Genomic DNA, 57671 nt, shown 5'->3' on the forward strand with positions numbered 1-57671 from the left:
TGATGATAACAATCTTGATACCGGCATAGCAGTTGACAGGCTTGGAAATATTTTCGTGTCCTTTCAGGCGCCAATACCGGATATTCCCCAGGTAGTGCAGGTAACTGGCACTGGCGGGTACAATAACTTAGGCAGTGGATTAAATCTTCCCACCGGTGTGGCTGTAGATGGCATAGGCAATGTATTTGTAGCCGACTTTGGGTCTACAGGTATTGTAGAATACCCTGTTAATGGCGCCCCCCAGCTTATTGTAAGCTCGGGACTTAATAGGCCAAACGGAGTAGCATTAGACGGTGCAGGAAATATATATGAATCTGACGCAGGCACCAACACGGTTAAAGAAATTAAAGCGGTTGGGGGGTATTTTATAAGCCCGGGCCTGCCCGCAGGCCTTAATTTCGATGAAAATACAGGCATTATCAGCGGAACGCCAACCGCAGCAAGCCCGGCAACAAACTATACCGTTACCGCCTACAACATCAGCGGCAGCGGTTCAGCCACAGTGAATATCAAAGTAGTAAATATAGGCCTCTCGGGCCTTGCATTAAGCAGCGGCATATTGTCGCCAACCTTTGCAGCGGACACAACCAGCTATACGGCAATTGTACCTGCTGCCACTACTTCAATAACCGAAACGCCAACATCATCAACTCCCTCGGCTACCATAACCGTAAATGGCACAACAGTAGCATCAGGAACAGCTTCGGCAAGCATACCTTTATCACTCGGCGCTAATACCATTACTACGGTGGTAACAACTGCGGGCGGCACAGGGACAAAAACCTATACCGTAAAAGTTGGCCGGGGTTCGGCAGATGCGCTGTTAACGTCTATACATTTAACACCAGCCACAACGCTTACGCTTGTAAGCGGGCCAAGTGATGTAAATTATACAGCACATGTACCTGCTGCAACATCCAGTGTTACCGTTACAGCAACCGAACAGAATGCGACTGCTACCATAACAGTAAATGGTACACCTGTAGCATCAGGGGCGGCGTCACCGTCAATTCCATTATCGATAGGCAATAACGTCATAAATATAGTATCGACTGCGCAGAATGGCGTATCTAGCAAAAAGTATACCATAAATTTAGCCCGCGGCTCGAGCGATGCTTTGTTAACATCCGTACACTTAACGCCAACGTCGCCGCTTATTATTGTATCGGGTCCAAGCTATGTTAATTATAAAACCTCGGTGCCGTATACTACAACAAGTGTCACCGTTACCTCAACAGTGCATGACGCAACCGCTACAATAGCCGTTAACGGCACAACTGTAGCATCGGGTGTGGCGTCACCCTCAATACCTTTAAATGTAGGCAGTAATGTGATAGATATAGTAGTAACTGCTCAAAACGGTGTATCTACTAAAACCTATACCATTACTGCAACCAGGAGGGCGCCATCAAGCAACGCATTGCTTACTTCCATACGTCTGGCACCGGCGACACACCTTACTATTGTATCCGGGCCAAGCTATGTTAACTACACCACAACATACCATAATTCGGTAAGCAGCTGTACGGTAAGGGCGATTGAGCAGGATTTAACTGCAACCATAACGGTGAACGGTACACCTGTAGCATCGGGGGCGGCGGCGCCGTCAATTCCATTAACCGCAGGCAGTGGCAATGTCATCAATATTGTATCTACTGCTCAGGATGGAACCACTACCAAAACTTATACCATCACTGTAACCAGGAATGCGCCGGGATCAATGAGCGATCTTTTCCAAACGGTATCTGTTACAAAACCAACCGACAACCCGATCATAGAAAATGACGGTCTCGTAGTGCACCAGGGCGTATCACCTAATGGCGATGGCATCGATGATGTGTTCACCATCGAGGGTTTAACTGCTTATCCGCAGAACAAAGTATCGATACTTGACCGTAACGGGGCCGTTATATTCCTGGCAAAAGGTTATGATAACCAGTTGACAGGATTCGACGGGCACTCAAATATTAACGGCAGGATGCAATTGCCGGGAACTTATTTTTATACATTGGATTATACTGTTAACGGGGAAAATAAGCATAAAACAGGATACATTATATTGAAGTACTGATGTTAGTCCATGGTCGATAGACCATAGGGCACCTCTAAAAACTCGTGGGAACAATGAGGTTAAGCAGTTTTTACGAAAGTACTGACACTAATTTGTCAGTACTTTTCGCATTTTTAGGGGAGCAAATAAGGCAAAAAATGCGTTATTAATGCAGAAACAAGCTTTTTAGCAAACCAGGGCGACCTTTCACTGTTTCACCCTGTACACTGTTTCACTGTGAACAGCAACGTAAAACTATACTATAATACAGGTATAGCTTACATTGGGCATCGGTTTGTGTTTATTACCCGCCGGCTAAAATGTTAAACGCGATTTCCCTGGCACCATCATGGCGGCTTGTTGCATTAATGCCCCCGTAATTTTGTAATTTTGCAGAAAAAAATATTGCCCTCTGATTAATGGATGAAAACCGATTAAATATTTTAAATGAATCGAACCGGATGCTTAGTAAGCTGCAATTGCTTTCTGTTTATTTTGGGGATGATATTATTTATAAAATTTATTTACGCAGCCAGGTAATCCATAAACTTTTTGAGAACAATCCCGAGCTTGACATCAATAAGCTGGAACTTTTTCACCTGCAGTTTACCGCCAGCCTGATTGAGCTGCTCAGGAAAATAAAAAAGAACAACGAGAACAACATCAGCATCTTGTTTGATGAGATCCAGGTAAATAAAGAGATGGTTGAGAAATTGAATGATTCGGCTTATACCGAAAATAATTTCAATATTGATAAACAGCGGCAAGCGCTAAAGGTCAACCTCTCCTTACGGAAGCTCTTCCAGGTGCTATCGGACGATTCTTCGGACGATCCGCTTTCCAAAAACATCAATGCTTTTAGCTCACGCTTTGCTCCCGATTTCTTTTACAGCATCGATAACAAGCTGTTCGATGACCTTGTTGCTTATAATGACAACGAGGTTTATACCAGCAACTATGCAGTTATCCAAAAAAAGTTAATGGGACTGTTATGCAAATACGATTTTAAAACGGAGTTTTTCTGCGGGTTAAAATCAGGTACCCAGGTAATTGAAGTTTATAAATTTACAGATACGGAAAGGCACTTTTTATATTTCCCTGCCCGTAATTTATTTATCTTTTTGGATGTAGCCCGGATCAGTGGCTTAGATTGGTCAAACAATCTTTCGAAGAAAGAAAAGCTGATCCACGAGCTAAATGATAAGAATGATAAATTATTGAGCAGTGCCGGCGCAATAAAATCAAATATGCCTCCCGACATTAAAACGCTACTGATCGAGGACCTGAAAAAGCTGGAGGATATTAATTTCCTTCAAAACCTGAGCAATATTGATGTACAGGCCAATATTTTAAAAACCATGTTAAATACCGACATCAACTAATACAGCACAGCGTGATACTTAAGCTTAACAAAATAATCGCATCAATTTTTGGCATAGGGTTTTTAAAAGGCGGTGGCACCTATGCAGCATTGGTAACCTGCGGAGGCATCTGGCTGCTGTGGCAAAGCCCGGCTTTTCAAAACCCGCTCTATCTGCTGGCAATCACCATTGTTATAACGCTTTTAGGTGTTTATGTAAGCAATAAAGTTGAACCGGATTGGGGTGAAGACAGCTCGCGCGTGGTGATTGATGAAGTTGCCGGGATGCTGATTTCCGTGTTATTTATACCTGCCAATATTTATTTTCTATTAGCCGGATTTATTTTATTCCGTTTTTTTGACATTGTAAAGCCCCTGTATATCCGCAAAATGGAAGCACTCCCCAGCGGAACCGGGGTAATGATGGATGACGTGCTGGCAGGGGTATATTCGAATATATTGTTGTGGGTGGGGTATTGGGGATCGGTTACGTTTTTTAAATAAAGAAATAAATCACCTGGTTTTGTATACTATTATTATCGTTACCCATGCAAACATTCATTATAAAAGTACCGGACCACAAACTCCAAATCGTTGATGCGTTCTTAAAAGAATCAGGCCTCGCTTTTAGAAGCCAAACACATGTTGCTAATGCTGATACTAAAGCAGCAATGGACGAACTAAAAAGTGGTAAAGGCAGGCAATTTAAAAGCGTCGACGAACTTTTTAAAAGTATCTAATCATTCCGTCAGCTCAAAGCACCCTCCTCCGATTAAACTATCTAAATACTTCTATATTCACTACCTTAAACTCCGCAACTTTCGGGTCGGATTGCGTATTGCAGCGCCGTACTTTTGTTATGTACAAATAAGGAAAACAAAATGAAAGACCAAGAAATAACAAATTATAGCCGCATTGAAGACGCAATAGGCTATATAAGAGATAACTTTAAAAATCAGCCAACGCTTGATGAAATTGCAGAAAAGGTACATTTAAGCCCTTTCCATTTTCAACGCATTTTTACCGACTGGGCAGGCGTAAGCCCCAAGAAGTTTTTGCAATACATCAGCCTCGATCATGCCAAAAAAATGCTGGAAAGCCAGGCTACATTATTTGACACCGCCTTTGAAACCGGCCTGTCGGGCACCAGCCGCCTGCACGATCTGTTTGTAAATATTGAAGGGATGACACCCGGCGAGTATAAAAATGGCGGTGAAAATCTATCCATAAACTATAGCTATGCCGAAAGCCCGTTCGGGAATGTGCTGGTTGCTTCAACCGAAAAAGGCATCTGCCATATAGCATTTGCAAACAGCGAAGCCGAGGGATTAATAGCCCTAAAAAAAGCTTTTCCAAATGCAACTTACAAAGCTATGGTTGATCTGATCCAGCAAAATGCGCTATACATTTTCAAACACGACTGGAGCAAGCTGGATGAAATAAAACTCCACCTGAAGGGTACCGATTTCCAGATAAAAGTTTGGGAAACGCTGTTAAAGATTCCTGCAGGAAAGCTCTCAACCTACGGCAACATTGCCAGTCAGCTTAACCAGCCAACTGCCTCAAGAGCAGTAGGTAGTGCGGTGGGCGATAACCCGGTAGCGTTTTTAATCCCCTGCCATAGGGTGATCCAATCAACCGGTGAATTTGGGCAATACCACTGGGGCAGTAACCGTAAAACGGCAATAATAGGCTGGGAAGCAGCACAAGCGGAAGCACTTAATTAAAAACATTTGTCATTATCATTAACAGACTTACGAAGTTTAAAAAACTTCGTAAGTCTTGCTGTCAAAAAAAATGAACAACATAAATAAAAGAATTGAAGCCATAAACTGGTCCTCAATTACCGAAGCTATGAACTCAAATGGCTATGCCATTATACCCGGCCTAATCCATCCGGATGAATGCAATGCGCTGGTCCAAAACTATGCGGATCCGGGAAGCTACCGTAAAACAGTGGTAATGGAAAGATACCGCTTTGGCCTGGGTGAGTATAAATACTTCACTTACCCTTTACCGCCTATAGTACAGGAGTTAAGGCAGCAGGTGTATCCCAAACTTGCACCCATTGCCAATAACTGGATGCGGGCGCTGAATATTCAAACTGTATTTCCGGATACTTTTGAAGAGCTGCAACAGCTTTGCCACGATAATAAACAAGATAAACCAACCGCATTAATTTTAAAGTACGGCCCCGGTGGGTTCAATACCCTGCACCAGGACCTGTATGGCGACATTTACTTCCCGATGCAAATGGTTATCTTTTTGAATGAGCCGGATGAAGATTATACAGGAGGAGAATTTGTGTTAACAGAACAGATCCCGAGGGCACAATCAAAAGCAATAGTTTTAAAACCGCGTAAAGGTGATGTACTGTTATTTACCACTAACTTTCGCCCGGTAAAAGGCACAAAAGGCTATTACCGCGTAAATATGAAACACGGGGTAAGCGCGTTGCACAGCGGCGAGCGCTATACGCTTGGCATTATTTTTCACGATGCATTAAGTTAATGGTTAGGCATATTGATATCAACAACCAGGATGTAAGAAAGCTCATCAGACATAAAGAAATAAAGCTAGGCGGGAATCGCAATCTTAAAATTTATGGCTTGCTGAGATGCAAGTCGGGCAAGCGGATGAAGAGGGAAAACCGGGTGTTTTTTACTGACCTGGGCGAAGCAACTGATAGCGGCTACAGGCCATGTGGAAACTGCCTGCGGTCCGAATATAAAGAATGGAAAAATGGATCTGTTTAGCAAAAACACTATCGAAAACCTGTTGCCCTATGATGGTACAGTAAATTACCATGGCAAAATTTTAATCCCCGATGACGCCGTAAACTATTGCAATATTTTAATGGATACCATTGCCTGGAAAAATGATGAGGCCGTTATTTTTGGCAAACACATTATCACCAAACGCAAAGCTGCGTGGTATGGCGATGCAGGGTATTTCTACACCTACTCGGGTACAACCAAACAAGCGCTTGCATGGACGCCAGAGCTGCTTGCATTAAAGCAGTTGGTTGAAGAAATAACAGGAACAGTCTTTAATTCCTGCCTGCTAAACCTTTATCACAACGGCGAAGAAGGAATGGCCTGGCACAGCGATGATGAATCGTCGCTCGGAAAAAATACCACCATTGCCTCACTCAGCTTCGGCGCCGAAAGGAAATTCAGCATGAAACACAAAGCCACCAAACAAGCGGTTTCGGCTATGCTTGAAAATGGCAGCCTGCTGGTTATGAAAGATGCGACACAAACCCATTGGCTACACAGTTTGCCAAAATCAAAAAAAATAAGCCGGCCAAGGATCAACCTCACCTTCCGCACCATCATTAATTAAACACAACCCTATAAGGACGCGCGCAGACTATTTATGCTATCAATTAATGCGGCATACTGGTTTGCCATTTGATTAAAAAGGCTTTGATCTATAGAATAAGTCAGACTATTGTTGCGTTTTTCAACATTTAATATTCCCAGGCTTTTTAATTCTAAAACATGCTCATTAACTGCCTCCGTATTTAACGCAATTTGGTTAAAATCCTCGGGGGTTATTGTGTTACCATTGGTGGTAATGAACCTGATGATAGCAACCCTTGCCGGTAATGCCAATGCATTGGTAAAAGTTGATAATTCATTATCACTATCAATGAATCTTGAATTTAAGAATGACATAACAAAAAGTATTTTTTGCAATGAATGTAAATTCAGCTATACCGTTCCAGGTGTTGTGCCTTTACAGTTCAGTTATTAAAATTGAATGAATAAGAAGTTTGAGCTAATAAGAGGATACTGTTGCATTGAATATACGCTACAGCGAAATGTAGTTTAAGCTCAAATTCTCCAGGCGCAAAGCAAGGGTAAAAGGTTTGCGGAATATGATCTTTCTAAATATTTGTACGCTAAATAATTATTTAGCCTAAAGAATAGAAAATATAAAAAGGAAAGAATAAAAAACGCGAATGTTGCCGTTACAAGCCTTTTAGTTAAAGCTAATTTAGGGTGTGAGGGAAGCTTTTCAGAGAACGGAGCCGGTTTTTTTTTAGATAAAAGTCTTGCTTCCGATTTTAATGGCCCTGTTTTATAAACTTTAGCAGTTATAGTTATTTGCCCCGAAGCTTCAGCTATACTTGAGTGAAATGACACATAGCAGCACGAAAATACTAAGATCAGCAAAGCAATGCTAAGTGCTAACAATCTCCTGGCTATGTTTATGAAACGCATTTGTTTATTTAACAATAATTTATATCAACCAGGGGATCTTGATATGTTAAGATATAATAGCGCAAAGTTATACCGGCATTGTTAATTAACTTCCTTTATAGTGTTAATAAATTATTAACTAATTGTATAAAAAAAGCAGGATGTTCATCCAAAACACCCCGCCATCCTTATTGATTATGTATTATTGATTATGCAATGTTTAAAAAAGCAGGATGTTCATCCAAAACACCCCGCCATCCTTATTGATTATGTATTATTTTCCGTAAACAATCCATGAAGCTTTTGACCAGTCGTTAGCCGGATCAACTGCGCCTACATAGGTAGTTTTAGTAAAGAACGTATCAGTTAAAGCTGAAGCAGTAAACGCAGCAGTAGCTGTAATGGCAGCCGAACCTGCTTTGGGTAAAATATTGGGAGCTGTGTTATTAAAAGGATCAGTTAAACCAATATCCGCGGCAGTGGCAAACGTTTTGGTTTTATCACGGGTTTCAACAAGTGCTTTTAAGCCGTCGGCTGATAATAAGGCAGCATTGGTTAACTTGTCAATCTTATAATTAGCACCATATGATTGTAACAGGCTGTTTAAAAACCCGCTTGTACCGGCAATATAAAACTGAGCAGTTACATCATTATCAATATCCAAACCTGCTTTCTGTCCGCCTAATACAATTGAATTGGCTAACGTAAATTTAGAACCTCTTCTCCAGCGCATATTATAGCCGTAATCGGCAGATACACCTGTTGCATTATTGGGCCCGATAGCTGTAAAGTTTGATAACACCGGACTTGTAACCGGGGTTAATAAATAGCCTTTGGCATCGGTGGTGTTATCAACCTCAAGGTTATTTGAAATATCACCTGTTGTTCCTTTATTATCAGTAAATGCAGGGTCTTTAATTGAAATACCAAACTGGATCTTACCGCGGTATCCGTCATCCAAATCAAAATCATCATCGGCATTGTTATAAGCTAATAAGTATTTAGCATTAAATGTTCCGCCGAAAAACTCAAAAGCGTCATCAAGGCCGCGTAAAACTTCAATATGGTCAACAACAGTACCACTGCCTACAGTATACATGCTTAGGCCATTAACTTCGTCGCCCGGGTTTACCGCCTTACCGGCATATTCAATCCGTATATATTGTAATACTCCTGAGTTATCAGCATCATTAGTACCGCCAAATAGCTGGTGGGTAACATCAACACCACCTTCAATAACTGCGTGGTTGCCGTTGCCGGTTGCTTTACCAACAACTACAAGTCCGCCAAAATCACCCGGTTTGGGTGAAGCCTCTGCTGATGTAAAAACAATTGGTTTGGCAGCTGTGCCTGCAGCATTAATTTTACTGCCTTTGTAAATGATCAATACACCTGACGAGTCTTTGTTACTCACAATTTTAGTGCCCGGGTCAATGGTTAATGTTGCATTATTATCAACATAAACATAACCTCTTACGCGGTAGGTAACCCCGGCTGTCCAGTGTGTATCTTTAGTGATACTTCCCCTTACATCAACATTGGTAACCGGAGGTGTACCCGGCTTATTGTCCTTATCGTTATTTTTTGAGCACGAAGCCAGGCCCAGCAGGGCTAAGGAGCCTAATAAATAAAGTGATTTTTTCATATTACTTGTTTAATAATTGCTTGTTAATTGGTTTTTATTTGTGGTTTAAATGTTACTTATGGAAATCAAAATTGTATTTGAATGACAGCATGGTAGAGAAACCAGAATATCGGCTTTGGATGATCTTGTCTTCGCTGCTTTTGTAAGCCGTGCTGTTTACAGACCCATAGTTGTTATAATAAACAAAGGGTTGTGCCAGCAGATCAGAAACGGTTAGCTTAATTTCGGCCCGTTTATTAAACAATGTTTTGCTAAGCTGCAGATCAATTACGTCGCGCGGCTTTTCATAAATATCAACTCCACCTGTTACAGCCCTGAAGCGCAGGCGCTCGCCAATACGGTTGTAAAGCACGTTGAAGGTAAGGCCACCGTTTTCAGGCGTGTAATAAATTCCTGAATTGATCAGGTATGGCGATTGCCCCTGCAACGGTGTTGAAACATCCCGGCCATCGGCAAGTTTTACTTTTGCGTTGATGTATGATGCATTGACATAAAAAGTAACATTCCTCAAAAAGCTGCCATCGGCAATAAAATCCAGTTTTTTACGCAACTCCGCCTCAAAGCCAAAATCTGTGGCATTTAGTGCATTTTGGTATGTTAAAATATCGTTACCCTGGTTAATTTGCTCAATAGGGTTTTTGAATTTTTTGTAGAAGGCAGATATCGAAATAACTTCTCCGCCTGATGGAAAGTATTCATATCGCAGATCCGCATTGTCAATTAGGCTTCTTTGCAGATCAGGGTTTCCGGTTATAATAAAGTTGTTCTGGTAATCAAAATACCTGAAGCTTGCCAGTTCCCTAAACTCCGGCCTGTTTACAGAGCGAAAATAGGATGCGCGCAGGTTTGTTTTTGGGGTTAAGCTGTAAGTTAAATTACCGGAGGGCAAAACATCGGTGTTATTATATTCCTGTATAGGTTTGCCTGCAGGCGAAAGCGTTTGGTTATAACGTTCAACCCTTGCGCCCCATACAAACCTAAGTTTGCCTGTTAGTTTATTATCAAGCATTACGTAGCCGGCATCCTGCTCCGCCTTACCTTTGTAATCGGTAGAGCTCAGATCAAGGCGGGAAAGATCAATCCCGTTTTGCTGGATACTCTCCGGGCTAAAAACATTACCTATTGTTAAGCCGTTACTTAGTTCCAGGTTCTTTTTACCGGGTGCAAATGCTGCCGAATAACCTAAAGCATCAATACTGAAATCACGGTCTCGATGAGATATTAAACCACCGAATTTAAATTTCTGCGGTTGATCCAGCCATTTAAACGGGATAGCCAGGTTTGCTTTAGCGCCGTAAATATTTTCATTTAATTTACTGTAGATGCGGCCCAGGCTATTTGGCAGCGGACTGTTCTCTGATGCCAGTACAATATACTCGGGTAAATTTTCAGGTGTAAAAACGGTTACTATCCGCTGATCCGGCTGGTTACGGTATGATAAGCCGTACGATCCGCTCCAGTCAAAAACAATGTTCCGCCTGCCAAAAGTATGCTGCCCCTCTAATACGGAAGTATAGATTCCGTTTTGGGTGGTCTCAACCGAGTATCCCTTATAACGCAGCGGCTCTGTTTGGCTGGCTTCAAAGTTGAGCGCATTGTTTGTTTGCTCAAAATCAACACTAAAATCGTTATTATATAAATTTCTTAGGGCGATTTTATTTTTGCCAAACGTGTAGGCAAAATTCAGTAATCCGCCAAGGTTTTTATAGCTGGTAAATACGTTACGATCATAACTATATACCGGGAGCTCAGCAGCAGAATTGTTAAAGCCAAAATATCCAATCCGATTCCCAAATGATGCCTTGTGGCCATTGGTATAATTTAAACTAAAGTTATACCCAAACCGATTATTGTTTTTAGTGGTAACCGAATTGCCTGTTGATAATTGAAGGCCGATATTAGGCAAACTGCCTTGCCCTTCGGAATAGCCAAATGTGTTTGGAAACTGCTGCGCTATGGCTACCTTTTCGGCGCCGGTAGTGCCTGATGTATAGTTCCCTTTAATATTTTTGTAAGCGTCAGGTAGCTTCCGCGATCCATCGTCAAAGCCCAGGAAATCATATTTACCCGACGGGCTGGCATCAATAAAGTTATTCTTGAAAGTGGTTTTTGAATTATAACCTATGCTTAATGCAGCCTCAAGGTACTTGCTATCGGGGATATCTTTTGTAATGGTGTTAATGGTGCCTCCCGAAAAATCACCGGGAAGATCGGGAGTAGCGGTTTTGTACACCACGATGTTATCGACCAGGCTCGAAGGAATGATATCAAAAGAAAAAGCTTTTTTATCAGGTTCGGAACTTGGAAGAACGGCATTATTTAAAAGATTATTGTTATAACGTTCAGCCAGGCCCCTTATAACCACAAATTTTCCATCCTGAACTGAGGTACCGCTGATGCGTTTTAAAACATCACCGGTATTACGGTCGGGCGACCGGCGGATCACATCTGCAGAGATCCCGTCAGTAACCTGGACATCATTTTTCCGCCTTGCATAAAGCGCGTTTACTGATTCCTGCTTAAAAGTTGCCTTAATAACTACCTCATTAAGGTTTTGCAGGGCGGCTAAGCCAAGTGTAATATCAAGCGGTGTAACCGCGCCTTCCTTTACTTCAACATCTGATATTGATTTGGTTTGATAACCAATATACTTTATAACTATAGTGTATTTGCCGGGTTGCAGGCCGTTTAGCAGATATCGGCCTTCAACATCTGCAGCAACGCCAGTGGTGGTACTTTGGATACCAACGGTTGCCCCTATTAAGGTTTCACCTGTTTTTTCATCAAGTATTTTGCCGCCTATCTTACCTCTATTTTGAGCAAATAATGATAATGAACAACCTGAAAAGAGAACAATTAACGCGACAGAAAAATATTTATTGATGAACATAACTTTAAATAACACCACAAAAGTATTGGGGTATAGTTAAGCCAATGTTAATTAAAAGTTATCAAATCGAATATCTTGAATATTGAATTTGAAAGAATAAAGAACAGCCACGCTGCTTTTGTAAAAAACTTATTAACTTTTGGGCGATTAAATAATATTTAGTTAATAGCCCCTATATTTGAGCACTTTATGGCTAACCACAAAAAAGCGGAGTTTACCTCAATTGATCAGCGGATCTCGGAAGTTGCTAAAGCAATGTCGCATCCTGCACGCATTGCAATTCTTCGCATTTTGGCCCAGCATCCTAAATTTACCTGCGGCGAAATTGTGGAGATCCTGCCACTTTCGCAGCCAACGGTGTCGCATCATTTAAAAGAATTGCTGACAACAGACCTGATCACGGTTATAAATGAGGGTAAAAAATCGTTATACGAGGTAAACTGGAATAGCTGGGGACAGTACACCGGCGAATTTGGCGACCTCCTTTCTGCACTACAAAAGAAATAGTTTGGCAAATTCTCCAGCGATGCCAATCCCCGTTCCACTATATCTTTAATTCCTGTAACACATTACCTGCTAAAAAAGTCATAATTTAGCTTGGTTATTTTTATAGAGCGTCCTTTTTAGTTTTTTACGAGTTTAAATGATAAGAAAAAATAAATTTTTAATCCTGCAATTTAAGGTATGTAAGATTGTATTTCTTTTTATTTTACTGACCATTGCTTTTAAAAGCAATGGTCAGGGGCTGCAATTCAACTCGAATGATAGCTTGCTGAGCAAGCGTACCTCCTACTCGGTTTTTAAAACAGATCCCCCTACATTCTCCGGTCATTTATATATAAATTTTGATCTTTCCCTATGGGATAATGAGCATCTGGGCTATATCTTAAATATAACCGACACCAAAAACAACTCCTATAGTTTAAGCTCAATCTATAATGGCTCACCCTTTTTAAACTTCAATATCGATAGCAAAAGCAATAAGATCAACATCCCGCTCACCCAAAACCAGCTGAAAAAACGCAACTGGATGCCGGTTAAAATTGATATAGATTTAAAAGCCAATACCGTAGGCATTTTTATAAATGGCAAGAGGTACAGGGCCAGCGGGTTTAATTTTGATGGCGCCATTACTCCTAAAATATACTTTGGAAAAAATGAGCACTACTCCGATGTGCCCAAAATGGCCATCAGGAATTTAACCGTAAGTGATGCCAGTAAGAGCTACAGGTTCCCGTTAAATGAGTGGAGTGGAAAAAGCGTGTATAGTAGTGACGGGGATGATTCAGGCCTGGTAGAGAATCCTGTTTGGTTAATTAATGAATCTTATTTCTGGACACAAAAGTTTACCCGAAATTTTACCGAAGTAACAGGCATTAATTTTAACGAAGCCGGGCAAAAGCTGCTGATGTTTAAAAGCGATTCGCTGATATCATATGATGTACAGCGGAATAATTTATCAATCCAGGCTTATCAAAACAAATGCCCTATCCCCCTGCATTTGGGCAAAAGCATCATCAATACCAATGAAAATAAGCTGTACGCCTATGAAACTTTAAAAGCCCCAAAAACAGCCCCGAGCATTGCCGCGCTTGATCTGAACACCTTAAAATGGGATATCATTGGAAACGCTACCATAACCGAACAAAGGCATCATCATAATGCATTTTATAACAATGCGAAGGATACGCTTTACCTGTTTGGTGGCTACGGCTCGTTCAAATATTACAAGGACTTTTTCGAGTACAATAAAAAAGCTGACACCTGGGATAAAATAACTTTCACCGGCGATAAAATAATGCCGCGCTTTTTTTCGGGCTATAGTCAGGCCGATGAAAACAATAATGTTTACATATTTGGTGGTTATGGCAATCAAAGCGGAAACCAGATAGTTGGCGGCAAGCATTTTTACGATCTGTACTGCATTAACTTAACCACCCGCACCATAAAAAAATGCTGGGAAATAAAACCCCCTGCCGAGGATTTTGTAGCAGCCAACAACCTCATCATCTCCAGCGATAAAAAATACTTTTACGCTTTATGCTATGCGCATGAAAAACCCAGGACCAGCTTAATGCTCTATAAGTTCTCTATAAAAGATGGTTCGTACGAGGTGGTTAGCGGAAACATCCCCGCTAAAGGCGAGCGGATTGAGACAGACGTTAATCTTTTTTATAACCACAAACAGGAAACTTTTTACTGCGCCATCCAAGAATTTACCACACCCGATTATTCAACCATAAGGGTGTATTCGCTGGCATCGCCACCTGTACGTGAGCAGGATTATTTAGCGTCACAGCAAACTAACGTATCTTCTGGCTGGACTTTTAGAATGATAATACCTTGGTCGGCAATTGTTTTATTTTTAGTTGTTGTCATATTAGCCTTTTTGTATTTCAAACGAAAAAAGAATAAATCTGAATTGATACCTGAAGAAATTGACAGGGATTCAGCAGTTATTGCCATTCATAAAAAAGAAGACGAGAAAAAAGCCAATGCCATTTATTTATTGGGCGAGTTTACGGTGTATGATAAAACCAGCAGGGATATCACTTATATGTTTAGTCCTAAGATAAAGCAACTGTTTATCCTGGTATTATTAAACAGTAAGGATGAAAGCGGGGTGGTATCAAAAAAGATCTCAACAACACTTTGGCCTGATAAAGATATTGCCAAAACAAAAAATATAAAGGGCGTTACCATTAACCACCTGCGCAATATTGTTGCCGATATTAATGGCCTTGAGCTTACTTTTTTAAATGATACCTACTGCTTTAAATTAAGCGATACGTTTTTTTGCGATTACTTTATTGTAACGGATGCGATTAAAGAACTAAACAATGCTGCTAAACAAGCAGATGAAAATATATTAACTCATTTTGACCTTATAGCCCGTGGCGGTTTATTACAGCACATCCCCGAAACCTGGCTTGATGATATTAAGCAAAGCTATGAGGAAATACTAATGCCTGAAATCCTCCCCGAAGTGAAAAAAGCTTACGAAAGTGGCGATTTCCGCAAAACCATTGAAATAACCCGGGTAGTTTTAAATATCGATCCGTTTAATGACGAGGCCATCAAATATAAACTAAAAGCCCTGAGGCGGATTAAAGGTATTGAGTACGCCCACAAGATCTACAATGATTTTATCGCCGAATATGAAAAATCATTAGGCGAGCATTATCCAATTCCCTTTGAGAAGATCTGTGCTGTGAAGCAGGGTTGATTGGGTTGGATTAGGTTGACTGAGTTAGATTTAACGTCTTCGCAGGGTCTCTCATAGAGGCCCCTGCGCAATGTTTGTGGTTACCTAAAACTTATTTGCAATGGAATAGCATGTGGCTATTACCATCTAAAAAACTTATCCATCGCAGGGTCCTCTTTGAGAGACCCTGAGGAAACAGGAACCGGAAAGCCTTGTCATTTTCTATCTTTCGGACTTCCGGACTTTACTGACTTTCGGACTTCCCCCTCAATCAACCGATTAAAAAATCGGTTAATTCCACCCGGTTAATGAAATTTTAACGCTATTAACCCCTTTTTTAACCCATCCTTTAATACCGTCCCATTTAATATTGTTTCACCAATTGAAGAACCCGGGGGTTAACCAGCCTCTATTTTCTGATTGGCGAGAAATTATTATAAACCAATTAATTTATTTTATGAAAAAAACTTTTACCAATTATGGTGGCTGCTATGACGTCCATCATCGGGGTAAATTCATGAAGGGACTGTTTAGATACGGGACACTGTTCATGCTTTTACTTCTCTCCCTCTCCACTTTCGCACAAAGTACGGTACAAGGTACAGTTAATGACGAAAAAGGGCAATCCATTCCAGGCGTAACCATAAAAGTTAAAGGCACAACTGCCGGCACGATTACGGATATTAACGGGAAATTTTCCATCGCTGCTGATAAAGGAGCAATACTAGTGTTCACATTTTTAGGCTATGAGGAAAAAAACATTAAGATTACCGACCAGAAAACTTACAATGTGTCGCTGGAGCCTGCCTCCTCAACACTTAATGAAGTTGTGGTGGTAGGTTATGGTACGCAAAAAAAGGCCTCCTTAACAGGCTCCGTTACCTCGGTAAGCAGCCATGAGATTGTAACTACCAAAAATGAGAACATTGAAAACATGCTTACCGGTAAGGTTGCAGGTTTACAGGTGGTACAAAACACATCTGAACCTGGAGACTTTTCAAACAACATTTCAATCCGCGGCATGGGCAACCCGCTAATTGTAATTGATGGTGTTGAACAACCTAACTTTTCTGTTACCGGCGGCAATGGCGATAACAATGTAGGTACAAGTAACATTTTTTCGCGGCTTGACCCGAACGATGTTGAAAGTATTTCAGTTCTAAAAGACGCCTCTGCCGCAGTTTACGGTGTTAAGGCTGCAAATGGTGTAATCCTCATCACCACAAAAAAAGGAAAACCCGGAATGCTTCAGCTTAGCTATACCGGAACTTACGGCTGGCAGGTACCCTCGGGTTTACCCAAACCGGTAAACGCTACAGATTACATGACGCTTGTTAACCAGCAGGCTTTGCACCAGGCTAACGGTGGAAACCTGGTTTATACCCCGGCAGATTTTGCAGCTTACGCCAACGGCACCAAACAAAGTACTGATTGGTACGATGCCACTTTCAAAAAGTCGGCAATGCAGCAACAGCATAACCTTACGGCAACCGGCGGCACTGAAAATACGCAGTACCTGTTAAGTGGCGGCTTTACCGACCAGGACGGGATCTTAGCCAGCAACGATCTTAATTACAAGCGTTACAACGTGCGTTCAAATATCACCAGTAAAGTAGGTAAAAACATTACTGTTAATTTAAATATGAGCGCCATTTCTGATAAAAAGAACTCGCCTGCACAGTCATTCTGGTACACTACCAGGGAAGCCTGGCGCGAGCTACCTACCCAGCCTTTTTATGCCAACAACAACCCTCTGTACCTGTTTAATGGCACGGTTGATGGTGGCAACCCCCTTGCCTACGGAAGCTCGGACGTTAACGGCTATAGCACACAAACCAATAAATTCTTTGACGGATCATTAAGCATTGAATATAAAGTGCCGTTTGTTCCGGGCCTTTCTATAAAGGGTTTATATAGCTATGATGAACAGATCCAGGACAATAAACTGTTCCAAAAATCATATAACCTTTATAGTTATGATGATGCAACAAAAACATACATTCCATCGCTTAATAATTCGCCAGCGTTTGTACAAAGGCAATATTATGATTATCCTAAAAATACAGATCAGTTCTCCATTAATTATGCGCATACTTTTGGCGGGGCGCATAACATAACGGCGCTGTTGCTTTATGAAGGAAATGAGCAAAGCGGTGATAACTTTGGCGCCTACAGACAACTTGCAATACCTGTTGACCAGATAATTGCGGGTAATGCATCAAACCAGAATGCCAGCCAGGACGGCAGCAATACCGCTTTATACCAATATGCAACAAACTCAATTGTAGGTCGTGTCACTTATGACTATAAGGGTAAATACCTGGCCGAGTTTAGCTTCAGGGATGATAAGTCGTCAAGGTTCGCACCAAGCCAGGGATGGGGATTTTTCCCATCAGCTTCCTTAGGATGGCGCATATCTGAAGAGGAATTTTGGAAAAATTCATCTGCCTTATCATTTATTGATAATTTAAAGCTTCGCAGCTCTTATGGTGTATTGGGTGATGACGGCTCATTATACTATCAGTTTTTAACCGGGTACAATTATCCGGCAGGTGGTTCAAATAACCAGTTGCCTGGTGGCGCCGTGTTTGGCAATACGTTCATAAATGCTGTTCAAAGCAAGGGGATTCCTAACCCTAACATCACCTGGTCAACCTCACATACATTTGATGCGGGTATTGATATTGATGCATGGAAGGGGCTATTCAACATCACATTTGATTATTTTATCCGCGACAGGAAGGGTTTGCTTGCATCAGCAGTTTTGCAAGTACCCGATGTGCTCGGAGCTCCGCTGCCACAGGACAACCTAAATGGCGACAGGACCAAAGGATTTGATTTTGAAGTTGGTCACAGAGGCAGCATAGGTAAATTCAGATATAACGTAAAGGGCACATTCCTGTATACCAATACCATGAACACCACTTTTGCTGAATCCAAAAAAGGCAATTCCTATCTTGATTGGCAAGGTATGAATACCAACAGGAACCAGGGAATCCAGATGGGTTATGGCAGCGTGGGACAATATCAGAACTATCAGCAAATTTTAAACAGCCCGGTTTATGCTAACAGGGCTGTAGTAGTAGGTGATTACATTTACCAGGACTGGAATGGCGATGGGCAAATTGATGGCAATGATGTGCATCCTATAGCTTATGGCGGCAATCCGAACGGCGGGCCGGCAATTCCCAAAATAACCTACGGCCTTACCCTTGGCGGTTCGTATGGAAGCCTTGACTTTAACCTGTTGTTCCAGGGAACCGGGATGTACAGCGTTTCATACATCGAGCAGTTAAACATCCCGCTTTGGGGTGGTGGCAGTGCCCTTACACAGTTCACAAACGACTGGCATCCGGCTGATCCGACTGCTGACCCTTACAACCCGAATACCGTATGGGTACCAGGCAAATTTGCCTACACCGGCACAACTGCCAATACCAACTCATCATTCAATTTTGTTAATGCGGCTTATTTAAGGCTAAAAAGTGCTGAAATAGGCTATAGCTTGCCAGGCAGGGCATTAAAGGTAATAGGCGTTAGGGGGGTAAGGATATTTGCAAACGGCTATAACCTGTTTACTATCACAAATGTAAAATACGTCGATCCGGAACATCCATCAGGTACTTACGGTTATTTATACCCGCTCGACAAATTGTTTAACATTGGCTTGGATGTCAAATTCTAATCAGCAACAGATCATGAAAAAATATAAATATTTAATATTATTGGTATTCTTAATGGCGGGGATCTCGGCTTGCAGAAAGCTAAATATCCCTCCTAAAAATATCATCCAGGATCCGGACGTTTTCACGTCAAACGGTGGGATCCAGGCTTATATGGCACGCCTTTACAGCGAATTGCCTATTGAAGATTTCAGGTATTCACCTCAAAGAGGATTAAACTTTTTTTGGATCATCAGCCCTACTCCGGCTACAACCGGCGAAGCATTAAGCCGTGACCAAACAGGCTCGATGCAGGAAAATCTTGGTGGATGGAATTGGGGTTTCTGGGGAGGTTCATATACTATAATACACGATTGTGATTACTTTATTCAAACCTTGCCTAAATACGCAAGCACTTACAGCACAGCACAGGTAAATGCTTGGCTTGGCGAAGCTTACTTTATCCGCGGCATGACTTACTTTGCACTCGTAAAACGAGTAGGCGGTGTTCCAATTGTAAATACAGTTTTAAATTACACACCGGGATCTGATGTTACTGATCTTAAAGTGCCCCGTTCATCTGAACAGGCGGTTTGGGACCAGGTAGGCAGCGATTTCGATTTTGCAATAGCTAACCTGCCTGCAGTAAATACTGATTATGGTGATGGAAGCCGTGCAAATAAATATGTTGCAGCGGCATTCAAGTCAAGAGCTATGTTATACGCCGGTTCTATAGCGAAGTATAACACCGCTACCTTATTTGATGCTAATAAGAACCAGCTTTGCGGTATCCCTGCAAGTGCTGCAGCTTCGTATTTTCAAAAGGCCTATGATGCAGCAAAAATGCTGGATGGCGTTTATAGCCTTTATCTATCGGCATGGTCTGCAACAGACAAAACCGCGCAATATCAGAACTTCATAAACCTGTTTTTTGATGCGGCAAGCAAGGAGAATATTTTTGTACGCGAATACAATTATCCAAACTCGGTACACGGTTATGATGCTTACAATGTTCCCCGCCAGCTGATAGGGCCAAATGGCTATTCATCCGAAGTAAACCCAACGCTCAATTTTGTGGAGATGTTTGGCGGCTTACCTAAAAATGCCGATGGTACCCTTAAAACACTTGATGCAAGCGGACACTACATCATGTACAACAATACAATGGACCTGTTTGCCAATGCCGAGCCAAGGTTAAGGGCTACGGTGATATTTCCGGGTGATGCCTTTAAAGGACAAAATATCGAGATCCGCCGCGGTATTTATACGGCTTCGTCTGCAGGTGGGATCAGTCCGTTGCTGCCGGCCGGATCAAGGTCACAGTATCCGCTTACAAATCTTGTAATCTCATCTACCTCTACCCAAACAGCTTATAAGCTACCAAACGGAACGTTGATGAACCCTGCCGGATTAAGCGGAATTTTTACAGGCGATCAAACCTGCGCAATTTCAGGCTTTTCTGTCAGAAAATGGCTTGATCCGAACCTGCCAACTTCACAGGCAAAGGAAAATAATGAAACCCAAACATGGATAGAGATGCGTTATGCCGAGGTATTATTAAACCGCGCCGAAGCTGAACTTGAACTGGGCAGTGCGGGTACTAATGGTGCGAATGCGGCAGATGCTTTTACCGTTATCAACCAGATCCGTTCAAGGGCAGGAGCAACTCTATTAGCCGGTACAGGTTCGCTTACCATTGATACTTTACGTATGGAAAGAAGAAAAGAACTTGCCTTTGAGAATAAAACCTATTGGGATTTAAAGAGATGGAGAATATTTGACAAGGAGCAAAATGGAACTATTTATAAAATATTAATGCCATTTTATTCGTCAGATGCCGGTAAATTCTTCTTTGACGCGCGTACCGACGAAAGGAATGACATTTATACTTACGACCCAAGGTGGTATTATGAGCAGATTCCGCAAGGCGCTATACAGAAAAGCACTAACTTAATTCAGAACCCAGGTTATTAATACATAAAAAATGAAAAAGCTATTTTATACAGCAATGTGCCTGGTAGTGGTTGTTGCCAGCTCATGCAGCAAGGTAGACAACTACGCACCGCCATCGTCTACATTATCAGGCAGTACTATCGACGCAGGCACAGGGCAAACCGTGCAAACAGAAATTGGCGGTGGCGGCACACGCGTTAAACTGCTTGAAACAAGCTATAGCGCTAACCCTACGCCCTATTATTTCCAGTCGATGCCGGATGGCACATTTAACAATACCAAATTATTTGCCGCAACCTATAAGATTTCGGTAGAAGGGCCTTTTGTGCCGATTGTACAAACCGATAACACAGGCACTGTTACTTCAGACGCCAGCCAAACCATTGTTTTAAAAGGTTCGGCAACCGTTAACTTTAAAGTTCAGCCATTTTTAAGGATTGAGTGGGTTGGCAAACCTGTTTTTAATGCCGATAAAACGGTAACTGCCCAGGTTAAAATTACCCGTGGTACCGACAATGCGGCTTACCAGCTTGATGTAACCAACATTAACCTGTATGTAAGCAATACCCAATACGATGGTAATAACAATTACGACCCACGGTATTCAGCCCTTGTTTCGTATAGCGGTTCGGCCGGTACCAGCCTTTTAGGGCAAACTATTACCATAACCACTATTGGCGGCGCATTGCCTGCACAGGATGTTTACTTCAGGGTTGGCGCCAGGATAAACGCCGGTCTCGACGAATACAATTACAGCACGCCTGTTAATGTACAATATCCATGATAACTATTTTGAGCAGGGCTTCGGCCCTGCTTTTTTTACCCTACAGCTACTTATAATAAATTATTATCTTAATGAAAAGATCTATCCTGTTTTATAGCCTGATGGTTACATCATTTTCCCTGTTTGCGCAGCAAAATGACCGGGCTACCGGGCAGCTTCTCCAAAAAACCGCTTTTCAAACCAGCAGCCCCTGGATGCCGGAGATTGATGTACGATCAGACATTGCCATTGTTTATGGTGCTAATGATCGCGCCGGAATGACCTTTGAACAACGCGTACAATCATGGCGCGACCATGGCTACCAGGTAAACTTTATGACAGGCATTGCCTGGGGCCAGTATTATGATTATTTTTTGGGCAAGTGGGATGGCAAAAACCACCTTGGCGTTGGCCAGGTGACCATTAAGGGCGATACCATTATGCATGGCCGGAACATGCCTTATGTAGTGCCTGTACAATCGTTTATTGATTATATGAAAACGGCTGTGGTTAAAAGGGTGATTGATGCCAACATTACCACTATATTTTTAGAAGAGCCCGAATTTTGGGCGCGCGCAGGATACAGCGCGCCATTTAAAGAAGAGTGGCAAAAATATTACGGCTTTCCATGGAAACCCCAGGATGCATCAGCCGAAAACACCTATCTATCGAGCAAACTAAAATATCATTTATACTATGACGCTATAAAGCAGGTATCCGAATACGCCAAATCATACGGCAAAAATAAAGGGGTGGACGTTAAGGTTTTTATAGCTACACACTCCCTTGTTAATTATTCATCATGGCAAATTGTAAGCCCGGAAGCAAGTCTGGCCTCATTACCCAGCATTGATGGCTACATAGCCCAGGTGTGGACCGGCACCGCCCGTGAACCTACTTACTTTAACGGGATCCAAAAAGAACGTGTTTTTGAAAATGCCTTTCTTGAATATGGCTCGGCCGTTTCAATGACAGCGCCAACAAAACGCAAGATGTTCCTTTTAACAGACCCTATTGAAGACCGCGTGCATGACTGGAGCGATTACAAGCGCAATTACCAGGCAACATTTACCGCCAAACTTTTATATCCCATGGTTGCCGATTACGAGGTAATGCCATGGCCTGAGCGCATTTATACCCATCCATACCCTGTATTGGGCAGCAACGAAAAGATCCTGATCCCCCAGTTTTACTCAACCCAAATGCAGATAATGGTTAATGCTTTAAACAGCATGCCAAAATCAGCCAACCAGGTATCGGGTGTTAATGGTGTTGGGGTGTTAATGAGCAATACGCTGATGTTCCAGCGCTTCCCAACTCATAACGGGTTCGAAGATCCGCAGTTCTCCAACTTTTATGGGCAAACGTTGCCACTGTTAAAACGCGGTGTGCCGGTACAAACCGTGCACATGGAAAATCTTGGCTATATGGCATCATTAAAAGACATTAAGGTTTTGGTGATGAGCTACTCAAACATGAAACCGGTATCTGCAGAGATTCATACCGAATTAACAAGCTGGGTTAAAAAAGGTGGTGTATTAATTTATTGCGGCAGGGATGATGACCCTTACCAATCTGTAATGGAATGGTGGGATACCAAAGGCAATAAGTTTACAGCGCCATCACAGCACCTGTTCAAGCTGCTTGGCATAAAACCAACAAAAGAGAATGAAAGATTCAAAGTTGGTAAAGGTGCGGTTTATGTGTTAAGGCAAAATCCTAAAGAGTTTGTGATGCAGGCTAATAACGACGATACGTTCATCAACCTGGTAAAAAAGGGATATGAAAAAGATGCCAAAGCCGGCGAGCTGGTATTTAAAAACAGCTTGTATCTGGAAAGAGGCCCGTACGATGTGGTTTCGGTACTTGATGAAAATGCAGACAGCAAACCATACACCATAAAGGGCCCTGTTATTGACCTTTTTGATCCGCAATTGCCGGTACTTTCCGAAAAAACGCTTAACCCCGGCGAACAGGCATTATTATATGTAGTGAATCGTGTTGCCGATAAAACAAAACCACAGGTTTTAGCATCAGCTTCCAGGATATATGATGAAAAGATCCAAAAAGGCAGCTATTCTTTTATCGCCAAAAGCCCTGTAAAAACATTAAACAGCGTACGTATACTGTTGCCTGCAGAAGCAAAGGCAACTACTGTTACCGATAGCAAAGGACAAACCATTACTGATGTTAAAACATCGTGGGATAGCTCATCAAACACGCTATACCTCGGCTTTGCCAACAACCCCGATGGTATAAAGGTTGATCTGCAATGGTAAAAGAACTTTTTTGAGGAAAGGTTGGTTACTTCCGTGCACAAGCAATTGTGCGCGGGAGTTTTTTGAAGGCAAAGTATTCCCGCCTCACCCTGCCCTCTCCAAAGGAGAGGGTTTAAGAGAGCGAAGTCAAAGCCCCTCTCCTTTGGAGAGGGGTTTGGGGTGAGGCAAATAAATCAAATTGAGTTAATAAATTAACCAGGAAATTTATGAGAAAGCGCACATTTATTATAAATAGCATAGCAATCCTGCTGCTATTTATTTCATGCCAAAAAAGCAATACGGTTAATGTAAACACGAAACAGCAGCTACCATCTGCCCCACCGTCTGATGGGCCAAGAGCTATCCTGAGAGGTTATCTTGAAAATGTAACTACTGCCGATGGTAAGGTTTATGCAGCTAAAGACAATACCGGCAAAACTATGGATTGCCTTAAAATAATAGCAAACCCTTCGGGCGGCTATATTGGCGTATACCATACCATGATAGCCGATACGTTTAAAACAAATGTGGCGTCCTCAACAGACCTGCTTCACTGGACATGGATCCGTGAACTTGCAGGAAGTGTTACCGGCGGTGCCTCACAACCTACCATTGCGGCTACCTCCACAGGTGGTTTTGTTATGGTGTGGGAACAGGAGCCAAACAATCATCTTAAATTCAGCTATTTTAACAGCTGGGCCGACCTGAAAAACGGGGCAGTTGCCAAAACATACGAAGCGCCGCATACGCTTTCAACCTGTGCAGAAGGCACACCCAATATCTATTCGGCAAGCAGTACCTCGGTTGATGTTGGCTTTCATTACTGGAGCAATTGTGATGTTGACCGCCAGGCACGCGGTACCACCAACTGGACCTCCTGGAGCGCAGGCGCACAACCACAAATTGATAATGCCATTTTATACTGGGGCGTTAAAGGCAACATTGGCGACCGCGACGGCTACCTGAATTTCCAAACCTATAATTTTGGAGTAATTGAAGGCCAGGGCACCAAGGGCGATTTTGGAGCCTGGCGATGCTACCTGTATGATTACCAAACCGGCAATGCCGATAAATTAAATATCCATACCGATGGCGGCAGCGCTGCATTTGCAAATCCAACCATCACCTTGTTAACGGTTGGCGGTCAGCCGGCAATAGTTATGACCCAATTTATTCCATCGCAAGGTTCAGCAAGCGGCGAAGCCGGGGAGCTGATCTATTACAAAAAAATTTAATCCTTTAACATACAACCCAGGCCCTCTTATTAAGAACACAGTACTACATGAAAAAAGTTACTTTATTAGCTGCATTACTTTTTCCTCTTTCCATATTCGCGCAATCAGCCGGCAACGTTACTGATCCGGTTGATCTAATCAATCCGTTGATGGGAACCGCTTCAAAACCAGCCCTTTCAAACGGTAATACTTACCCGGCGATAGCGCTGCCATGGGGTATGAACTTCTGGACACCGCAAACCGGTAAAATGGGTAATGGCTGGCAATATACTTATGAGGCCGATAAGATCCTGGGCTTTAAACAAACACATCAGCCATCACCGTGGATGAATGATTACGGCATGTTCTCTATCTTCCCCGAAACCGGCAAACTGATACTTGACGAAGGTAAACGCGCCAGCTGGTTCTCGCATAAAGCGGAGACAGCAAAACCCTATTATTACAGTGTTTATTTAGCCGATTATGATGTTACTACCGAAATTACACCAACGGAGCGGGCTGCCAGCTTCAGGTTTACTTTCCCTGAAAGCGATAGCTCACATATCCTGATCGATGCGTTTGATAAAGGATCATATGTAAAGATCATCCCCGGCGAGCGAAAGATTGTTGGCTACAGCACCAAAAACAGCGGGGCGGTACCCGCTAACTTTAAAAACTATTTTGTTATTTATATAGATAAGGATTTTGAGCTGGCATCGGCCTGGCATGATAAGCAAACCGATGGCGGCAAGCTGGAATATACCGGTGACCATGCCGGCGCGGTTATCAGCTTTAAAACAAAAAAGGGCGAGCAGGTTCACCTGAGGGTTGCTTCATCATTTGTAAGCATTGAACAGGCTGACCTTAATTTAAAGCGTGAGCTTGCAAATGACAACTTTGCGACAACCGAACAAAAAGCAAAAGCCACCTGGAACAAAACACTGAGCCGTTTAAGTGTTGAAGGCGGCACTATTGATCAAACCCGTACTTTTTACTCCTGCCTTTACCGCATGCTCTTCTTCCCCAATAAAATGTATGAAGTTGATGCTAAAGGGCAAAACATTCATTACAGTCCGTTTAATGGTAAGGTTATGCCAGGCTACCTTTTTGCAGGCACTGGCTTTTGGGATACCTTCAGGGCATTGTACCCCTTTCTTAACCTGGTTTATCCATCTATAAATAAAGAAATGCAGGAAGGCCTGGTGAATGATTATAAAGAAGGCGGCTGGCTACCCGAGTGGTCGAGCCCGGGTTATGCCGATTGTATGATAGGCAATAATTCAGCATCGGTAGTTGCCGAGGCTTATTTAAAAGGGATGCGCGGTTATGATATTAAAACACTGTACGAGGCCTTAAAACACGGCGCCAATAATGAAGGGCCAAATGCAGCCGGCAGGAGGGGTGTACAATATTATAATACACTGGGTTATGTTCCCTATGATGTGAAGATCAACGAAAACGCTGCCCGCACCCTGGAGTATGCTTATGACGACTTTGCCATTTACCAGCTTGGCAAGGCCTTAGACCGCCCCGCTGCAGAACTTGAAGTGTATAAAAAACGCAGCCAAAACTACCGAAACCTGTATGATAAGCAAACCGGTTTAATGCGTGGCAAAAACAAGGATGGCTCTTTTGAAACCCCGTTCAATCCTTTTAAATGGGGCGATGCCTTTACCGAAGGAAACAGCTGGCATTACAGCTGGGGCGTTTTCCACGATATCCAGGGCCTGATAAACCTGATGGGCGGCAAACAACAATTTGTAGCCAAACTGGATTCGGTATTTATTCTGCCTCCTGTTTTTGACGACAGCTATTATGGAACGGTGATCCACGAGATTCGCGAGATGCAGATAGCCGATATGGGCCAGTATGCGCATGGCAATCAGCCTATTCAGCACATGATCTACCTGTACAATTTTGCCGGTGAGCCATGGAAAACCCAATACTGGGCGCGCGAAACCATGAACAGGATGTATAAAGCCACCCCCGATGGTTATTGTGGTGATGAAGATAACGGGCAAACATCTGCCTGGTATGTATTTTCGGCAATGGGCTTTTACCCGGTTACCCCGGCCAGCGACCAGTATGTATTAGGCGCACCACTGTTTAAAAAGCTGACTATCAATTTAGAGAATGGTAAAACCATCATCATTAACGCTGCCAAAAACAGCGCCGAAAATAAGTATGTAAACAGCCTGCAGGTTAATGGCAAACCTTATCAATTTAACTGGCTAAGTCACAAAGCATTGCTTGAAGGGGCTGATCTTAATTTTGAGATGCGGGCCACGCCAAATAAACAAAGGGGGATTGATAAGGGTGATGTACCTTATTCAATGTCGAACGAAAAATAAAGGTTAATCACAATTATTAACAAAAACTTGTCATTGCGAGGTACGAAGCAATTGCATACTATACAGAGCGAGCAGAAAAGTGTTGAATCTGCAAAGCGTAACTACATAGTTCGCGATTGCTTCGTACCTCGCAATGACAGGATTTTACAAAGGGAGGGTAAACCAAAATGTTGCCCCCTCGCCTATTTTACTATCAACACCAATGGTTCCGTCATGCCGTTTAATGATCTCAGAGCAGATATAAAGGCCTAATCCCATCCCTGAATATTGGCCACCATTATAATCTGCCCGGTAATAACGGTCGAATAAATGAGGGATCTTATCCTTCGGGATGCCTGGACCAGAATCTTTAACAGAGATCTTAACTGCATTGCCTTCCTTCTCAATAATCAAATAAATATTTTTGCCTTCCGGCGCATATTTAACGGCGTTGTTCACCAGGTTAACCACTACCTGGTCAACCCTGTCTTCATCGGCATTTACCAGCAGTGTTTCATCACCCTGTACAATCAGCTCATATTTACCAATCGCCCTTACATGGCCGCAACATTCCTTTAGCATATCTGCAATGGGAAATGAGTGTTTATTTAACCTTAACTGGCCCTCTTTCATACTGTTAACATTCAGCAATTCATCAATTAGCCGAGTTATCCTCTCCACGCTCCTGCTGGCCTGGTCCAAAAATTTGGGCAGCATGGGCGACGGGTTATTTTTCATCCTGTCCAGCAATTGCAATGATGCTCTAAGGGTGGTGATCGGGGTTTTTAGCTCGTGACTGGCAATGCTTATAAATTCATCCTTTTTTCGCAGCAGGCCCAATGTGGTTTGCTCCAGTTCCTTTTCAATTGAAACATCTAAAACGGTACCGATAAAACGGGTGGGCTTTTTATCTTTATCAAAATAAGCTTTACCTTTTGATTTTATCCATCGCAGTTTCTGATTGTTTTTACCAATAGTGCGGTACTCAAAATTAAATTCGCCACCATTTACCCCGCTCAAGGCTTTGTTTATAGCATCATTAGTGGCATCGCGGTCATCAGAATGAATAAGTTTTAAAAAAGTATCAAAATCAACCGCATCTGCGGGTTCAAGGCCAAATAGTTCCTTGTTCCGGTTATCCCATATTAGCTCTTTGGTTTGCAGGTTATAATCCCATGCGCCTATCCCGGCAGATTCAATAGCAAAATGAAGTCTTTCCTTACTTTCAGCCAGTAAACGTTCCGCTTCGGCAAGCCCTTCTTCCACTTTTCGTTTGTCGGTTATATCATGTATGGCCAGCAGGGTCAATTTTTCATGGGTATAGGTATCAAATTGCCTTGCGGTTAATTGCATTATCCTGCGGCCAATGGTTTTAAAAACATGGTCTACTTCAAAGGCTTTAAAAAAACCCTGTTCCGGTAATATATCTTCTAACTGATGCCGCAATGCAGGGATGTTCCATTGTTTATTGCCCAGGTCATATACAAATTTGCCCTCAGTATCCTCTTCATTTACCCTGAACATATTGTAAAATCCATCCGTTGCGCGTAACACTATAAGCTCTTTATCCAAAATAACCAATGGGTCATGAATGGTATTAAAGATCTCCTCGGTATACCTCCGGGAATTATTCAGCTGATCATTCCTGTCAAGCAGCTCATTATTTACAATAGTGATTTCTTCGTTAGTGCTTTGCAACTCCTCAGTTGAGGTTTCCAGTTCTTCGTTCAGGCTGCGCAGCTCCTCGCTGCCGGATAGCAGCTCTTCATTGGCGCTTTGCAGTTCTTCATTGGCAGCTTCCTGTACTTCGGTAATAGCCCGCATATCTTCGCGGGTTTGGCTCAGCTCTTTTTCCAGCTGATCAATCCGCTGCACCCATGCATTTACATTTTCCTGCGGATGCAGGGACGATGCCCCATTTTCAGCTAAAAATGAAGTTCCCGAAAGAATGCTGTTTTGGAAAAGTATTAAATAATAAGCCTCTTCATTGTCTGACAATTGCACTACCTCAATATTAACATACTGCTGCTGCCCCCCATCTACCTTAAATGAAATGCCCTCTTTACGAACCGCATCCTGCCTGGTCTTAGCCATGTGCAATAAGTTCCTGATCTCGAATGAAAGGCCTTCACGGGCCATTTTCAACACGTTGAAGCTTGGTTTGCCCGGCGACACTGCGAGCCAGGCATCTGTTTTACCGCGAAATTGAATAATATCAAACGCCTGGTTAACCATAACACCTGCAGGTGTATATTTTGATAGTAATAAGGCGTCGGCAATTTTATTGATATCCCTTTCCCCGCCATTGTCAGCGTTTACCTGATCTATATCCTTCAATGTTTGCTCGCTCCTTTCAGATGTTACATTCCTAAATTTTCCATGCGGGCCTTTCGACTGGTAGATCTTCTGATTCTTATCAACAGGTAAGAACAGGTCAGTGCTTGACCCTATTGTTTCTGATTTACCCATCAGTAAATAACCTCTTTCATTTAGTGCATAATGAAAAGTGTTTAATGCTCTTTTTTGAAGTACAGGCTCCAGGTATATCATAACATTGCGGCAGCTCACCAAATCTATTTTTGAAAAAGGAGGGTCCTTCAGCAAATTATGATGTGCAAACACACACATATCTCTTATTGATTTATTTACCTGGTAGCTACCATCCACCTTGTTAAAAAATTGCTGTACCTGGAACGAGGAAAGCCCGTCAAGCTCCGTTTGGCGGTAAATGCCTGTCCTTGCCCTCGAAATGGCCTGTTCAGATACATCCGTAGCAAAGATTTGGATTTTGCGGGCCGATACTTTATCTCCTAAATACTCCTGCAGGCAAATAGCCATTGAATAGGCCTCTTCACCCGTAGCACAACCAGCCACCCAGATCCGGAGTGGTTCAGTCGCGGTTTTGTGAAGCAAAAGTACGGGAAATATAGAGGTGCATAACAATTCAAAGCTTTTCGGATCCCTGAAAAAGTCAGTGACCGATATCAGCATGTCATTATACAGGGCATCCTGCTCGCCTTTATTTTCGCGTAAAAAGGTTAAATATTCTTTAGGCTCCTCAAATTTATTAAGAGCCATGCGGCGTACCATCCGCCGTTTAATAGTGCTTTGTTTGTAGTTGGTAAAATCAACCCCACGCCTGATCCGCAATACGGTAAGCAGCTGCCTGAAAACTTCTTCATCCTGTTCGGGCTCATTTTGTTTGATCTCTGATTGCGTGTAGTTTGTACGAAATGGCCGGTTAATGGAGATCAGCTTTTCGATGATCTGACCGGCAGGCAAAACAAAATCAACAGCTCCCGACCTGATAGCGCTTTTGGGCATGCTGTCAAAAATAGCCGAATCCTCACTTTGAGCAAACGTTAATCCTCCGTGTGATTTAATTACCTGCAGGCCAAGCGTACCGTCATTTAAAGCACCTGACAATACCACACCAACAGCAAAGCTTTGATGAACAACGGCCAGTGACGAAAAGAAAACATCAATAGTTTTAACTTTTTTATTTTTTAACGGGTCCAGTTTAAGCACCCCATCTGTAGCGGTAAGGATATTACCTGGAGGGATAACATAGATATGATCGGGTTCTAAATGTATATTATTTTCTATTAAACTAATCGGAATTTTAGTGGATTTTTGAAAGATCTCAGGCAAATAACTATCATATTCCGGGTGCAGGTGCTGGACAAATACATAAGCCATGCCTGATTTTTCAGGTATCGATTTCAAAAAAAGCTTAAATGCCTCTATGCCCCCCGCTGATGCTCCAATCCCGACCACAGGAAATTGTTTTTCTAAATTGACATTATCGGGAAAGACGGAACCATGTAATGACATATTGGAGAATTTGCAGACGTAAGGATAAGATTAGCTCTCTGAACAAGCTAAAGGTATAACAATTTAAATAAGGATTGACCATGTGAAATAAATGTACACCTCACACTCATAACAACGCATTATTATTCAAACTGTTTCAAGATTACTAATAAACATTTTGGTGGCAAATAATCCGGGTGGCGGAACATATTCACCAGGGCCGGTGACCTATTTGGCGCCTGATCGGTACAGGGGGTATCCCGTTTTTAATATTTATTTTTCTTGTCAAATAACAAGTAATCAAAACTCCATTTACCTGCGCCATAAAAAATGAAACTTGCAAAAAGTAGCAGGAATAAAAAAGGCAACTGGTCGCTACCCCAAATCTCACCTTTTCCCATCAAAAAAGTAATTACAGCCATGTTTATGACCAGGGCAATTGAAGCTAATCTTGTGCATAATCCAATGATCAATAAACCCCCGCCAATTAGTTCAGTGGCTTTACCCAGATAGGCCATAAAAACCGGGGTCGGCAAATGAATGTCTGTAAGCCATGCTACATTTCCCTTCATTTTATCATGGTTAAAGATCTCTAGTCCATATTTGGCTATAATAATGCCTATGATGATCCTTATCAGGATCATCCAATTTTTTAGAATGGCGTTTGAGGACAGCAGTTGTTTAAGCATAAAATAAGTTTTTAATAATATAACTTAGGCCTAAGCTAATACTGCCAGTTTGTAAAAGCGTAAGAACAACTGTAAATTGAAGTGTAAATTTTTTTAATCGTTAATTTATTAAAATCTTTTCCGCTTGTTTAGTGATCTTTCGGCGGTTTTGTGAGAATGTCCAATATGGTTACGCTCTTAACATTTGCTAGTGATCAATGCCAAAGGCCGACCGCAAAAAAATCCAACAAAAAAACACCCCCTCACCGTTTCCGATGAGAGGGATTTCCAACTTTACTTAATTAACCAATCTATTATCTTAATTTACATCCCACCACAAGCGTTTGCCGGGGCTGTCATCGCCGCCAAACTCTTTGGCCACAGCGGCATCAACCTGGGCTTTTGATGCATTGGTAAACGTTGCCGAATACGGCATCCGTTTTACAAAATCGCCATTTGCTACTTTGCCCTGGCTATCATTCTTTGTTATAGGGTATTGTTGCGGGTACCCTGTTCTTCTAAATTCGGCCCAGCCTTCATAACCTTCGGGGTATATAGCTATCCATTTTTGTGTAATAATGCGTTCCAGCTTCCTGGCCATAGGTTCACCATCATTCCATTTAACGGTGATGTTTGAAAGCGGTGGCGCATTGTTAGCCGCATTTTTAGGATCAACATAAGCAGCAGGAGTTGAGGTAGCATCTGCAAGATAAGCATCTACCCCACCCGCTCCATATTCATTGAACGATGCTTTAACACCATCTTCATAAAAGCTCTGAGCCGAACCTCCGCCCATATTCCAGCCCCTAAGCACTCCCTCAGAACGCAGAAAGAAACTTTCGGCCACACTCATAATTTTTAGCGGTGCACCAAATGATGTTGCAAGTTTTGAAAAGTTGCTATAGGTACCTGTAGTAAGCTGGATACCTGTTCTTATCCCTTCAACCTGGCCGTTAAGGGCAGGATCATCAGCAGGTAAAGCCATTTTAGCAAGCCTTGGGTCTTTTAAACCACCTAATATTGAACCAACGGGCGCGCCTAAACGCATATCGCCCCATGATGTCACGATCTCATCAATAGGATTTTCGCCGGATACATTCATAAAGAACCCGCCATCGGCAGCTTCCAAAACGCCATACTTATTGCTTACTGCCGATTCCGCTTCTGTTTTTGATTTAATAGGGTTGATATTTGAGATCCGGATAGCCAAACGCAATTTCAGTGTGTTGGCGGTCCTTATCCACTTGGCATAATCTCCGCCAAACTTGCTGTTATCAAACGGTTTGAAACGAAGTTGATCAGCATCCGGTTCCTTATCTTCAACAGCTGATAAAAGGACGATCGCCTGGTCAAGGTCGGCAAAAAATGCATTATATGCTTCCTGCACTGTATCAAACGGAACATCGGCAGTTGTCCCGATCTTGCTGTAGGGGATAGGACCAAATGTATCTGCAGCCCTGCTGGCGCCAAATACTTTACAAATTAAGGCTATGCCGTACAGATCGGGATATTTTGTATCAAATTTCTTTAATTTCCACTGCAGCCAGGTGTTCAGTATATTTTGCTGTGGAACATCCCAGCAATAATCAACCCAATCGCTCACAAAGCTGTAGGTAAAATTGTTCACGTTACCCAAAAAAACCGAAGGGGTAGTGGTATATCCTGCATATTCATCCTGCCCCAGATCCTGCTGGCCCTGGTAAATATAATTTACCGGCGATTCGATATTTGTCATCATGCCGGGCAGTAATATGCTTGCTTCTTTACCGTCAATGCTCAGCAGTGGCTGCGGTAACAGTTTTAAATCCTGGTTAAGGCCGTTCATATCCTTCCTGCAAGAGGTAGTAAAGGATAGCAGGGCGATCACACTAAGCGTGATCGTACTTTTTATATTTTTTAATTTTTTCATCGTTATAATAATTAATATTAAAGTGAAGTTCTTACACTAAACCCAAAAGAACGGGTAGCAGGCACACCAAAGCCATCAATACCCATGGTATTGGTTGATGTGGAAATAGCCTGCTCCGGATCATAAGGCGCTTTCTTATAAAAGAAGAACAGGTTATGACCGGTTAAAGAAATATTTAAATTTTTGAAGGTTTTACCAATAAGCGGGAAGGTATATCCCAGGGCCAGTTCCCTTAAACGGATGTTTGTAGCGCTGTATGTGTACTCCGGCACTGCTGCACCGTCCGCGCCGCCTGATATGGCTGTGTAATAAGCCTGCGCATCAATTTTCTTACCATTAACCACCACTCCGCCTGCATTACGCGCATCTGCTGTACGCTGCGAAATTCCTTTATAGTCAAGCCAGGTATTAGTCATTGAAAACGTCTGTCCGCCAAAACGGCTGTCAACCAAAAACGAAAGGTTAATGTTTTTGTAACGGAAACTGTTATTAAAACCGGCTAAAAATTTAGGATTCGGATTACCTACATATCGAGGATCGTCTGCAGGTGTTAAAACCGGCACTCCATTGTTATCAACTTTTATCGATCCATCAGGGTTTTTATCTATAATTCTGCCATAATAATCGCCGAAAGCGCTGTACTTGCCATCTTTCGGTTTGGATAACCAGGTGGCAACCAAACGTGTATTATCCTGGCTCGAAATTACATAATGGTCTGCGGTATATAGCGGACTTAAGGCCCTCACCTGGTTTACATTATGCGAAAAGTTTAAAGCAGGTGTCCATTTTAAATCGCCAAAGCTCGCATTGTAGCCAATGGTTCCTTCAAAACCAAAGTTCCTGATCTCGCCCCCATTCAATATAAAGTTTTGAGCACCCGAACCTGATGGTGCCTGGATAGTGATGATCTGATCGCTTGAACGCGCGTCATAATATGCCAGGTCAACGTTCAGCTTATTAAACAAGGTAAATTGCGCACCAAACTCCAGCGTTTTTGTACGTTCAGGTTTTACCTCCGCTATTTTATCTCCTGAAAAATAGGGTAGCTGGCCTATTGCATTTGTGCCTACTATCGGTTGAAGGTTGTTAAGCGAATAAGGAGGAAAACTATTATTAGCCCCCTGACCAGGTGCTGTACCAACATTAGCATACGTTGCCCTTAACTTAGCGTATGACAATATATTAGATGTACCAATTGTATTTGTTAACACATATGATAAACCTATCGATGGATAAAAAAATGAATTAGGTGTGGTGTACGCCCATTCGTTACGCCCGGTAGCATTCAGGTACAGAGTTTCTTTATATCCAATAGTGGCAGTAGCCAACACAGATTGTGTGATGCCTTTATATTCATGCTCATCTGTGCCCAGTGGGTGGGTCTGATCATAGTTATTGGCCGAGAAATAATTGGCTAAGCTCAATCCATAATTGTTGGTGCTTTGCAGATTGGTACTATAGTCAAAGCTCCTGTCGTCTGTTGCACCTAAAGTAGCTTCAAGCGAAAAATCCCGGCCAACCTTGGTATCAACAGAAAGCAACAGATCTGAATATAAATGTGTGCCATAACCCTGGCCCGTGTAATATGATCCGTTAATGCTTTGCTGTGCACTTTGCGCAACCGGGTCAGTAGTGGCATAATTTTCGGCCTGGTTCCGGTAGTTATATGAATCCAAAGTTGTACGTGCCTGTAGATTAATCCAGCTGGCAAAATTATATTTTGCTTTAAATGATGAGATATAGCGGCTTGAAGAACGCTCATTCAAATTCCTGTAAGCTATCCAGTACGGGTTTTGATTTGAGCTGAATTCATTTTTTTCATAAGGCCAGTTTTGTGCATAAATGCCGCGGGTGGCGTCGTACTTTTCAAAATGATTTTTATCGTAGTTGCTAAAATTATCATCCGTAGGGAACTGGTATAAACCAAACATCGGGCTAAAGGTTAAGCCGGCCTTTGGTGGATTTTCCTGTTTCTGATAGATATAGTTAACAGAACCATCGAGCGTTAGCTTATCATTTAAAAACTTTCCTGATCCTCTTAAAGTGAAATTGTGCTTTAACAGAGAATTGTTGGGAACAATACCTGTTGCTTTGGTGTTTGCATATGATGCATAAAACAAAGCCTTTTCGTTGCCGCCTGAAAGCGATACGCCATTGATGTAAGTTTTACCTGTGTTAAAAAAATTCTTAACAAAAGCATTGCTTGCACCGCTTGATTTAGCCCCCCACATGTCATCCGCGCCGGGAGTGGTACGGCCGTATGTTGTTTGCGGCGATGGCAAACCGGTAGGCGTATCAAAACTGGTGGATGAATTGAAATCAACCTTTGTAGCACCCGCTTTACCTTTTTTGGTTACAATAAGCAAAGCGCCGTTTGCTGCCGCGCTGCCATATAGCGCTGCTGCACTGGCACCTTTTAATACCTGGATACTTTCAATATCATCAGGGTTAAGGTTTGAGAGCGGGTCGATACCTGCCCCATCACCAAGGCCGGCCATTGTGCCGCCTGCGCCCTGGCCAATAGGGATCCCGTCAATTACATAAATAGGGGCGCTGTTACCGCCTATTGATTTGGCGCCTCTCAATTCAATTCTTGATGCACTGCCGGGGCCACTGGTACCTTTGGTAATTACCAAACCAGCAGCTTTACCGGCCAGTGAATTTACAAAGTTTGGGTCCTTTGCTTTTTCAAGCTCGGCGCCGCCAACATTCTGCGTTGCATACGTTAATGATTTGGTTTTTTGTTCAATACCCAGCGCTGTTACCGTTACGGTTTCCAGTATGTGCTGATCGGTTTGCAAAACAATGTTGATCACCGCCTTGTTTGCCTTTACGGTTTGGGTAGCAAACCCGATAAAGCTAAACACCAATGATGAGCCTGCCGGCGCACTAATGGAATAATTTCCGTCAACACTGGTTGAGGTACCGCCGGTGGTTCCGGATACCTTAACGTTTACCCCCGGCAGGGGCAGGTTGTGATCATCTGTCACAGTACCCTTTACAGTTACATTTTGTGCAGCGGCATACATAAAGCAGCCCAGCAGAAATGCAACTAACATGTAGAGTTTTTTCATAAAAATAAGTTTTTTTAAGTGAGTATTAGGATGTTAGTTTCCCCGAACTTACAATGAAATATTTACGATCGTATGACTTTTAGAGGCTGGTAGAGGTAATGTAGTGGCTTACCAATTATAGCGGATAAACTGTATTTTATGTTCCAATTTGTACAACTCCTGAACGGTAAATAATTGAGATAAGGCAAAATTTGATAGCTACACTACAATACCACTACTTTAAGTTGTAAAAGGGCCATAAATAAAAAGTTTCATATATACTTGTCACAAGTGGCAACGCTTAGGCATCATATGATATATTGAACCGACAATGAAAAAACACTTAATAAGCCTGACCCTTTATCTATTTTTTATTTGCAGCATTCATTCCGCTATTGCGCAAACAACTCAAAAGCCAAGGTTTAAAGCTATAGCCATTGCAGAAATTGGCGGTGGGCACGCTTTATTTGATGTAGCCGCAAAAGTTTGGTTAAATAAACTGGCTGCCGATAGCAATTTCACTATAGATTACATCAGCGATACAAAATCAATAAACAAAGATTTCCTGAAACAATACCAGCTTTTTATCCAGCTTGATTATCCACCCTATCCATGGGAAAAAGATGCGCAGGATGCTTTTGAAGATTATATCAAAAATGGCCGTGGCGGATGGATAGGTTTTCATCACCCTACTTTATTAGGCGTGTTTGATGGTTACCCAATGTGGCAATGGTATTCGGGCTTTATGGGCGATATTGAGTTTAAGCGGCATATTCCCGGCGGCACAGCAGCCAAACTTACTGTTGAAGATTCCGCTAATCCTGTTATGAAAGGAATTCCTGTATCCTTCACTACAAAAGACGAATGGTATATCTATAATAAAAGTCCGCGCGAAAATGTACATGTGCTGGCAAGCATTGATGAAACCAGCTACAACCCTCCAAAAGATGTTAAAATGGGCGATCATCCCGTTATATGGACCAATGAACATGTAAAGGCAAAAAACATTTACATCGCCATGGGCCATTTCCCCGAGCTTTTTGATGACGGCAACTATACCACTTTAGTGCGTAACGCAATATTTTGGGCGATTAGAAAGAATCAAGAGGTCAAGATTCAAGATAAAGTCAGAGAGTAACAATTAGGATGTCACAACGAGAAATAAACTCAAGAAAATCTGACAAACGGAGGGCATGAGGCCCACACATTGATATGAAATTTATCCAGGTATCACCTAAGTACGTTTACTTCCTGATTCTTGCCCTCTTGAATCTTGACTCTTTCTTGACTCCCTTCCCCCTCCCTACATTACCACTACAAGATTTACTAAAACATAGCTAAAAATCGCCAATAATGGCCCTACAAGCTTTTCCAAATCAAATTTCTCGCTGTTTATATAAAATCTTCATTAATTTACGGTACTAATTATTTAACCGGAATGTTAATTAAGAAAAATGCTTTATTAATTATTGTATTCCTTGCTTTAACCTGCCCGGTTATTGCGCAGCCAACTATTGGGATCCCGGCTATTAAAAATTATACTCATGCCGATTATGATGCGGCTACAGAAATTTGGGATATTAACCAGGACAAAAACGGTATTCTTTACTTCGCCAATAACGACGGGTTATTATCTTTCGACGGAAGCCATTGGAAAATTTACCAAATGCCCAACAAGGCTGCCATTAAATCATTAGCGATTGATGCATCCGGAAAGATCTATTGCGGTGGGCAGGATGAGATCGGTTATTTTTTCCCTGACAGGGATGGTATCCTGAAATTTCATTCATTAAAAAACCTACTGCCCCAAAAAGCCCGGCAATTTGCGGATATATGGAATGTTGTCCTTTTTAATAACGAGGTGTTCTTTCGTACTATCGAGTGCATTTTTGAACTAAAAGATAATGAGATAAAAACATTTGATGCACCCGGGGGCTGGCGCATGCTGTCAAAGGCAGGCCCGCAATTGTATGCAGACGATAAAGACTCGGGTTTCATGATCTTCAGAGGTAACCAATGGCAACACTGCTGCGGCACATTGCCAACAGCCAGCTTGCAGGTAACCGGAATAATTGAATACAAGGAAGATACACTGCTTGTTACTACATTAAAAAAGGGACTGTTTTTATTAACAGGCTCATCCCTTATCAAAAAAAGCACGGCAATTGATAATATTTTAAATAACGACCTGGTTGCCTGCACAAAAAAGATAGGAGATGACAGGTATGCCATAGCCAGTGCTGCAAAAGGCCTTTTTATAATTGATGGAAAGGGAAACCTGGTTGAGCGCATTTCAAACAACGAAGGCCTGCAAAATAACAACATCCATGCGGTGCTGATTGATCATGATAAAAACCTATGGCTTGGCCTCGAAGACGGGCTCGATTTTATAAACTATAACACATCGGTTAAGCATATTTATCCGGAGAAAGAAAACCAGTTAAAAAGCAATGCCGCAATTGTATTTGATAAAAAACTGTTTATCGGCACATCAAATGGCTTGTACAGCATTCCGCTTGATGAGCAGCAAAATGACATCAGCAAATGCAAAGGAACTTTTACCGAGGTTGACAACACCAGGGGCCAGGTATGGAGCTTTAGCGAAATAGATCACAACCTTATTATAGGGCACCAGGATGGCGTTATGCTATTGCGTAACAACCATACAGAATCAATATATACCGGGCAGGGGGCCTGGATGTTTAAACCAATCCCCAACTCGCACGATATTATTACCAGCACCTATACAGGCTTACAGCTTTTGCAGACCGCTAATGGCAATTTCACTAATGCCGGAAAAATTTCAGGGATCTACGAGTCCCTGTCAACCATTGCCAGGGATAATAACAACATTATATGGGCATCACATCCATACAGGGGCATCTATAAGATCCAGCTTTCGCCCGATAGAAAAAAGATTGCTATCTATACGCAGTATACTGAAAAAAGCGGACTCCCTTCCATTCTGAACAACCATGTATATTCCATAAAAAATAAAATTATTGCCGGTACTGAAAAGGGCATTTTTGAGTACAGCGCTGTTAATAACAAATTTATCCGCTCTGCTTATTTCAATCCTATTTTTGGCGATGCCGTTATTGAGTACCTTACGGAAGACAAGGGCGGCAACATCTGGTTTATCAGCAATCAGCGGGTTGGTGTTATTGATTTTACAAAGCCATCGGCAAATAAACCATATAATGTTATCTATTTCCCCGAACTGGCCGGTCAAATGGTGAAGGGATCGGGGTTTATATATCCTTATGATGCGGAAAATATATTTGTAGGCTCAACCAATGGGGTATTCCATTTAAACTACCGGCAGTATGTTTCTACTGAAAGCAAGCTAAATGTATTGTTAACCACGGTTAAAACAATTGCCGAAAAGGACAGTCTTATTTTTGGTGGTTATTTTATGAAAAACAACCGGATAATCGATGTTCAACACACCAAACATATCCCCACTGTAACCAATCACTGGAACTCATTCCACTTTGAATATTCATCAACCTTATTTGCTCAAAAAAGCAATGAGGAGTTTACTTATAAGTTGATTGGGTTTGATAAAGACTGGTCAAATTGGTCGGTAAAAACCGAGAAGGATTATACAAATTTGCCATATGGTACTTATACATTCTCGGTAAAAGCGCGTAACAACCTGGGTAATGCGTCTGCCCCGGTAAACTACACATTTAAAGTTGAGCCTGCATCCTATCAAACCCCCTGGGCATATTTCTTTTATGTTTTGATAATAACCTGCGCCATTTTCGCAGCGGCAAGAGCGCAGCACAAAAAATTCAAAGCGCATCAAAAAAGACACGAGGATGAGCAAAAAAGACTTCAATACTTACACAGCCTTGAGCTCGACAGGAACGAAAAAGAGATCATCGCCCTTAAGAATGATAACCTTGAAACAGAAATAAATTATAAAAACAAAGAGCTGGCCACGCTAACCATGCACCTTGTTGATAGAGGCCGTTTGCTGCTGAACATTAAGGATGAGCTAATGGCATTAACAAAGAAGCTAAGCATTCCTGATCCGGTTTACCAATTCAGGAGTGTATTTAAGTTATTGAGCGATACCGATAAAAACGACGATGACTGGAACCATTTTGCCATCTACTTTGACCAGGTACATAATAACTTCCTGAGCACTATGAAAACCAAATTCCCGGGCCTTAGCTCAACCGATTTAAAACTTTGTGCCTATTTAAGGCTTAACCTCACATCAAAAGAAATAGCACAACTGCTTAATATCTCTCTTAAGGGTGTTGAGATCAGCAGGTACCGCGTACGTAAAAAGCTAAACCTTTCAACAGATGTGCATCTGTATGATTTTTTGATAGATATAACTAATTAAGCTATTTTATAATCCTGGCTAAGTTGGTTGCTATCATCCCCAAATTGCTTTAATTCCCCTCTCCTGCTCCAAAAATAAATTGCGGCAATAAAACAGATAACCGGGAGCACAGCGCCAAACTCATCAATAAAATATTTGGTGTGTCCGGTATCTTTTGTAAGCGGCGTGAAAAAATTCTGGATAAACAGGTTGTGGCTTGCATGCAGTATGGCCCCTGTCCATAAGCTGCCTGACTTTAGCCGGAACCAGGTAAAAACAAAGCTGATGCTTACCACCATAACTGTAAAACAGGTAAGCCCGTACCAGGCGGGAGTGCCGCTGTTATAATCGGCAAAAATAAGGATCGGGAAATGCCAAAAGGCCCATATAAAGCCTACAATTAATGAGGTTTTGGTATAGTTGGCGTTTTTATACAGTTCTGGCACCAAAAATCCGCGCCAGCCAATTTCCTCGCCAAGGCCGGTCGACAGGCTTCCAGCCATTCCTATTATCCCTGTAAAAACAAAATAAAGCAATATGACCAGTCCATTTGGCAAATGATCCCACCCGAATGATTTTGCTATTTGCGTAACGGCTTCTGTATTATAAAAGCTACCCCAGCCGGTTATCCAGATTACTAAATAGGCCACAAGGCTGTAAATCAAAGGCACCAAATAGGCCCATAACATATAATGTGGGTTATTCCACCCGCCCCAGCCAAGGGCTGCAATTTTTCGTTTTAGTATTTTACTGGTTATAAAAGCCGACATGGCGGGTGCCCACATTAATCCGGTAACATAAAGGCCATATCCGCTGCCAAGTTTACCCGTATGGATCACCAAAAAATAATAAATGGAACTTATGCCAAATGTTATCAATAAAAATAAAGCAATGGCTTTACGGTTTTGGCTTACAGGTTGTTCCATATAGGGTAAAGGTTTTTATGATAATGAATATTACAATAAATGTAAATAAAATCAATCAACAAAAAAGATAACCGAATTTTATTTACTGCACCGTTACCGCGTCATCAACCAATTTTTTCAGTTCAAAATAACGTTCGTTCCGGCCTGTATTTTTTATATAGAAGGTCATTAAAAAGGCCGCGTATTTTTTATTGTTATTTACCCACGGAAAACTGCCGAATAACCCCGGACTGCTAACTGTATTATCGCCCATTGTCCATTCGCCGTATCCATAGCCCAAACCTTTTGCCTCTGCTGGCGCAAAAGCAATTTTCACATCAGGCGTAATGCGGTTAACCTGCATTTGGGCTATGCTGTTTTCGCCCAGGATCCTTTTGTTATTGAACACGCCTTTGTTCATTATCATTACTAAAAAATTAAGATAATCTTCAGGTGTGCTTATGGCCCCACCTGCGGGCAAAGCAACTTTGCCTTTCCCAAAATCGGTGTTCTTCATGTTTAGCGGACCAGTAATTCTTTCGGCAAATAATGTTTCAAAGCTTTTGCCGCTAATCTTTTCTAAAACTGCCCCGGCAATTTGCAGGCCTACATTGCTGTAATGAAATGTTTTGCCAAGTTCACCCTCCATCGGCATTTTTGCTATATTTTCAATTGCATCATCCATGCTGTTTTCCGCTTTCATCTCTTTCAGGCTTTCTTCCAGCTTTGGCGCTTCAATCCCTGTTAAGTGCGAAAGGCATTGGCTAATGGTAATGTTTCCTTTGCCATGCTGCGACAATACCGGCAAATATTTGCCAACGGTATCGGTAAGCTTTAATTTACCTTCATCAACAAAGGTCATAATCAGTGCTGCGCTATACCATTTACTGCAACTTGCTACAGGCAAACGGGTTGATGATGTATAATCATCCACGTCAGCAGTTTTCCCCTGCTTTTTTGCGAAATACCTGTTGGCTATCTTTTGCCGCATGTTCATTTCATTTACCGAATGCGTATATATGACTTGCCCATTTTTATAGATCATTAAAATAGAGCGCCCACCCATTTCGCGGGTGTTTTCCGCAAGCCAGGCATCTGCTTTTTTAAAATCATATTGCGCCCTTGCCTTCCCGAAGCAGATCAGGAGTAAAGCAGTAAAGAATATTTTTGATAGGTTCATTGTTATTGAAATTATAAACTAAACTTACCTAAAATACTGATTAAATGGTTAAAAGATCAGGGTAAAATAGTTAAAGTAAGGGTTAAGCTATCAATACAACGAGGGAGGGGGGAATGATGTAAGATTAATTAAAATATGTCATTGCGAGCGTAGCGCGGCAACCGCACGCTGTGCACAACCGCTAATGCAAGTTCTACACCTTTCTACCCGCTCTGTATAATTCGCGATTGCTTCGTTACAGCAATGACATGATGGTTACAGCACATTAAAGCTCAACGTATCGGCTTGCATGGCGGTAAATATTCCAAACCCGTTTACCACGTTGGTTGGGGTATTTACCAAGTTTTGCGATGTCGACCTGCTGGTATTGCTTTTTAACAGATCAATATACTCCTGGTTAACCCGCAGCAATATCACCTTATAATGCCCGTAAAAAGGGAAAATATTGGGCGTTACATAATATACGGATTTGCGTTCGGTATTTATTTCAAAATCCGTTATTGTATTGTTTCCCCGGTTGTTCAGGGGAAAGGAAATACCGTCAGGATTTTTAAAAACAAGTACGTGATTTATTGAGTCAGGGTTAGTCCAGGTAAACCTATTGATTGTATCGGGGACGCTATTGGGAGTTGATGCCCCTGCAACACTAACAGATATATATTGAGTTGCAAAACCCTCGGGCTTAGCAGGCATAATAGTTTTTGCAGTTACTGTATTAGCCAGGTATTTAAAAGTTAGGGTATAGGTTTTACCTGTTGTTAAAAAGGTAGTATCGCTGTAAGTGTAAGTTCCTTTTGCACTTTCTGTTAACTGTACTGTGTTGCTGCCATCAAAAACCGTAAGCTGCAACCCGGTTATGGCGGCCCCGTATTTAGCCGTATCTGTTAATGATTTTTGCTGATAAAGCTTCACCGAAAGCGGATGCCCCGCCAACAGGTAGGCTTCCACTACAGGTAAAGTGGTGGTAGTATTTGCGGTATCTTTCTTACAAGAGAATAGCAGGAGCATTGCTCCGAGGGCTAAAAGCAGGTATTTTTTTATTTCCATCTTAAACTAAGGGTAAGGTTAGGCGTAAAGCCCAGGTAATTAACATCAGTAGTAATAGCCGCGTTATTTTGCAGCTGGTATTCCTTGTACCAAATGTTTGTATGGTTATATACATTGAAAAGGGATAAACCGATACTGCCTACTTTATCGCCGTTTATTTTGATCAAGTCGTAAGTGGCCGAAAGATCAAGTCGGTGATAATCAGGAAGGCGCTCGGCATTTTTGCCGCTTACGTTGTATGATGTTGAGCTGTTTCCATCAATAGTATTGATGGTATAGGTTGAAAGCGGTGCGGTATAAGGATGCCCAGTACTGAAAATAAAGACTGCAGAGAAATTCCACCGGTAATAGTGGTACATATTTATGGCCTTAAATTCATGCCTGATATCCTGGTCGGCCGGATAATAGCTGTTGCCATATGCAGCAAATTTATTCTCCGCATCGGCTAATGTATAGCTTAGCCAGCCGGTATACCTGCCCAGCTTCTTTTGCAGTAAAAGTTCAATCCCTTTGGCGCGCCCGGTTCCTTCAAAAAAATCCTGTTCAATAGTACCGGCATTCCCCGGACTGAACCCTGATTGACGGATTGCATACTGGGTAAGCCCTGAAAGCGTTTTATAATAACCTTCCACATCAATCAAAAACTGGTCGTTTTCGTAACTAACGCCGCCCATTATATGCCGCGACATACCTACCGGGATATTCCCGTTGTTGGATAATACCCAAAAGTTACGATTGCCATTTACCACGTCTTCCCGGGTAACCTCGTTCATAAACTGGTAAAACTGCCCTGTGGCCGCTTTAAGCGTATAATGATCGCTCAGTACATAGCTTGCTGAAAAACGGGGTTCAAAATACAATTTACCTGTAGGCTGAAACCAGGTAGTACGTACGCCGGGCTGCAAATGCAGCTTATTATCGGGGTCAATTTCCAACTCGGTGTAGCCACCACCGGAAAGAGCCGTGTTATGCTCGCTGATCAGTTTGCTGGTATCGTTCTGTATATAATCATAATTAATATGCTGACGCGAGGCAAATCCACCGTATAATAGCTTCAGTTTATTATCCAGTTGCCACTCCCATTCTGATTTTATGCCGATATCTTTTAAATCATTATTCTCTACCGTTCCATTGCTAAAGCTGGTTTGGTTACCATCGGCATCTGTTGTGGTTCCGGAAGTGGTGCGGTTGCGGTCGTTATAATAAGATGAATAAGTAAGATAAGTATTGGAGTGCAGCTGTTTATTCCATTGGCTAAACCATTTCAGGCTGCTGCCCAGGTTACCGTATTTGGTATAATCGGTAATATTGATATCTCCTGTACTTGAAGTAAGGAATGATGGAAGCTGCAGTTGCCGGCTGTTATCCGTTATATCAGATCCAGAATACAAGCTCCATGCCAGCGAATTGCTTTTATCTAAATGATAGGTATAACGTACATCGGCGTCATAAAAATGGGAAGCCGGGGTGGTTTGTTCTCCAAAACCACCTCCGGGCCCACCAGGCCCTCCACCACCGGGAGAGCCGCTTCTAACTGTAGAGGTATTAAACTGCTTAAATATCTTATCGTAAAACGGGCCCTGGTATGAGCGGCGGAATGCCACCATCAGGGATGATTTATCGGTTATGGGTGTTTCTGCAAATACGTTGAAGCTGAGCAGGCTCAAATCAACCCCAAAATTCGCTTCATTTTTATTGCCATCCTTGCCGTTGATCTCGGTAACGCTTGAAAGCCGGCCACCGTATTTGGAAGAAAAGCCCCCTTTATATAGCTGCACATCTTTTACGGCATTGCTGTTAAATGCGCTGAAAAAACCATAAAGGTGATCAACCTGGTAAACGGTAAAGCCGTCAAAAACCACCAGGTTCTGGTCGGGCGTGCCACCTCGGACATAAGCGCCGGATGATGATTCGTTAGTGGCTCCCACCCCCGGCATCAGCTGGAAAGCCCGCATAATATCTTTTTCGCCTAAACTGGGCAGCTTGTCAAGGTTACCAGGTGACAATTGAAGTACGCCCACTTTTTTAGCGTCGGTATTCATTACGCCGCTCTTTTTACCATTTATGGTAACCTCATTCAAAGTATTAAGCGCCTTAAACATGCCTATATTTATAGGATTGTTTATGTTTTTGGCATTCAGCCGTAGGTAATCAGGCTGATAACCTGAATAGGAAACCTCCACCACGCAGGTATCAGAGGGGATACTGAATATAGTGAAGCTTCCGTCTGTATTGGTTGAGGCAGAGAGCCCTGTATTTCTGATCTTTACAGTAGCCGAGGGGAGTGATTCGCCCGTGCTTTGGTCGGTGATCCGCCCACTTATAGTAAAAAGAAAGTGGGCCGGCGGCGCTTTGGGCACTTCAATTGCTACCGCTTTTATTGCGCCCGACGCCGAGCGGTGAAGCTCATTTAGCTTTTTAAGCCGGGCCAGGTCATCCGTGTTCTGTAAAATATAAATGGTGCCATCGCTTTCAATCCAGTAATGCAGCTTATTATCCCGGCATACCTTTTCAAATACTTCTTTTAGCGACTCATTAAAAAAGTGTTCAGCTACATCAAACTGGCTAACCGAGTCGCGTTCAAAAACGATATTTAAATGGTAGTCTGCGGATAAAGTATCCAGCAATAGATCAACCGAGCAGGTAAAAAAATGATCTATCCGATTTTTTTTAAGGGTTTTTTGGGTCTGTTGTGCAATGGCCCCGGTACAAAAGCTTGTAATTATAAATAGGAGTAATAGTTTCTTCATCCGTTTTCGTTGCTGTCAGCGTCAAATTTGATGCACGCGGACAACAATGAGAAATAAATGAGATAGAAGGCTGGTATTTGTAGACGAAAGGCATGATTGTGCGTTTATGCAAAATCTTTACCGATCATTTTATGGATCCTGTCGCGATAATTGTCGCTTAGTGGCAATTCAGAATGGAGCGTTTTTATTTTGCCGCGTCGTATCTGCGTTACATAATCTACATTGATGATATAGGATTTATGAACCCGGTAAAATAATTCGACAGGTAACTGAAGCTCAAGCGCCTTTATGCTGGTACGTGAAAGAACAGGCTTTTGCTGCCCTGCAAGGTTGATCTTTACATAATCCTTTACGCCTTCAATATACTCAATATCGTCAAAACTGATCTTGATCAGCGTATAGTCCGAATGGATAAAAAAGTGCTTTTTACCTGGCTGAACCTGCGGAACCGACCCTTTGTTTAACTCGAAATATTGATGCGCTTTTTGGCAAGCCTTCAAAAAACGATCAAGCGGAACGGGCTTTACCAAATAATCAAGCACATCGAGCTCAAAACCGTCAATTGCAAATTTCTCATAAGCCGTCACAAAAATTATCATAGGCTTTGTAACCAGGCTTTTAACCAGTTGCAACCCATTAAGCCCGGGCATATGAATATCACAAAACAACAGGTCAACCTGTTCAGTTTGCAGTATGGCTATTGCCTCTGCAGCAGTCCGACAGCGTCCAATAACCTGGATGTAGTTAACGTGTTTTAAGTTGTCTTCAATAAGGTCAAGCGCCAAAGGCTCGTCATCAATAAGCAGGCATCGCATCATTTTAATTGTATTTGAAGATTAACGTTATAGATATTACTGGATTGATTGATATTAAGGTTGTGTTTACCGGGATATAACAGTTCCAGGCGCCTCTTTACATTGTTTAGGCCGATACCGTGGTTCTCATTTTCATAAGGCTCATGCGGGTCGTATGTATTACTCACAAAAAAATCAAGCATCTTATGGTTGCTTTTTAACCGGATATTGATCACCGGATCAACCACATTTCCTGTTCCGTATTTAAATGCATTTTCAACAAAAGGGATCAGCAGCATTGGTTCAATGGTTTTTTCAGGTTCTATAATGTCAAAATCAAAATCAACCTGTACCTGGGTTCCGAAGCGCAGCATTTGCAGCTCGATATAACTGCGCAAATAATCAGCCTTTTGCATCATGGTTACTTTTTCCTCGTCAGTTATATAAAGCAGGTAACGCAGCAGCTTTGAAAGCTGGATGAGTGTGGGCTCAACTGCCGAAGGGTTTAACCGTGATAGTGCAACCGCGCTGTTAATTACATTAAATATAAAATGCGGGCTTATTTGCGAGCGTAAAAAAGCCAGTTCAGAAACCAGGGCGGCGTTAGTGATATCCCGCTTGTTGCTAATTATCGCAAACTGATCGGCAAGATACCGGTAGGCAAAACCTGCAGCAGTAATAGCAGTTAACGGCAAGAGGTCAAAATTTACGAAGAAAGGAGGTTTTTGTAATCGCCCAAAAGGGTTAATTCCTCCCGAAAAGATCCTCACCGGCCTGGTATGAATAAGGATCAGGTCGAGCACTATGAACGACACCAGCAGCAAAGCAAAATATAGCCATACCTGCTTTTTTTTATTTAACACTACCGGGATGAGAAAAAACGCATTAAGGTAAAATTGAACCGCCAGCAGCAAATTGACAAAAACGAAATGCCATGGAGAAAATAACACGCGAAAATTCGGATCGCGTGGCCTTGAAAGAATGGGAGTGAATGTAATAAAAGCCCAAAATAGGAGGTGTAATAAGATCTCTATTATAACAGCCGGCTTTAAACGCTTAAACATTTTGATTAAGATTTAAAATGCAATAAATCACTAATTGTGTCTGTAACAAGTGCAATTATCGCTATAAAACAGCGCAGGTTTTAATAACCGGGGCGCAGATGGGGGCTATTTAACACATTTTAACTTATAACGGAAGTTAATACGCGATGCGGGCAACGTCATTAAGTTAAGAGAACGTTGGCGATAACTAACTACATAGCCATGTCCAATTGCCCAACCTAAACGGCATAGCCCTCATGAACGCCTATTAAAAATAAACAACTGTGAATAATCCTCCCCGGTTGGGAGGACTTGAAAAAAATAAACGCGGGCGAAGCTAAAGTCTCCCCAACCGGGGGAGATTTAGAGGGGACTCCAAGGCTTTGTGGGGAGCATTGTTTTTGTACTTTCCTTTAACAGAGTGACAGAAAGAAGATTTGTTTGTCGTAATAATCCTGTTATTCTTGTTGGGCTGACAGTTAATTAACTAAATTTGAACTTCACGTATAACCAATTATATGAAAACCATACTTTCATTCTGTAGTAAAGCTATTGCTTTATCGTGCCTTGCATTATTAATAACAGTTAGCGGCAAAACATTTGCACAATCGGCTATTAATGTAAAACAGCTTGATAATAGTGGTCGCAATAGTTATTACGTGTCAAATAAAGCGCCGTTAAAACCACAATATTTTATAAAACTGCCGGTAACCGCCATACAACCCGGCGGCTGGTTAAAAAAACAGCTGGAGTTGCAACGCGATGGCCTTACCGGCAACCTGGGTGAAATAAGCGTATGGCTTTCAAAAACTGATAATGCATGGGTAAACAAAAGCGGCAAAGGAAAATACGGATGGGAAGAGTTGCCTTATTGGCTGAAAGGATATGGCGATATGGCCTATATGCTGAAAGATCCCAAAATGCTGAAGGAAACAAAGTTCTGGATTGAGGCGGTGATAAAGAATCAAAGAGCTAACGGAGATTTTGGTCCGCTTAATGAAACCAAACCCGGCAGGCGTGATCTGTGGGGGAACATGCCGATGCTTTGGTGCCTGCAATCATATTATGAATATTCGAAAGATGCGCGTGTGCTAAAACTGATGACCGCATATTATAAATATGAGCTAAACGTTCCGGATAGTTTATTTTTAAAGGATTACTGGGAGAACAGCCGTGGTGGCGATAATTTGATCAGCGTTTACTGGCTGTATAATCGTACAGGCGAAAAGTGGCTGCTTAACCTCGCCACAAAAATTGATAAAAACACAGCCAACTGGCGACAGGCAAATAATTTACCAAACTGGCATAATGTGAACGTGGCACAATCTTTCCGCGAGCCGGCTACCTTCTGGATGCAAAGTAAAGATCCGGCTGATTTGCAGGCCACCTATAACGATTTTAAGCTGATCCGTAATATTTATGGACAAGTACCGGGCGGGATGTTTGGGGCCGATGAAAATGCGCGCAAGGGCTATGATGATCCACGCCAGGCAGTTGAAACCTGCGGCATGGTTGAGCAAATGACATCGGATGAGTTTTTGCTGCAATATACCGGCGATACTTTTTGGGCAGACAACTGTGAAGATGTTGCTTTTAATACCTTTCCGGCAGCATTTATGCCTGATTATCGCGGACTGCGCTATTTAACAGCGCCCAACATGGTAGTAAGCGATAGCAAAAACCATTCGCCGGGGATTGATAACAATGGGCCGTTTTTAAACATGAACCCGTTCAGCAGTCGCTGCTGCCAGCACAATCATGCTGCCGGCTGGGTATATTATGCCGAAAACAGCTGGATGGCAACACCTGATAACGGACTGGCAGACCAGTTGTATTCGGAAGGCTCTGTTACCGCAAAAGCGGGAAATGGCAAGCTGGTAACTATTGTTACCACAACCAAATACCCTTTTAATGACCAGGTTGACCTTAAAATTTCAACTGCGGCCCCAAATGCATTCCCTATTTATTTGCGTGTACCGGCCTGGTGCAGCGGGGCAAGCCTTCAATTAAATGGCAAGTCAATAGCAGTTAATGCACAAAGCGGAGAATATATCAAGCTCAACAATAAATGGAAAAACGGCGACAGGATAACCCTGCACCTGCCGATGAAGATTCAAACCCGGGAATGGGAAAAGAACAAGAACGGTGTGAGTGTAAACTACGGCCCGCTTACTTTTTCATTAAAAATTGATGAAAAGTATGTTAAAAACACCAATAGCAAAGAAACTGCGGTTGCCGATGCCAAATGGCAAGCAACAGCCGACCCGGCAAAGTGGCCTACTTTTGAAATTTATCCGGCCTCTGCCTGGAACTACGGATTGCTATTAAATAAGGATAATCCTGATGAATCATTTGCGATTGAAAAAAGAGCCTGGCCAAAGGATAACAATCCGTTCACCAATACCAGCGCTCCTATAATACTGAGAGCAAAGGGCAAACAGATCACCGACTGGAAGATTGATCAGTACGGCTTATGTGGGCTGTTGCCGCTTAGCCCGGTTAAAACTGCTGAACCACAAACCAGCCTTACACTGGTGCCAATGGGTGGTGCGCGTTTACGCATCTCATCATTCCCTGTAGTGGAGTAATAGCAATAATACAGTAATGGCTTTGACAACTTTCTGAAATTTGTCAAAGCCAGCATAATCAATCAGGGTTTTAATTTCTTCAATTGCTCAACGGCATTTGCATTGGCCGGGTTAAGCGCCAAAGATTTTTGATAATATTCAATGGAAAGATCTTTATCGCCTTTATCCATATAAGCCTCGGCCAGGCTGTCCCACGCATTGAAAGATGCAGGGAAATCAATTGTGTTTTGCATAAGTACAACAACGGCATCACCAACCCTTTTTACATTAAGCAATTGATAACCAACATTATTCAGCTGCGCTTCAGTTATAATCTGACCATTATCCTTCTTTTGATCTTTCAGATAGTCTTTCATAGCAGCTACCGCGCCTTTGCTGATTATAGAATTTAGCAGGATTTTGGCAGGCGCATTATATCGCTGGTAACCCAAATAAGTAAGGCCCGGATGTTCGCCGCCTATCGCATCGTCTAAAATTTCCTGTGCAAATGAAAGCCCGCTTTCACTATTTGCAAAAAACACTACAGCATCTTTTTGTTGTAAATATGCAGTGATGTATCCTTTACTAAAACCGGAGTCACCCCAATGCCAAAAGGATTCTCCATGTGCTGTTTGCTCAAGCCCCCATCCTAATCCCCAGAAAGTATTGGGCGATTGCACGTTCAAACTAATCTGGGGCTTCATCATCTCCTCCCATGTTGCTTTTTTCAGAAGCCAGCCATTCATTACTGCTATTACAAATTTTGAATAATCTTCAGCGTTAGTCTGCAGGCTGCAGCAGGCTTCGCCATGCTCCCATTTGTATCGCTCGCTTATCACGCTACCCTGCCAGTTATGCCGGTAAGCTCGTAGTGAATCATACCTGCTGGTCCATACATAGCTGCTCCTGGTCATATTCAAAGGCCCAAGGATAGTCTGCTGCATAAAGTCCTCAATCTTCATCCCTGTTATCTTTTCAACAACTTTAAAAAGATAGGTAATACCTACCGGCGAATACTGAAATTTCTCTCCCGGGTTAAACCCGAACCGCAATTTCTCCGAATCTTTACGTCCTGAAGGCTGTAAACCACTGGTATGACTCAGCAACATCCTTGGGGTAACCAGGTCAATTCGCGGGTCATCGCTAAACTCACGCTTATCATCAATATATTTATTCAGCGGGGTATCAAGGCTAAGTTTGCCTTCATCCACTAATTTTAAAACTGCATAAGCAAAAACTGGCTTAGTGAGTGAGTTTGCTTCAAAAATAGTTTCACCTGTCACCCGTTGTTTGGTTTCTGTATTCATCACACCAAATACACCGCTCCACACAAGCTTGCCATTACGGACCAATGCAACAGACATTCCCGGCACATTAGCTTTCTGCATAAGCAATGGGATATCTTTTTCAAGATGCTTAATTGCTTCATTTGTTGAAAAGCGTGGTGAAACTGACGGCTTTTCTGTCGTTTTTTCTTGAGTGAACGCCGGTTTTGGCATCAAATTCAGGACAATGCATCCCCAAATAGCCAATAAACTTATTTTGATGATCTTCATAATAAAAAGTTTACGTTTTGTATTATTCCAGGTGTTTCAGATGCTCTGTACCGTTTGTGTTTTTAGGATTTAATTCGAGCGAACGTTTGAAGTTTTTAATAGCTAACTCCTTGTTTCCCATATTTTCATAAGCCTCCGCCAGGCTGTCATAGGTGTTATAGCTATCCGGATAAAGGCTCACGTTTAATTTAAAGATCTCCAAAGCCTGTTCTTTTTTACCTTTTCCGGCAAGTGTATATGCCCAATTATTTAAGTCATTTTCTACCAGGTTAAAGCCGGAGTTGTTTTTCTTTAATTCGCCGACAACTTCAATGGCTTTCTCAAAGCCTCTTTTTTTTAATTCGTCAAGCAACTGGTTTATTGACGGTGAAAAGCCAAACCCATCAGATGCAATCTGGGCCGGGGTGTAAAAATTTTCGTTAAAGATCTTTTCAGCTATTTTACCAAGCTCGTTATTTGAAGTTTGTGAATATTCATTAGCAAGTAATACTACTCCAAAATTCTGTTCCGGGTAAAGCATAAAATAGGTGGTAAAGCCCAGGGTGGTTCCGTCATCATGGATGGTTAGTTTTCCGTCGCCTGTCTTATTAATGAACCAGTTTAGCCCAAGTGCAAAAACATTCGCATCTCCCCATACAGGCTGATGCGTCATTTTTACTGCCGGGTCCTTTTCATCAAGCTGAAATTCCAGGTACTTTGCTAAATCCGCTATGCTTGAATGTAAGCCTCCGGCGGCCCATGCATCTTCAGGAATATTAGGCATTATCACTCCGTTACCATCATAGCCTGTAGCAAAAAGTTTCTCTTTGTTTGCGGGGATGGTCATAAAAGTATGATCCATTTTCAGTGGCCCGGTAATGTATTCTTTTATGAGTTCCTCGTAAGGCTTTTGATAAATGTTCTCTAAAATAATTCCCAACAACTGGCCTGCAACATTTGAATGCCTTGGAAGTAACCCGGGTGTAGTATCCAGCTTTGCTTTGTATAAATCCTCCAGCAGGTTTGCTTTTGTATTGCCCTTATGCAGCTTTGCAATTGCGAAAGACATAGAATCCGGGCTCACATTTTTAAATGCATCCGGCTTATCCGGCAGGTTATCAGGCAGGCGCGAAGTAAGATTTACCAAATGAAGCAGTTGGATCGGTTTCCCGTTATATTCCAGGTTGGGGTAGTTTCCTCTCAGGTATTTGCGGATGTCATCATCAAGCTTTACCTTTTTCTCCAACACCGCATGCGCCAGCAAAAGGCTTCCAAATGTTTTGGTTATTGAGCCAATTTCATACAGTGTTTGCCCGGTTGGCTGCTGGTTTTTATCTTTTTTAATACTGCCATAGTTATACTGATATGTTTTACCATCCTTAATAACCCCGGCAGAAAACCCCACCCATGAATGGTCTTTTATAAAATCCCTGGCCGCATGGTCAACAATGGTATCCATTTTTTTACTATCCTGCGCAAAAGCGATGGACCCTGTGTAAATAAGTATGGTAATTATTATGGTTAGTTTTTTCATATTTTAAGCGGATACTTAGGTTATGTGTATTATTCAAGATGTTTCAGATGTTCTGCGGCGTTAGTGTTCCCGGGGTTTAGCTTCAATGATTGCTTAAACATCTTAATAGCATCATCTTTTTTCCCGCAGCCTTCTAACGCCTCCCCGTAGCTATCATATACATTCCAGCTTTGCGGGTATAAATTAATATTCAGTTTAAATATTTCCAGGGCTTCATTCTTTTTATCCTGTTCTATTAGTTTATATCCCCAGGCATTTAATTCGTTTTCAGGGAGCCGGTACCCTGGATCTTTTTTCTTTTCTTCCTCAACCACCTCAATTGCATGTTCAAAACCACGTTTAAGCAATTTTGAACGAAAGATCTTAATATCAGCGGGAAGGCCAAATCCGGTTGAAGCACTCATATCCGGAATATAATATCCTGCTACTTCATCAATAAAGGTCTCAGGATTTGAACCTGCCAGGTTGGTTAAAATAATTATAGCAAGATCGTCTTCGGGGTAAACAAAAAATGCAGACCGGGTCCCGCCAAACCCTCCAACTGCAAAATGTTCATGACGAGCTTTAACGGGCCATCCCAAGGCCCACGGACCTGGCTGTCCATTATTAAGCGTGCCTGGTGTCCACATCAAATTAAGTGTATTTGCTGATTTAAATAGCTTGCCTTTTTCAAGTGCAATTATCCAACGTGCTAATTCTGTTGCATTACTGCAAATCCCTGAACCTGTTCGCAAAAAGTAAGGTATTGCATACTGAAAATTATGTTTTAATTTCCCTTCATCATACCTATATAAAGTTGCATTTCCCGGTACCACATCGTAAATATCCACAAACCCACTTTGCGCAGTTAATGGCATATCGGCGACATTGAATTGCCGCTCTGTTATAAAGCTGCTGAAAGATTTCCCACTAAGCTTATCAATAATGCGGCCAAGCAAAAGATAATTGGTTTGATTGTAACTGAAGCGCTCACCAGGATTAAACTCCATCGGCAAAGTCTTTACTTTTGCCCAGGCCTTATCAGCGCCATCAACAATTGTTAGCGATGTGGCGGGATTAACAATATTTGGAATTCCTGAAGTATGGGTGAGCAATTGTTTAATAGTTACCTGTTGCCAGGCAACAGGTAAGCTATCAAGGTATTTTGATACAGGTGCTGAAAGTTCAACCAGGCCATCCTCCATCAATTGCATTAAAGCGTTAGCAGTAAAAGATTTCGTAGCTGATGCAATCGAAAAGACTGTTTTGCTTGTTACCGGAATTGTATATTCAATATTTGCAAGGCCATACGATCCCGAATTGATAATTTTTCCATGTTGTATTATGGCAAACTGTAAACCAGGAATCCCCAGCTTTTTCATCCTTCTGATAAAAAAAGTACTTACGCTATCGGTTGGCTTTATAATTGTTCCGTTTTGCGCAATTACCGGCACCCGATTAAGGAGTAGTATAATTGCTGCAAAAAACAACAATCTAAAGTATTGCTTCATACGAAGGATTTATTTTAATATGACCTTGAGACGAATTTTTATTTTGCTTTGCGGATATAAATATTGCCGTTCATATTTTTCATTAACATTTCGGGGCCGCCGCCATCAATTTTGCCATATACCCAATCTTCAAGCTTTAAGCTGTACATGCCCCCTTTGCTTCTACTTGTATGGGTTACATTTGGCTTATGCGGCTCGGCGGTTACATCAAAATCTGTATAGATCTCGCCACGGTCTGATTTAAGCTTAACATTGGCCTTCAGGCTTGTGGGAAATGTAACATCTACATTACCGTTAAGCGTAGTAAAAGCCATAGGCGCTTTTGGGTCAATGCTCCTAAAGGTTACTATAACATTTCCGTTAACCGTATTTGCTACGACTGAGCCTGCGATACTGGTTAATTTAATACCGCCATTCACGTTACTTATTTCAAGTTCACCGCTAATGTTGCTCGCCAAAATGTCGCCATCATTTACGGTTCCAAGCTTTAAGGCAACCTCATTTTGTGGAATTTTAATTACCAGGTTTGTTGTTTTTCCTGCCTCGCCATGTACATTAACTTTATTATTGTTTTCTTCGGCCTGGATATCGGCTCTGCTGCCTGTTGATAAAGAATGCATCCCATCGTGGGTTCTTACTCTAACTTTCTTATCCCCTTTTTCCTGTACGCCAATAATTATATCTTTCCCTTCATAGGTGGTTACAGTAATGGAACCATCAACCAGGCCAACGTCAAGTTTATAGGGTTTGCCGGGCTGGCTTAGCGGGACTACCAACTGCTCCGCGGTTTGCGCCTGTAAACCTGTATTTATAAGCATTGCTACAGCCAATGCTGCTATTATTTTTATCGTTTTCATATCGCTGTCCTTATTTTAATTTTTTAATATAAATATTTCCATTCAAAGTTTCGAACTTGAATGTTTTGCCACCTGTGCCAAAGCGCACATCTGATGCTTTGCTAAGCTTGTATATTGTACCGCTGCCATTTTTTCTTTCTGTTTTGCTAATTCTACTTGGCAACACTTCCGTGTCCTAAAAATCGGTATAGAACTGGCCGTTCATGCTTTTAAATTCAACATCGGCCGACAGACCCGGCGGGTAGGTAACATTCAATTCCCCATTAACTGAATAATAAGATGATGCTTCGGGTGGGTTACGCAGGTAACTAACCGTCACCGGCCCGTTTACCGTATGGGCACTGGTTGTTCCTTTTGCATTTACAATTTCAATACTGCCATTTACATTGTTTATTTTTAATGCGCCATATACATTTTTAACAATAATGTTGCCTTCGTTTACTGTGGATGCATACAGGTCGACCTGGTTGGGCACCTTAACTGTATATTCCAGCTTAACCCGGTACTCTATATGGCGGTCGTTATCGCCCCTGTTCCAGTTACGGTGAGGCCTGGTATCGTACGGATAGGCTGTATAGGCAATCACGCTGTCGCCTTTCTGATCAAAGCCGAGCTTAAAGTCCCTTTTACCCTCTTCAACAGTTTGCTG

37 protein-coding genes (1 of these 37 running past the window's edge) are annotated in these 57671 nt (G+C 42.2%); 19 read left to right on the forward strand and 18 right to left on the reverse strand.

The features are described 5' to 3' along the window. The 8 genes from BUE31_RS29540 to BUE31_RS29575 all read left to right on the forward strand — a co-directional run. The coding region (locus BUE31_RS29540; RefSeq protein ID WP_143167303.1) for a cadherin-like beta sandwich domain-containing protein at positions 1 to 2071 on the forward strand (2071 nt) is incomplete at its 5' end. A gap of 398 nt (positions 2072 to 2469) precedes the next feature. Next, positions 2470 to 3432, forward strand: coding sequence for a hypothetical protein (locus BUE31_RS29545; RefSeq protein ID WP_073407536.1), 963 nt, complete (start codon positions 2470 to 2472; stop codon positions 3430 to 3432). Positions 3433 to 3443: 11 nt separating this feature from the next. Next, a complete protein-coding gene (locus tag BUE31_RS29550) occupies positions 3444 to 3914 on the forward strand; it encodes a phosphatidylglycerophosphatase A family protein (protein WP_200802007.1) in 471 nt (156 codons plus the stop codon). Positions 3915 to 3958: 44 nt separating this feature from the next. Beyond that, a complete protein-coding gene (locus tag BUE31_RS29555; RefSeq protein ID WP_073407537.1) occupies positions 3959 to 4150 on the forward strand; it encodes a hypothetical protein in 192 nt (63 codons plus the stop codon). A 141-nt stretch (positions 4151 to 4291) separates the two neighbouring features. Then, positions 4292 to 5137 (forward strand): bifunctional helix-turn-helix domain-containing protein/methylated-DNA--[protein]-cysteine S-methyltransferase, encoded by an 846-nt coding sequence (locus tag BUE31_RS29560; RefSeq protein WP_073407538.1) that lies wholly within the window; start codon positions 4292 to 4294, stop codon positions 5135 to 5137. Positions 5138 to 5207: 70 nt separating this feature from the next. After that, on the forward strand, positions 5208 to 5921 hold the full coding sequence (locus BUE31_RS29565) for a 2OG-Fe(II) oxygenase (protein WP_073407539.1): 714 nt from the start codon (positions 5208 to 5210) through the stop codon (positions 5919 to 5921). Next, positions 5921 to 6166 (forward strand): Ada metal-binding domain-containing protein, encoded by a 246-nt coding sequence (locus BUE31_RS29570; RefSeq protein ID WP_073407540.1) that lies wholly within the window; start codon positions 5921 to 5923, stop codon positions 6164 to 6166. The genes BUE31_RS29565 and BUE31_RS29570 overlap by 1 nt, the downstream gene beginning before the upstream one ends. Then, the gene (locus tag BUE31_RS29575) at positions 6153 to 6755 is read left to right on the forward strand and encodes an alpha-ketoglutarate-dependent dioxygenase AlkB family protein (protein ID WP_073407541.1); all 603 of its coding nucleotides are present in this window, start codon (positions 6153 to 6155) and stop codon (positions 6753 to 6755) included. The genes BUE31_RS29570 and BUE31_RS29575 overlap by 14 nt, the downstream gene beginning before the upstream one ends. Positions 6756 to 6763: 8 nt before the next feature. Here BUE31_RS29575 and BUE31_RS29580 read toward each other — a convergent pair whose 3' ends face one another. The 3 genes from BUE31_RS29580 to BUE31_RS29595 all read right to left on the reverse strand — a co-directional run bounded on the left by BUE31_RS29580 (position 6764) and on the right by BUE31_RS29595 (position 12153). Next, positions 6764 to 7090: a hypothetical protein gene (locus tag BUE31_RS29580; RefSeq protein WP_073407542.1), complete on the reverse strand. Its 327-nt coding sequence runs from the start codon at positions 7088 to 7090 to the stop codon at positions 6764 to 6766. A gap of 802 nt (positions 7091 to 7892) precedes the next feature. Then, positions 7893 to 9263, reverse strand: coding sequence for a hypothetical protein (locus BUE31_RS29590; RefSeq protein ID WP_073407544.1), 1371 nt, complete (start codon positions 9261 to 9263; stop codon positions 7893 to 7895). Positions 9264 to 9315: 52 nt separating this feature from the next. After that, positions 9316 to 12153 (reverse strand): TonB-dependent receptor, encoded by a 2838-nt coding sequence (locus BUE31_RS29595; protein ID WP_083620510.1) that lies wholly within the window; start codon positions 12151 to 12153, stop codon positions 9316 to 9318. A gap of 189 nt (positions 12154 to 12342) precedes the next feature. On the opposite strand from BUE31_RS29595, the gene BUE31_RS29600 reads away from it, so the two are divergent. The 8 genes from BUE31_RS29600 to BUE31_RS29635 all read left to right on the forward strand — a co-directional run bounded on the left by BUE31_RS29600 (position 12343) and on the right by BUE31_RS29635 (position 27559). Beyond that, positions 12343 to 12660, forward strand: coding sequence for an ArsR/SmtB family transcription factor (locus BUE31_RS29600; protein ID WP_073407545.1), 318 nt, complete (start codon positions 12343 to 12345; stop codon positions 12658 to 12660). 136 nt (positions 12661 to 12796) lie between these two features. Beyond that, positions 12797 to 15379 carry a Kelch repeat-containing protein gene (locus BUE31_RS29605; RefSeq protein WP_073407546.1) on the forward strand — a complete coding sequence of 861 codons (2583 nt, stop codon included), beginning with the start codon at positions 12797 to 12799 and terminating at the stop codon, positions 15377 to 15379. Between the two features lie 436 nt (positions 15380 to 15815). Continuing rightward, positions 15816 to 19043: a SusC/RagA family TonB-linked outer membrane protein gene (locus BUE31_RS29610; RefSeq protein WP_073407547.1), complete on the forward strand. Its 3228-nt coding sequence runs from the start codon at positions 15816 to 15818 to the stop codon at positions 19041 to 19043. Between the two features lie 13 nt (positions 19044 to 19056). Beyond that, positions 19057 to 20994, forward strand: coding sequence for a RagB/SusD family nutrient uptake outer membrane protein (locus BUE31_RS29615; protein WP_073407584.1), 1938 nt, complete (start codon positions 19057 to 19059; stop codon positions 20992 to 20994). Between the two features lie 10 nt (positions 20995 to 21004). After that, on the forward strand, positions 21005 to 21757 hold the full coding sequence (locus BUE31_RS29620; protein WP_073407548.1) for a DUF3823 domain-containing protein: 753 nt from the start codon (positions 21005 to 21007) through the stop codon (positions 21755 to 21757). Positions 21758 to 21828: 71 nt separating this feature from the next. Then, positions 21829 to 24015, forward strand: a complete 2187-nt coding sequence (locus tag BUE31_RS29625) for a hypothetical protein (RefSeq protein ID WP_073407549.1) — start codon at positions 21829 to 21831, stop codon at positions 24013 to 24015. Between the two features lie 206 nt (positions 24016 to 24221). After that, positions 24222 to 25229 (forward strand): hypothetical protein, encoded by a 1008-nt coding sequence (locus BUE31_RS29630; RefSeq protein WP_200802008.1) that lies wholly within the window; start codon positions 24222 to 24224, stop codon positions 25227 to 25229. Positions 25230 to 25276: 47 nt separating this feature from the next. Then, positions 25277 to 27559 carry a GH92 family glycosyl hydrolase gene (locus tag BUE31_RS29635; protein WP_073407550.1) on the forward strand — a complete coding sequence of 761 codons (2283 nt, stop codon included), beginning with the start codon at positions 25277 to 25279 and terminating at the stop codon, positions 27557 to 27559. Between the two features lie 144 nt (positions 27560 to 27703). Here BUE31_RS29635 and BUE31_RS29640 read toward each other — a convergent pair whose 3' ends face one another. The 4 genes from BUE31_RS29640 to BUE31_RS29655 form a co-directional block, all read right to left on the reverse strand. Continuing rightward, positions 27704 to 31372, reverse strand: a complete 3669-nt coding sequence (locus tag BUE31_RS29640) for a CheR family methyltransferase (RefSeq protein WP_073407551.1) — start codon at positions 31370 to 31372, stop codon at positions 27704 to 27706. A 245-nt stretch (positions 31373 to 31617) separates the two neighbouring features. Continuing rightward, complete coding sequence (locus tag BUE31_RS29645; protein ID WP_073407552.1) at positions 31618 to 32040, reverse strand: DoxX family protein; 423 nt, start codon at positions 32038 to 32040, stop codon at positions 31618 to 31620. A 298-nt stretch (positions 32041 to 32338) separates the two neighbouring features. Further along, complete coding sequence (locus tag BUE31_RS29650) at positions 32339 to 33928, reverse strand: SusD/RagB family nutrient-binding outer membrane lipoprotein (RefSeq protein WP_073407553.1); 1590 nt, start codon at positions 33926 to 33928, stop codon at positions 32339 to 32341. A gap of 17 nt (positions 33929 to 33945) precedes the next feature. Beyond that, on the reverse strand, positions 33946 to 37002 hold the full coding sequence (locus BUE31_RS29655) for a SusC/RagA family TonB-linked outer membrane protein (protein ID WP_073407554.1): 3057 nt from the start codon (positions 37000 to 37002) through the stop codon (positions 33946 to 33948). Positions 37003 to 37312: 310 nt separating this feature from the next. Here BUE31_RS29655 and BUE31_RS29660 point away from each other — a divergent pair, with 310 nt between their 5' ends. After that, entirely contained in the window at positions 37313 to 38119 is an 807-nt protein-coding gene (locus BUE31_RS29660) for a ThuA domain-containing protein (RefSeq protein WP_073407555.1), read from the forward strand. Between the two features lie 300 nt (positions 38120 to 38419). Continuing rightward, positions 38420 to 41341 (forward strand): triple tyrosine motif-containing protein, encoded by a 2922-nt coding sequence (locus tag BUE31_RS29665; RefSeq protein ID WP_073407556.1) that lies wholly within the window; start codon positions 38420 to 38422, stop codon positions 41339 to 41341. On the opposite strand, the gene BUE31_RS29670 is transcribed toward BUE31_RS29665, so the two are convergent. The 6 genes from BUE31_RS29670 to BUE31_RS29695 form a co-directional block, all read right to left on the reverse strand. Next, positions 41338 to 42246, reverse strand: a complete 909-nt coding sequence (locus tag BUE31_RS29670; RefSeq protein ID WP_073407557.1) for a CPBP family intramembrane glutamic endopeptidase — start codon at positions 42244 to 42246, stop codon at positions 41338 to 41340. The genes BUE31_RS29665 and BUE31_RS29670 overlap by 4 nt on opposite strands. A gap of 82 nt (positions 42247 to 42328) precedes the next feature. After that, positions 42329 to 43405, reverse strand: coding sequence for a serine hydrolase domain-containing protein (locus BUE31_RS29675; RefSeq protein ID WP_073407558.1), 1077 nt, complete (start codon positions 43403 to 43405; stop codon positions 42329 to 42331). A gap of 255 nt (positions 43406 to 43660) precedes the next feature. After that, complete coding sequence (locus BUE31_RS29680; protein ID WP_073407559.1) at positions 43661 to 44452, reverse strand: DUF4249 domain-containing protein; 792 nt, start codon at positions 44450 to 44452, stop codon at positions 43661 to 43663. Beyond that, on the reverse strand, positions 44443 to 47202 hold the full coding sequence (locus BUE31_RS29685; protein WP_073407560.1) for a TonB-dependent receptor: 2760 nt from the start codon (positions 47200 to 47202) through the stop codon (positions 44443 to 44445). The genes BUE31_RS29680 and BUE31_RS29685 overlap by 10 nt, the downstream gene beginning before the upstream one ends. A 104-nt stretch (positions 47203 to 47306) precedes the next feature. Continuing rightward, a complete protein-coding gene (locus tag BUE31_RS29690) occupies positions 47307 to 48020 on the reverse strand; it encodes a LytR/AlgR family response regulator transcription factor (RefSeq protein ID WP_234997935.1) in 714 nt (237 codons plus the stop codon). Then, positions 48017 to 49060 carry a sensor histidine kinase gene (locus BUE31_RS29695; RefSeq protein ID WP_073407562.1) on the reverse strand — a complete coding sequence of 348 codons (1044 nt, stop codon included), beginning with the start codon at positions 49058 to 49060 and terminating at the stop codon, positions 48017 to 48019. Before BUE31_RS29695 ends, BUE31_RS29690 begins: the two co-directional genes overlap by 4 nt. Positions 49061 to 49557: 497 nt before the next feature. On the opposite strand from BUE31_RS29695, the gene BUE31_RS29700 reads away from it, so the two are divergent. Next, positions 49558 to 51627: a beta-L-arabinofuranosidase domain-containing protein gene (locus BUE31_RS29700; RefSeq protein WP_073407563.1), complete on the forward strand. Its 2070-nt coding sequence runs from the start codon at positions 49558 to 49560 to the stop codon at positions 51625 to 51627. Positions 51628 to 51689: 62 nt separating this feature from the next. Here the strand turns inward: BUE31_RS29700 and BUE31_RS29705 are convergent, their stop codons facing one another. The 5 genes from BUE31_RS29705 to BUE31_RS29725 form a co-directional block, all read right to left on the reverse strand. Further along, entirely contained in the window at positions 51690 to 53162 is a 1473-nt protein-coding gene (locus BUE31_RS29705; protein WP_073407564.1) for a serine hydrolase, read from the reverse strand. Between the two features lie 22 nt (positions 53163 to 53184). Further along, on the reverse strand, positions 53185 to 54675 hold the full coding sequence (locus BUE31_RS29710) for a serine hydrolase (protein WP_073407565.1): 1491 nt from the start codon (positions 54673 to 54675) through the stop codon (positions 53185 to 53187). 29 nt (positions 54676 to 54704) lie between these two features. Beyond that, positions 54705 to 56165, reverse strand: a complete 1461-nt coding sequence (locus tag BUE31_RS29715) for a serine hydrolase (protein WP_083620512.1) — start codon at positions 56163 to 56165, stop codon at positions 54705 to 54707. A 38-nt stretch (positions 56166 to 56203) separates the two neighbouring features. Next, positions 56204 to 57022 (reverse strand): DUF4097 family beta strand repeat-containing protein, encoded by an 819-nt coding sequence (locus BUE31_RS29720; protein WP_073407567.1) that lies wholly within the window; start codon positions 57020 to 57022, stop codon positions 56204 to 56206. Positions 57023 to 57197: 175 nt separating this feature from the next. Next, positions 57198 to 57671, reverse strand: the 3' portion of a protein-coding gene (locus BUE31_RS29725; protein WP_200802009.1) for a DUF4097 family beta strand repeat-containing protein. 213 nt of this gene lie beyond the right edge of the window; the window shows 474 of its 687 coding nt (coding positions 214–687); its start codon lies off the right edge, out of view; it ends in the stop codon at positions 57198 to 57200.

This window comes from Mucilaginibacter sp. OK098, assembly GCF_900142915.1.
Taxonomy (GTDB): domain Bacteria; phylum Bacteroidota; class Bacteroidia; order Sphingobacteriales; family Sphingobacteriaceae; genus Mucilaginibacter.

Coding starts and splice junctions, on each gene's coding strand:
- BUE31_RS29545 (WP_073407536.1), top strand. CDS start 2,470: ATGGATGAAAACCGATTAAATATTTTAAATGAATCGAACCGGATGCTT.
- BUE31_RS29555 (WP_073407537.1), top strand. CDS start 3,959: ATGCAAACATTCATTATAAAAGTACCGGACCACAAACTCCAAATCGTT.
- BUE31_RS29560 (WP_073407538.1), top strand. CDS start 4,292: ATGAAAGACCAAGAAATAACAAATTATAGCCGCATTGAAGACGCAATA.
- BUE31_RS29565 (WP_073407539.1), top strand. CDS start 5,208: ATGAACAACATAAATAAAAGAATTGAAGCCATAAACTGGTCCTCAATT.
- BUE31_RS29570 (WP_073407540.1), top strand. CDS start 5,921: ATGGTTAGGCATATTGATATCAACAACCAGGATGTAAGAAAGCTCATC.
- BUE31_RS29575 (WP_073407541.1), top strand. CDS start 6,153: ATGGATCTGTTTAGCAAAAACACTATCGAAAACCTGTTGCCCTATGAT.
- BUE31_RS29580 (WP_073407542.1), bottom strand. CDS start 7,090: ATGTCATTCTTAAATTCAAGATTCATTGATAGTGATAATGAATTATCA.
- BUE31_RS29590 (WP_073407544.1), bottom strand. CDS start 9,263: ATGAAAAAATCACTTTATTTATTAGGCTCCTTAGCCCTGCTGGGCCTG.
- BUE31_RS29595 (WP_083620510.1), bottom strand. CDS start 12,153: ATGTTCATCAATAAATATTTTTCTGTCGCGTTAATTGTTCTCTTTTCA.
- BUE31_RS29600 (WP_073407545.1), top strand. CDS start 12,343: ATGGCTAACCACAAAAAAGCGGAGTTTACCTCAATTGATCAGCGGATC.
- BUE31_RS29605 (WP_073407546.1), top strand. CDS start 12,797: ATGATAAGAAAAAATAAATTTTTAATCCTGCAATTTAAGGTATGTAAG.
- BUE31_RS29610 (WP_073407547.1), top strand. CDS start 15,816: ATGAAAAAAACTTTTACCAATTATGGTGGCTGCTATGACGTCCATCAT.
- BUE31_RS29615 (WP_073407584.1), top strand. CDS start 19,057: ATGAAAAAATATAAATATTTAATATTATTGGTATTCTTAATGGCGGGG.
- BUE31_RS29620 (WP_073407548.1), top strand. CDS start 21,005: ATGAAAAAGCTATTTTATACAGCAATGTGCCTGGTAGTGGTTGTTGCC.
- BUE31_RS29625 (WP_073407549.1), top strand. CDS start 21,829: ATGAAAAGATCTATCCTGTTTTATAGCCTGATGGTTACATCATTTTCC.
- BUE31_RS29630 (WP_200802008.1), top strand. CDS start 24,222: ATGAGAAAGCGCACATTTATTATAAATAGCATAGCAATCCTGCTGCTA.
- BUE31_RS29635 (WP_073407550.1), top strand. CDS start 25,277: ATGAAAAAAGTTACTTTATTAGCTGCATTACTTTTTCCTCTTTCCATA.
- BUE31_RS29640 (WP_073407551.1), bottom strand. CDS start 31,372: ATGTCATTACATGGTTCCGTCTTTCCCGATAATGTCAATTTAGAAAAA.
- BUE31_RS29645 (WP_073407552.1), bottom strand. CDS start 32,040: ATGCTTAAACAACTGCTGTCCTCAAACGCCATTCTAAAAAATTGGATG.
- BUE31_RS29650 (WP_073407553.1), bottom strand. CDS start 33,928: ATGAAAAAATTAAAAAATATAAAAAGTACGATCACGCTTAGTGTGATC.
- BUE31_RS29655 (WP_073407554.1), bottom strand. CDS start 37,002: ATGAAAAAACTCTACATGTTAGTTGCATTTCTGCTGGGCTGCTTTATG.
- BUE31_RS29660 (WP_073407555.1), top strand. CDS start 37,313: ATGAAAAAACACTTAATAAGCCTGACCCTTTATCTATTTTTTATTTGC.
- BUE31_RS29665 (WP_073407556.1), top strand. CDS start 38,420: ATGTTAATTAAGAAAAATGCTTTATTAATTATTGTATTCCTTGCTTTA.
- BUE31_RS29670 (WP_073407557.1), bottom strand. CDS start 42,246: ATGGAACAACCTGTAAGCCAAAACCGTAAAGCCATTGCTTTATTTTTA.
- BUE31_RS29675 (WP_073407558.1), bottom strand. CDS start 43,405: ATGAACCTATCAAAAATATTCTTTACTGCTTTACTCCTGATCTGCTTC.
- BUE31_RS29680 (WP_073407559.1), bottom strand. CDS start 44,452: ATGGAAATAAAAAAATACCTGCTTTTAGCCCTCGGAGCAATGCTCCTG.
- BUE31_RS29685 (WP_073407560.1), bottom strand. CDS start 47,202: ATGAAGAAACTATTACTCCTATTTATAATTACAAGCTTTTGTACCGGG.
- BUE31_RS29690 (WP_234997935.1), bottom strand. CDS start 48,020: ATGATGCGATGCCTGCTTATTGATGACGAGCCTTTGGCGCTTGACCTT.
- BUE31_RS29695 (WP_073407562.1), bottom strand. CDS start 49,060: ATGTTTAAGCGTTTAAAGCCGGCTGTTATAATAGAGATCTTATTACAC.
- BUE31_RS29700 (WP_073407563.1), top strand. CDS start 49,558: ATGAAAACCATACTTTCATTCTGTAGTAAAGCTATTGCTTTATCGTGC.
- BUE31_RS29705 (WP_073407564.1), bottom strand. CDS start 53,162: ATGAAGATCATCAAAATAAGTTTATTGGCTATTTGGGGATGCATTGTC.
- BUE31_RS29710 (WP_073407565.1), bottom strand. CDS start 54,675: ATGAAAAAACTAACCATAATAATTACCATACTTATTTACACAGGGTCC.
- BUE31_RS29715 (WP_083620512.1), bottom strand. CDS start 56,165: ATGAAGCAATACTTTAGATTGTTGTTTTTTGCAGCAATTATACTACTC.
- BUE31_RS29720 (WP_073407567.1), bottom strand. CDS start 57,022: ATGAAAACGATAAAAATAATAGCAGCATTGGCTGTAGCAATGCTTATA.